The organism is Peribacillus sp. NPDC097264 (genome assembly GCF_050277925.1).
Classification (GTDB): Bacteria; Bacillota; Bacilli; order Bacillales; family DSM-1321; genus Peribacillus.
This window is the reverse complement of sequence record NZ_JBNNSR010000002.1, coordinates 57672-115342: the sequence shown is the minus strand read 5'-3', so window position 1 is coordinate 115342 and position 57671 is coordinate 57672. Positions and strand designations below refer to the sequence as shown.

Annotated in this window: 49 protein-coding genes and 2 riboswitches (2 of these 51 cut by a window edge); of the genes, 41 read left to right on the top strand and 8 right to left on the bottom strand. The window is 38.7% G+C overall.

Going from position 1 to position 57671, the window contains the following annotated elements; all coding sequences use genetic code 11:
• From ACQKL0_RS03215 to ACQKL0_RS03135, 17 genes are all read left to right on the top strand, one after another.
• Positions 1-7: the 3' portion of an NRAMP family divalent metal transporter gene (locus tag ACQKL0_RS03215; RefSeq protein WP_427686522.1), read on the top strand. The gene continues 1133 nt to the left of window position 1, outside the view; the window shows 7 of its 1140 coding nt (coding positions 1134-1140); its start codon lies beyond the left edge, outside the window; its stop codon occupies positions 5-7.
• 56 nt (positions 8-63) lie between these two features.
• On the top strand, positions 64-855 hold the full coding sequence (locus ACQKL0_RS03210; RefSeq protein WP_427686238.1) for a putative hydro-lyase: 792 nt from the start codon (positions 64-66) through the stop codon (positions 853-855).
• A 22-nt stretch (positions 856-877) separates the two neighbouring features.
• Complete coding sequence (pxpB, locus tag ACQKL0_RS03205) at positions 878-1636, top strand: 5-oxoprolinase subunit PxpB (protein WP_427686236.1); 759 nt, start codon at positions 878-880, stop codon at positions 1634-1636.
• Positions 1633-2628 (top strand): biotin-dependent carboxyltransferase family protein, encoded by a 996-nt coding sequence (locus ACQKL0_RS03200; RefSeq protein ID WP_427686234.1) that lies wholly within the window; start codon positions 1633-1635, stop codon positions 2626-2628. Before pxpB ends, ACQKL0_RS03200 begins: the two co-directional genes overlap by 4 nt.
• A gap of 172 nt (positions 2629-2800) precedes the next feature.
• Complete coding sequence (locus ACQKL0_RS03195; RefSeq protein ID WP_427686232.1) at positions 2801-3556, top strand: IclR family transcriptional regulator; 756 nt, start codon at positions 2801-2803, stop codon at positions 3554-3556.
• Positions 3557-3594: 38 nt separating this feature from the next.
• On the top strand, positions 3595-4503 hold the full coding sequence (locus tag ACQKL0_RS03190) for a DMT family transporter (RefSeq protein WP_427686230.1): 909 nt from the start codon (positions 3595-3597) through the stop codon (positions 4501-4503).
• 516 nt (positions 4504-5019) lie between these two features.
• Positions 5020-6558, top strand: coding sequence for a class I adenylate-forming enzyme family protein (locus tag ACQKL0_RS03185; RefSeq protein WP_427686228.1), 1539 nt, complete (start codon positions 5020-5022; stop codon positions 6556-6558).
• A gap of 28 nt (positions 6559-6586) precedes the next feature.
• Positions 6587-7477 carry a R2-like ligand-binding oxidase gene (locus tag ACQKL0_RS03180; protein WP_427686226.1) on the top strand — a complete coding sequence of 297 codons (891 nt, stop codon included), beginning with the start codon at positions 6587-6589 and terminating at the stop codon, positions 7475-7477.
• Between the two features lie 342 nt (positions 7478-7819).
• On the top strand, positions 7820-8779 hold the full coding sequence (locus ACQKL0_RS03175; RefSeq protein ID WP_427686224.1) for a CgeB family protein: 960 nt from the start codon (positions 7820-7822) through the stop codon (positions 8777-8779).
• An 18-nt stretch (positions 8780-8797) separates the two neighbouring features.
• Complete coding sequence (pseB, locus tag ACQKL0_RS03170) at positions 8798-9766, top strand: UDP-N-acetylglucosamine 4,6-dehydratase (inverting) (RefSeq protein ID WP_427686222.1); 969 nt, start codon at positions 8798-8800, stop codon at positions 9764-9766.
• A 39-nt stretch (positions 9767-9805) separates the two neighbouring features.
• On the top strand, positions 9806-10975 hold the full coding sequence (gene pseC, locus ACQKL0_RS03165; RefSeq protein ID WP_427686220.1) for a UDP-4-amino-4,6-dideoxy-N-acetyl-beta-L-altrosamine transaminase: 1170 nt from the start codon (positions 9806-9808) through the stop codon (positions 10973-10975).
• A 13-nt stretch (positions 10976-10988) separates the two neighbouring features.
• A complete protein-coding gene (locus ACQKL0_RS03160) occupies positions 10989-11756 on the top strand; it encodes a cytidylyltransferase domain-containing protein (protein ID WP_427686218.1) in 768 nt (255 codons plus the stop codon).
• A complete protein-coding gene (gene pseG, locus ACQKL0_RS03155; RefSeq protein ID WP_427686216.1) occupies positions 11753-12850 on the top strand; it encodes a UDP-2,4-diacetamido-2,4,6-trideoxy-beta-L-altropyranose hydrolase in 1098 nt (365 codons plus the stop codon). The genes ACQKL0_RS03160 and pseG overlap by 4 nt, the downstream gene beginning before the upstream one ends.
• A gap of 1 nt (position 12851) precedes the next feature.
• Positions 12852-13403, top strand: coding sequence for a UDP-4-amino-4,6-dideoxy-N-acetyl-beta-L-altrosamine N-acetyltransferase (gene pseH / locus ACQKL0_RS03150; RefSeq protein ID WP_427686214.1), 552 nt, complete (start codon positions 12852-12854; stop codon positions 13401-13403).
• On the top strand, positions 13400-14449 hold the full coding sequence (gene pseI / locus ACQKL0_RS03145) for a pseudaminic acid synthase (protein ID WP_427686212.1): 1050 nt from the start codon (positions 13400-13402) through the stop codon (positions 14447-14449). The genes pseH and pseI overlap by 4 nt, the downstream gene beginning before the upstream one ends.
• A 68-nt stretch (positions 14450-14517) precedes the next feature.
• The gene (locus ACQKL0_RS03140) at positions 14518-15297 is read left to right on the top strand and encodes a glycosyltransferase family 2 protein (protein WP_427686210.1); all 780 of its coding nucleotides are present in this window, start codon (positions 14518-14520) and stop codon (positions 15295-15297) included.
• A 1-nt stretch (position 15298) separates the two neighbouring features.
• Entirely contained in the window at positions 15299-16708 is a 1410-nt protein-coding gene (locus ACQKL0_RS03135) for a CDP-glycerol glycerophosphotransferase family protein (protein ID WP_427686208.1), read from the top strand.
• A gap of 408 nt (positions 16709-17116) precedes the next feature.
• Here the strand turns inward: ACQKL0_RS03135 and ACQKL0_RS03130 are convergent, their stop codons facing one another.
• The 3 genes from ACQKL0_RS03130 to ACQKL0_RS03120 form a co-directional block, all read right to left on the bottom strand.
• The gene (locus ACQKL0_RS03130) at positions 17117-17836 is read right to left on the bottom strand and encodes a hypothetical protein (RefSeq protein ID WP_427686206.1); all 720 of its coding nucleotides are present in this window, start codon (positions 17834-17836) and stop codon (positions 17117-17119) included.
• A gap of 347 nt (positions 17837-18183) precedes the next feature.
• A complete protein-coding gene (locus tag ACQKL0_RS03125) occupies positions 18184-19104 on the bottom strand; it encodes an HNH endonuclease (protein WP_427686204.1) in 921 nt (306 codons plus the stop codon).
• Between the two features lie 307 nt (positions 19105-19411).
• Complete coding sequence (locus ACQKL0_RS03120) at positions 19412-20596, bottom strand: LysM peptidoglycan-binding domain-containing protein (RefSeq protein ID WP_427686202.1); 1185 nt, start codon at positions 20594-20596, stop codon at positions 19412-19414.
• 684 nt (positions 20597-21280) lie between these two features.
• Positions 21281-21382, top strand: a riboswitch (purine riboswitch).
• 188 nt (positions 21383-21570) lie between these two features.
• Here ACQKL0_RS03120 and ACQKL0_RS03115 point away from each other — a divergent pair.
• The 4 genes from ACQKL0_RS03115 to ACQKL0_RS03100 all read left to right on the top strand — a co-directional run bounded on the left by ACQKL0_RS03115 (position 21571) and on the right by ACQKL0_RS03100 (position 27040).
• Positions 21571-22764, top strand: a complete 1194-nt coding sequence (locus ACQKL0_RS03115; RefSeq protein ID WP_427686200.1) for a NupC/NupG family nucleoside CNT transporter — start codon at positions 21571-21573, stop codon at positions 22762-22764.
• Between the two features lie 628 nt (positions 22765-23392).
• Positions 23393-24328, top strand: coding sequence for an aldo/keto reductase (locus tag ACQKL0_RS03110; RefSeq protein WP_427686198.1), 936 nt, complete (start codon positions 23393-23395; stop codon positions 24326-24328).
• 14 nt (positions 24329-24342) lie between these two features.
• Positions 24343-25134 (top strand): SDR family NAD(P)-dependent oxidoreductase, encoded by a 792-nt coding sequence (locus tag ACQKL0_RS03105; protein WP_427686196.1) that lies wholly within the window; start codon positions 24343-24345, stop codon positions 25132-25134.
• Between the two features lie 136 nt (positions 25135-25270).
• A complete protein-coding gene (locus ACQKL0_RS03100) occupies positions 25271-27040 on the top strand; it encodes an N-acetylneuraminate synthase family protein (RefSeq protein ID WP_427686194.1) in 1770 nt (589 codons plus the stop codon).
• A 406-nt stretch (positions 27041-27446) separates the two neighbouring features.
• Here ACQKL0_RS03100 and ACQKL0_RS03095 read toward each other — a convergent pair whose 3' ends face one another.
• Positions 27447-27821: a DUF2294 domain-containing protein gene (locus ACQKL0_RS03095; protein WP_402872487.1), complete on the bottom strand. Its 375-nt coding sequence runs from the start codon at positions 27819-27821 to the stop codon at positions 27447-27449.
• Between the two features lie 246 nt (positions 27822-28067).
• Positions 28068-28208: riboswitch (cyclic di-AMP (ydaO/yuaA leader) on the top strand.
• Between the two features lie 491 nt (positions 28209-28699).
• Between ACQKL0_RS03095 and ACQKL0_RS03090 the strand changes: the two genes are divergently transcribed.
• From ACQKL0_RS03090 to ACQKL0_RS03070, 5 genes are all read left to right on the top strand, one after another.
• Positions 28700-28774: a potassium-transporting ATPase subunit F gene (locus ACQKL0_RS03090; RefSeq protein ID WP_427591906.1), complete on the top strand. Its 75-nt coding sequence runs from the start codon at positions 28700-28702 to the stop codon at positions 28772-28774.
• Between the two features lie 25 nt (positions 28775-28799).
• Complete coding sequence (gene kdpA, locus ACQKL0_RS03085; protein WP_427686192.1) at positions 28800-30473, top strand: potassium-transporting ATPase subunit KdpA; 1674 nt, start codon at positions 28800-28802, stop codon at positions 30471-30473.
• 22 nt (positions 30474-30495) lie between these two features.
• Positions 30496-32535, top strand: coding sequence for a potassium-transporting ATPase subunit KdpB (gene kdpB / locus ACQKL0_RS03080; protein ID WP_427686190.1), 2040 nt, complete (start codon positions 30496-30498; stop codon positions 32533-32535).
• 24 nt (positions 32536-32559) lie between these two features.
• Positions 32560-33117 (top strand): potassium-transporting ATPase subunit KdpC, encoded by a 558-nt coding sequence (gene kdpC / locus ACQKL0_RS03075; RefSeq protein WP_427686188.1) that lies wholly within the window; start codon positions 32560-32562, stop codon positions 33115-33117.
• 63 nt (positions 33118-33180) lie between these two features.
• Positions 33181-35505: a histidine kinase gene (locus tag ACQKL0_RS03070; protein ID WP_427686186.1), complete on the top strand. Its 2325-nt coding sequence runs from the start codon at positions 33181-33183 to the stop codon at positions 35503-35505.
• A gap of 367 nt (positions 35506-35872) precedes the next feature.
• Here the strand turns inward: ACQKL0_RS03070 and ACQKL0_RS03065 are convergent, their stop codons facing one another.
• Entirely contained in the window at positions 35873-36655 is a 783-nt protein-coding gene (locus ACQKL0_RS03065) for an SDR family NAD(P)-dependent oxidoreductase (RefSeq protein WP_427686184.1), read from the bottom strand.
• Positions 36656-36855: 200 nt separating this feature from the next.
• Here ACQKL0_RS03065 and ACQKL0_RS03060 point away from each other — a divergent pair, with 200 nt between their 5' ends.
• Entirely contained in the window at positions 36856-37197 is a 342-nt protein-coding gene (locus ACQKL0_RS03060; RefSeq protein ID WP_427686182.1) for a winged helix-turn-helix transcriptional regulator, read from the top strand.
• Positions 37198-37580: 383 nt separating this feature from the next.
• Here the strand turns inward: ACQKL0_RS03060 and ACQKL0_RS03055 are convergent, their stop codons facing one another.
• The 3 genes from ACQKL0_RS03055 to ACQKL0_RS03045 all read right to left on the bottom strand — a co-directional run bounded on the left by ACQKL0_RS03055 (position 37581) and on the right by ACQKL0_RS03045 (position 40624).
• Positions 37581-38066, bottom strand: coding sequence for a DinB family protein (locus ACQKL0_RS03055; RefSeq protein ID WP_427686180.1), 486 nt, complete (start codon positions 38064-38066; stop codon positions 37581-37583).
• Between the two features lie 329 nt (positions 38067-38395).
• Entirely contained in the window at positions 38396-39586 is a 1191-nt protein-coding gene (locus tag ACQKL0_RS03050) for an oxalate decarboxylase family bicupin (protein WP_427686179.1), read from the bottom strand.
• Between the two features lie 144 nt (positions 39587-39730).
• On the bottom strand, positions 39731-40624 hold the full coding sequence (locus ACQKL0_RS03045; RefSeq protein ID WP_427686177.1) for a LysR family transcriptional regulator: 894 nt from the start codon (positions 40622-40624) through the stop codon (positions 39731-39733).
• A gap of 231 nt (positions 40625-40855) precedes the next feature.
• On the opposite strand from ACQKL0_RS03045, the gene ACQKL0_RS03040 reads away from it, so the two are divergent.
• From ACQKL0_RS03040 to ACQKL0_RS02975, 14 genes are all read left to right on the top strand, one after another.
• Positions 40856-42667, top strand: coding sequence for an assimilatory sulfite reductase (NADPH) flavoprotein subunit (locus ACQKL0_RS03040; protein ID WP_427686175.1), 1812 nt, complete (start codon positions 40856-40858; stop codon positions 42665-42667).
• A 26-nt stretch (positions 42668-42693) separates the two neighbouring features.
• Positions 42694-44424: an assimilatory sulfite reductase (NADPH) hemoprotein subunit gene (gene cysI, locus ACQKL0_RS03035; protein ID WP_427686173.1), complete on the top strand. Its 1731-nt coding sequence runs from the start codon at positions 42694-42696 to the stop codon at positions 44422-44424.
• Between the two features lie 1065 nt (positions 44425-45489).
• Positions 45490-46272: an IclR family transcriptional regulator gene (locus ACQKL0_RS03030; RefSeq protein ID WP_427686171.1), complete on the top strand. Its 783-nt coding sequence runs from the start codon at positions 45490-45492 to the stop codon at positions 46270-46272.
• A gap of 238 nt (positions 46273-46510) precedes the next feature.
• Complete coding sequence (locus ACQKL0_RS03025) at positions 46511-47851, top strand: short-chain fatty acid transporter (protein WP_427686169.1); 1341 nt, start codon at positions 46511-46513, stop codon at positions 47849-47851.
• Between the two features lie 64 nt (positions 47852-47915).
• Positions 47916-48365, top strand: a complete 450-nt coding sequence (locus ACQKL0_RS03020) for a MaoC/PaaZ C-terminal domain-containing protein (protein ID WP_427686167.1) — start codon at positions 47916-47918, stop codon at positions 48363-48365.
• Positions 48366-48458: 93 nt separating this feature from the next.
• Entirely contained in the window at positions 48459-50081 is a 1623-nt protein-coding gene (locus tag ACQKL0_RS03015; RefSeq protein WP_427686165.1) for a class I adenylate-forming enzyme family protein, read from the top strand.
• 24 nt (positions 50082-50105) lie between these two features.
• Positions 50106-51137 (top strand): alcohol dehydrogenase catalytic domain-containing protein, encoded by a 1032-nt coding sequence (locus tag ACQKL0_RS03010; RefSeq protein WP_427686163.1) that lies wholly within the window; start codon positions 50106-50108, stop codon positions 51135-51137.
• 60 nt (positions 51138-51197) lie between these two features.
• Complete coding sequence (locus ACQKL0_RS03005) at positions 51198-52397, top strand: CaiB/BaiF CoA transferase family protein (protein ID WP_427686161.1); 1200 nt, start codon at positions 51198-51200, stop codon at positions 52395-52397.
• A 55-nt stretch (positions 52398-52452) separates the two neighbouring features.
• Complete coding sequence (locus tag ACQKL0_RS03000; protein WP_427686159.1) at positions 52453-53235, top strand: enoyl-CoA hydratase/isomerase family protein; 783 nt, start codon at positions 52453-52455, stop codon at positions 53233-53235.
• A gap of 14 nt (positions 53236-53249) precedes the next feature.
• On the top strand, positions 53250-54032 hold the full coding sequence (locus ACQKL0_RS02995) for an enoyl-CoA hydratase/isomerase family protein (RefSeq protein WP_427686157.1): 783 nt from the start codon (positions 53250-53252) through the stop codon (positions 54030-54032).
• A 55-nt stretch (positions 54033-54087) separates the two neighbouring features.
• Entirely contained in the window at positions 54088-55263 is a 1176-nt protein-coding gene (locus tag ACQKL0_RS02990; protein WP_427686155.1) for an acyl-CoA dehydrogenase family protein, read from the top strand.
• A 15-nt stretch (positions 55264-55278) separates the two neighbouring features.
• Positions 55279-56136 carry a hydroxymethylglutaryl-CoA lyase gene (locus ACQKL0_RS02985; RefSeq protein ID WP_427686153.1) on the top strand — a complete coding sequence of 286 codons (858 nt, stop codon included), beginning with the start codon at positions 55279-55281 and terminating at the stop codon, positions 56134-56136.
• 48 nt (positions 56137-56184) lie between these two features.
• The gene (locus ACQKL0_RS02980; RefSeq protein ID WP_427686151.1) at positions 56185-57378 is read left to right on the top strand and encodes a thiolase family protein; all 1194 of its coding nucleotides are present in this window, start codon (positions 56185-56187) and stop codon (positions 57376-57378) included.
• Between the two features lie 67 nt (positions 57379-57445).
• Positions 57446-57671 carry the 5' end (the start) of an acetyl-CoA hydrolase/transferase family protein gene (locus tag ACQKL0_RS02975; protein ID WP_427686149.1) on the top strand. It continues 1067 nt past the right edge of the window, so the window shows 226 of its 1293 coding nt (coding positions 1-226); it begins with the start codon at positions 57446-57448; its stop codon lies beyond the right edge, outside the window.

The following is a 57671-nucleotide window of genomic DNA, read 5'->3' as shown; positions in this document are numbered from 1 at the left end:
ATTTTAATAGTATTCAATTGATGAGCCCATTTAAAAATCCAAATTACATAGGAGATGTCTAATATGATTGATTTTTCCCAAGCGAGCCCTGAAGAGTTACGCTCCATGATCCGTAATAATGAATGGACGAAACCGACTGCAGGGATGGCAAATGGGTATGCGCAAGCAAACCTAGCTATCTTGAAAAAGGAGCACGCATTCGATTTTTTGTTATTCTGTCAACGTAATCCTAAGTCTTGTCCTTTACTGGATGTAACTGAAATTGGTTCACCTATACCTAAGTTCGCTGCTCAGGCTGGCGATATCCGGACAGATATCCCTAAGTATCACATCTATAAATATGGTGAGTGGGTAGAAGAAGTGACGGATATTTCAGATTATTGGGAAGATGATATGGTGGGATTCCTGATTGGTTGCAGCTTCACCTTCGAACATGCCTTGTTGAACAATGATATTTCGATTCGTCATATTGAAGAAGACTGCAATGTTCCTATGTATAAAACGAATATTCCTTGTATAGAAGCTGGCATTTTCCATGGGGAAATGGTAGTAAGCATGCGCCCGATTCCTCAAAAAGATGTCGTTCGAGCTGCTCAAGTCACCTCACGATTTCCTGCCGTGCATGGTGGACCAATCCATATCGGAAACCCAGAGGCGATTGGCATCTCCTCCATTGATCAACCGGATTTTGGTGATGCAGTGACCATTCATGAAGGGGAAGTTCCGGTGTTCTGGGCATGTGGCGTGACGCCTCAATCCATCGCGATGGAAACAAAACCAGCCATTATGATTACACATGCACCAGGACATATGTTCATAACGGATATCCGGGATGAAAAGTTGGGCGTTTTATAATAAAAGGAAAGAGATGAGTTCTATGCCGGAAAAGCTTTCAAGTAAAACAAATGTCGTACTATCTCCATTAGGCGATTCCGCAATCGTGATTACTTTTGGAAATGAAATGAATGGTACCATTCATAAAAAAATAAAAATCTTCAAGGACATGCTTGAAGAAAAACCATTTATTGGTTTCATAGAATGTGTACCGGCTTTTACTAACTTGACGGTCTATTACGATGCGTTGATGATCTATAACGAGCAAAAGCAAAAAAGTAAAGAGTCCTGCATTTCCCCATATGAAGTCGTTCAGACAATCATCGAAACAAAATTGCAGCGGGTGAATAATGATAAAGCCCTGGACCAACGAACGATTAGCCTGCCTGTTTGTTATGGGGGGGAATTTGGACCGGATCTGGAGCATGTTGCTCGCTTCAATCATTTAACTACAGATGAAGTCATTCATATCCATTCCAGTGGTGAATACTTTGTGTATATGATTGGTTTTGCACCAGGTTTCCCCTTTTTGGGTGGACTTTCAGAAAAAATCGCGACGCCTAGAAGGCGGTCACCTAGAATGAACATACCAAAAGGTGCCGTTGGAATTGCAGGAATGCAAACGGGTGTATATCCCATTTCAACTCCTGGAGGATGGCAACTAATTGGCCAAACACCATCTACACTATTTCTACCTAATGAATCACCGCCGAGCTTATTACAAGCAGGAGATAAGGTGAAATTCATTCCCATTTCTTCTGTGGAGTATAAAGAAATTGCTCGTAAGGAGGAGTTAAAATGAGTATGCGTGTCTTGAAACCAGGATTGTTGACAAGCATCCAGGACCTAGGAAGGAAAGGCTTTCAGCAGCACGGAGTGATCGTAAGCGGAGCCATGGATCCTTACTCTCTTCGCATTGCCAATATGTTGGTTGGCAATGAAGAAGGGGAAGCCGTCCTCGAAATCACCTTATTGGGACCGACTCTTAAAATAGAAAAAGATTGTTTACTTGCCATGACGGGCGGCAATTTATCACCGACCATTAATGGGGAAGCCGTACCGATGTGGAGACCTATTTTTGTGAAAAAAGGAGCGGTTCTTGCATTCTCGGGATGCCGATCAGGCTGTCGCGCATATTTGTCTGTTGCGGGTGGATACTCCATTCCCTCCATCATGAATAGTAAAAGTACCTATTTAAGGGCAGGAATGGGGGGATATAAGGGAAGGGCCTTACAAGTGGATGATGTGATAGATTTTAATGAAGCTTCTCCTCGTCCTGCGAAATATGGGTTAAACGTATTCTCTACAGTTAAATGGTTTGTTGACGAGAAGGATTTTATGCCCGACAGTAAGCCGGTTATCCGAGTTACCAATGGAACCCAATACGAATTTTTTACGGAGTCCAGTAAAGTTCAATTCGAACAAGAGTTATTTAAAGTATCCAACCAGTCTGACAGAATGGGGTATCGGATATCAGGCCCTTTGCTTGAATTAAAAGAAAAGCGGGAGCTGTTGTCAGAGGCGGTAACGAATGGTTCCATTCAAGTTCCGCCGGATGGCAACCCTATCATCTTACTAGCCGATAGCCAAACCACCGGGGGATACCCCAAAATTGCTCAAGTCATTACGGCTGATATCCCATTCATCGGACAAGTTAAACCAGGGGATTCCATTCAGTTTGCCAGGGTTACTTTAAGAGATGCGGAACAGTCATACCTTCAAAAGGAACAACTTCTAAAAGAATTGAAGATTTCGATTGCATGGGCTCTGAAGGAATTCATACTATATGGTTAAATCATTAGCATTAAACTAGGGAAAGGCAATTTCCATAAACGTCTTCCTTAAGACATTCTTTCGGGAATGGGGCTCTCTTATTTTTTTCCATGATTTGTAATGAAATATAGGAGAGGTGAACAAAGCACTTCCAATAAATAATGGATACATAAAATAAGAATGGGGACATTGTATGCAAGCTCATAATAAAACGGTAGTCAAATCCATGCAAATTCTTACTCTTTTCCTGAATCATCCCAAACTGTCATTTAACGAAATGATGGATTATTCCAACCTACCCAAAACCTCCTTGCATCGTATGGTCGTGTCATTAGAAGAAATGGGATTTTTAACAAAAGATGATGATGGCTATTATTCATTAGGCCTTATTTTCTTACAGCTTGGTCAACTAGTAAGTGAACGTTTGGATATTAGGAAAATCGCCTACCCCATTATGAAAGAACTTCGGGATGACGTTGAAGAGGCTGTGAATCTCATTATCAGGGATGCAGACCAAGCGATGTATATCGAAAAAGTTGATACGAAGCAGCCTGTACGCCTATATACCTCCATTGGTAGGCGCTCACCACTTTATGCAGGGGATTCTAGAATCATCCTTGCCTATTTACCTGAAGAAGATCGGGAATCGTATATAGAAAAGGTAGAATTAAAGTCAATGGCCATAGGAACGATCAATGATAAAACAATCCTTCGTCAGGCTTTGGATGAGGCGAAGAAAAACGGGTATACGATCACTTCTTCTGAACTTGAAAATTATACAAAATCCGTTAGTGCACCCATACTTAATGGGGATAATCAAATTGTCGCCGGTATTAGTGTAGCGGGTATCGAAGCACGATTTAAAGAAGATCGTTTACCCGAATTAATTGAAAAAGTAACGAATGCTGCTAAACGGATCTCTTGGAAATTGGGATGTAAAACTTCATAGTTTCATGTAGCCAAGACCTTGAGTAGGGGGAATAGAGGATGAAATCACTCTCTCGGCCAGTTACAGCGATAGGCATTGCTTTCGTTGTGATCATATGGGGACTATGTTGGCCGGTCTATAAAGTGGCACTCGATTATTCACCGCCACTGCTTTATGCGGGAATGCGTACATTTTTAGGCGGACTGTTATTAGCCTTAGCTCTTCTTCCTCAATGGAAGAAGATTCAGTGGAAGAGAAATTGGTACATCTACGTAATCGTTGCATTTTTCAATACAATCATATTCAATGGTGTCCAGACGATTGGCCTTCAATATTTAGCTTCGGGCTTGTTTTCGGTCATCGTTTATCTTCAGCCGGTTTTAGTCGTGTTAATAGCATGGAAATGGTTGAAAGAATCACTATCCGCCATTAAAATCATGGGGTTGATGATTGGTTTTACGGGAGTGGTGCTTGTATGTCTGGATGGAATTTCCGGTGAAATCTCTTATGTTGGTATTATACTAGCACTTATTACTGCAACTGGATGGGCATTCGGTGTGGTCTATGTAAAGAAGACCAGTACGCAAGTGCATGGACTTTGGCTGGTGGCGCTGCAAAGCATCATTGGTGGCCTGTTTCTGACAGGCAGTGGTTTGGCAGTAGAAAATGCATCGTATATTGAGTGGAATTCAACGTACCTATTCTGTTTGATTTTTGGATCCATCTTTAGTATGGCATTAGCTACTGCAGTGTATTTCAAGTTAATGAGTTCTGGCGAAGCAAGCAAAGTCGGATCTTTTACATTTCTTGTTCCTTTAATAGCAGTAGGGATAGGGACAATATTCTTAGGTGAACCATTTACTATATCCCTCCTTGAAGGCATGGTCCTCATCTTACTTAGCATCTATTTAATTAATCGAAAGGGCGCATCGAAAGTTGTAAAAGTAAAAGGCAAAAATGTGGTGTAACAACATTTCTGCCTCTTACTTTTGTGTTAGGGGACTCGTTAATGTAGGTGTAAAGGGATTTATGGTATCCACCTCGGTTACCCTATTTCATCTAAAAAAACAAAATATAAATTGATTTTACCTATTGTAAAAATATACCTTTTATTTTATGGTTAGTTTAGATAAAAGAAATGATTCATAGGGAAAACCATAAATGTTCAGATGTGGGCATGATGAAGAAGAGTTGTATTCTGGTTCCAATACAATGTAAACGCTTTCTTAATAAAGACTATACGTGTGAGAAACCCTGATCTTTATCCCAGCCTATGGATGAGTTTCTATAGTGAAAGAGATTTTACCGGATAAAGTGATAGCAAAGGCATTTGTCAGAAATGCCTACCATAGTATAGAAGGAGCGCGTATATTATTTTTTCCTGACTACATGTTTATCTTGACTGACTGGGTTATATATTACGCCTAGAAGGAAAAAGCACCGAGAGAATCGCTTGCTACCAAATCATTACAGGGGGTGCAGGTATGAAGCTTTCAGAATTACTTGATGAGAACATTCGAGATTTCGGTGAGTATCCTTTAATATTCTCCGGAGGCAAACAATATACAAATATAGAAACAATGAACTATGCCAATCTGTTGGCCAATGGTTTGCAAAATCATGGAGTGGATGCCGGGGAAAGGGTAATCGTCATTATGCCGAATTCCCCGGAGGTGTTATTTGCCTATCAGGGAATCACAAGGGCGGGAGCTGTGATTGTACCTGTCATGTATACTTTACATCCAAAGGAAATCGCTTTTATTGCCGATAATTGCGGAGCCAAGTTGATAATTACCTCTTCTTTACTTCTTGATAAGATAGCACAGGCGATCGAGTTAATGGATGTGCATCCATCCGTACTTGTAGTTGATGCACCTACTTCCGAACAAGCCTATAATTTCTATGATTATCTGTCTCCATCACTTGATTGTGATACGAAGCTGATTGAAGTGATGCCTGAGGATACGGCTGTCATCCTTTACACGTCAGGGACAACCGGGAATCCTAAAGGAGTCAAGCTAACTCATAGAAACCTATGTTCCAATGCAGAAAACTCAGTAAAACACTCTAATGTAGAACGTGGAACGACACTTGGAATTCTTCCGCTTGCACATGTGTTTGGGCTTACCATTTCTCATACATGCTACATAGTGGGAAGTTCCATTGTGGTATTCGAACGCTTCGAACCGAAAGAAGTATTGGCAGCGATCGAAACCCATAAAGTAAGAGCGTTTTCTGTAGTCCCTGCCATGATTCATGCTTTGGTAGCTTTCCCAAACGCCGATAAATATGACACAAGCAGTTTGGAATCGGTCAGCTCTGGATCTGCACCATTGCCTATAGCATTACTGGATGCATTTGAACAAAAATTCGGTGCTAAGGTGTATGAAGGATACGGATTATCTGAAGCGGCTCCCATCGTCACGGCACATACTAAAGACCGTCCGATTAAACCAGGATCTGTGGGGATTCCAATACCAGGGGTAACCATAAAGATTGTGAATGAAGAGAACGAAGAAGTTCCAAGAGGAGAAATCGGTGAATTGCTTGTCAATGGAGATAATGTGACACCTGGCTATTTCCGGAATGATGAAGAAACCGATCGTACTGTAAAAGAAGGCTGGTTATATACCGGTGATCTCGGACGCTTGGATGATGAAGGGTATCTATACATTGTCGATAGAAAAAAAGATCTTATCATTCGGGGCGGATTCAACATTTATTCAAGGGATGTGGAAGAAATCCTTAGTAAGCATTCAGGCATTTCTGAAGTTGCAGTTGTTGGTGTACCGGACGAGAGAATGGGTGAGGAATTAGTTGCCTGTGTCGTGAAAGATTCGTCCTCGTGCGTATTGGAAGAAGAATTGATTCTCTATTGTCAGGACAACCTTGCCAAACATAAAACGCCAAAGAGAATCATATTTTTAGATAGTTTGCCACGAAATGGCGTAGGAAAGATTTTAAAGACCCATTTAAGAAAAATGGTGAATGTGGCGGATTTAACAGGTTCTAAAAAAGGATGAGTTCCAATTTTGAGAGGGGGTTTCAATGATGAGAAAAACCATTACCGCAACTTCAAGAGGATTAATGATCGATTCATTTCCATATCGCCTATATCAAAAAGCCAAAAAGGTGGGAACATGGAATCCCGCTGCCATTGATTATACAAAGGATGCTGAGGACTGGAAGATTTTATCGATAGGACAAAAAAATAGCATCCTTCGACTACTGTCACAATTTCAGGCTGGAGAAGAAGCCGTTACCCTCGATTTATTACCGCTCATCATGGCAATAGCAAAAGATGGACGGATTGAAGAGGAGATGTATCTGACCACTTTCCTATTTGAAGAAGCGAAACATACAGAATTCTTCAGGACGGTTTTGGATGCTATAGGTGAAAAAGGTGAATTGAACCCTATGTTAACTGACACATACAAGCAAGTTTTCCATGTTATATTACCCTCTGCCATGGAGCGTCTGATTACAGATCAGTCACCAGAGGCGGTTGCCGATGCAGCCACTGTATATAATATGTTTGTCGAAGGGGTTCTTGCTGAAACTGGTTACTTCTCTTTCTATAAGTCTCTGGAATCATCGAAATTGATGCCTGGTTTACTTGAGGGGGTCGGTAACTTGAAAAGAGACGAATCACGCCATATAGGGTATGGAACATTTCTGTTGCAACGATTGATTTGCGAACATCCCCATATATATGATGATGTCGTCATGAAACGAATGGAAGAGCTCACTCCTTTGGCATTCAAGATTATAGATGAAGGGTTTCAAGAACCTGACCTGGAAGCCTTCGATAATGAGCCCGATGAATTCGTGAATTTTGCCATGAAGCAGCTAAAAGTCAGAATGGAAATTTTGTCACGGGCGAGAGGGAAGAAAATCGAAGACATTTACAAAACGACCGAAAGTGATGTTGGTGTTTATTGAGGGTGAATCAAACCAGTGCTATGTTGTAGTCCAAATGTTAAGGGTCGATATGGGACTAAAGAAAGCTCAACCATTTCAATCAATGGCTGGGCTTTTTCTCGTGCATAGCGATCCAAACTTTACTTGTGATTGCAGACTAAAAAAACACTTATTCCATTTATTTATAGGATTTTCGCTAGCACGGGCCCACACATGCTCTTTATATAATGAATACATTACAAAGAACTAACAAATTAATAGAGACGACCGTTAAGATAATAATGAATGGGATCATCCACCATGAATAGAGGAAATGGATATACACCGATGTATGTACACCATCAATAAGGAGTACTTAATTTTATGAAGATCTTACTAATTTCTTCAGGTTATAAAGGGATATACCCATATATTGAACAAGCAATAGAGAAAGCGTTTATGTTTTACGGCCACACTATTTATAAAATGAAACCAGTATATGAACAAGGAATAATGGAAAAAGTCATCGATTATAAACCTGATTTAATCCTAACGCTTGTGGGTTTTAGGATAGAGAAGACATTGATGGAGTGCCTCAAAAAAAGCGGCTCACCTTTATGTATTTGGATGACGGAGGATCCTTTTTATATGGATAAGACCATTGAAATTGTTAAGGATTATCACTATGTGTTTACGATAGATTTAGGAGCCTTGGAGTTTTATAGAAGGATGTTCCCCAATAAAAAAGTTCATCATCTCCCATTAGGAACAGATCCTTCCCTGTATAAGCCTCCTGATTCCCCTGTCCAGTATTCATATGACGTTTGCATCGTTGGGTATCCATATCCAGAGAGAATAGAATTAGCAAATAATATCCTGAATAAAACCCGATTTAGCCTGGTTCTTGTGGGAAACAGGTGGAAAACACATATTAGAAACGAGCTCAGCGAAAGATTAACCGTCATCAATAGATGGGTAGTCCCCGAGACTGTAAGAAGCCTATTTAATCGTTCGAAAATCATTTTGAACCCTCATCGCGCCTTCGATTTTGAAAAAAATTCAAATACACTTCGAATTGAAAATAAAAGCATAAATAATAGGACCTTCGATATCGCATCTTGCGGCGGGTTTCAACTAATATCCAATCAGCTTGACTTAAAAAGGCACTTTCGCTCCGAGGAAATCGTTTCATACACGGACCATACTAATTGTGTGGAATTGATTGATTACTATATCAATAACGAGAGTGAAAGAAATCAATATAGCAAGAATGCTTATGAAAGGGTGCTGAATTGTCATACCTTTCTCCATAGAATTCAGTACATCCTTGAGCAAATAATTTAAGTTAAAGGGCGGAAGCGAATGTTTACTTTAAAAGATAAAACAATCCTGATAACGGGTGGTACCGGTTCATTCGGGAGAAGGTTCGTGAGTAAGGTTTTGGAGATGGATGTTAAGAAAGTCATTATATTCAGTAGGGATGAATTAAAGCAATATGAAATGGCTCAGGAATATACAGATCCAAGAATTCGTTTTTTTATAGGGGACGTAAGAGATAAAGAGAGGTTGTTTCGGGCATTTGATGGTGTCGATGTGGTAATACATGCAGCTGCTTTAAAACATGTGGGTATTTGTGAATATAACCCCTTTGAAGCTATTAAGACAAATATCCATGGTGCCCAAAATATTATTGAGACTGCCATTGATAGAGGAGTAGAGAGGGTAATCGCCTTAAGTACTGATAAAGCAGCTAGTCCTGTCAACCTTTATGGAGCGACAAAATTGGCCTCTGATAAACTATTTGTTGCGGCAAATTCGTATGCCGGAAACAAGAAGACCCGTTTTAGTGTGGTTCGTTATGGGAATGTCGTGGGAAGTCGGGGAAGCGTTGTTCCATTTTTCAAAAAAATCAGATCGACAGGTATATTGCCGATTACAGACGAGCGAATGACACGCTTTTGGATTACATTGACGCAAGGTGTACAGTTTGTTCTTGATAACCTCAAAAGAATGAAGGGTGGAGAAATATTTGTACCAAAGATCCCAAGTATGAAAGTCACGGATTTAGCAAAAGCGATTGCACCAGAATGCGAAGTCGAAATTAAAGGGATTCGCCCTGGTGAAAAGTTACATGAAGCTATGATTACGGAAGATGATGCCCGGAGGACGTTGGAATTCGACACATATTATATTATCCAACCTGAATTTCCATGGTGGGATGCGCGATCATCGAAAGGTGGAAAACCAGTGGCGGAAGGCTTTAGTTATGTAAGCAATACAAATGACCATTGGCTATCTGTCGAAGAGTTGAAAGAGCTAGTACAAGAGTAGAGGCCGTTAATCAGCTAGCGGAAGGAGGAGGGAAAATGGATGGATAGACCAATAAGAGAAACGTTTCTTCCTTACGGTCGTCAATGGATTGATGAGGATGATATCAATTCAGTCATTCAAGTTTTAAAAGGAGATTATCTGACGACAGGTCCTTATATTTCCAAATTTGAAACGGAATTAGCAAACTATGTTGGATCAAAGTATGCTGTCACATTCTCTAATGGAACTGCTGCATTACATGGCGCATGCTTTGCAGCCGGTATTGGGGAAGGAGACGAAGTCATTACGACACCCATGACATTTGCAGCCAGTGCAAACTGTATATTATATCAAGGTGGATTGCCTGTATTTGCTGATATTGATGAAGAAACATACAATGTTGATCCAAATGAAATCGAAAAGAAAATAACTGAAAAAACAAAAGCGATTATCCCTGTTCACTTTACGGGGAATCCCGCACCATTGGATGAAATATACGCTATCGCTAAAAAACATGGTTTAGTTATTATTGAAGATGCAGCGCATGCACTCGGAGCAACTTATAAACAGAAAAAAATAGGATCGATTAGTGACATGACCATGTTTAGCTTTCATCCTGTCAAACATATTACTTCCGGTGAAGGCGGTATCATTACGACGAACGATAAAGGGTATTATGAAAAGCTATTACAATTTCGCTCACATGGGATCACTCGTGATCCCAATAAGATGATTGATGATCATGGCCCTTGGTATTATGAGATGCAATTTCTCGGTTTTAACTATCGTATGACCGATATTCAAGCAGCCCTTGCATCCAGTCAATTAAAGAAAGTAGATAAATTTTTGGAGTTACGGAATAAATATGTCACGATGTACAATGATGAACTAAAAAAAATAAAGGCGATCACTATCCCTCATCAAAATAAAGAGGCTAGTTCAAGTTGGCATTTGTACATGATCCGTCTACATTTAGATCAACTAACGGGAAATAGAAAAGAGGCTTACAGTGCACTTCAACAAGAAAATATCGGAGTGAATGTGCATTATATCCCTGTCTATTTGTTACCTTATTATCAAGGGCTGGGTTATAAACAAGGACTATGTCCACATGCTGAAAAGTTGTACGAGGAAGTCATTACCCTGCCCCTTTTCCCTGCGATGACAGAACAAGACGTAGCGGATGTCATCGATGCTGTGAAAAAAGTGATAAACCGTTATTCTAACTGAGAAGGTGAGCTTTTTGAAAGTAGTAGCGGTTATTCAAGCAAGAATGGGATCAACAAGGTTACCAGGAAAAGTGATGAGGAAGGTTCAAGGGAAACCTTTGCTGGAATATCAGGTGGAAAGAGTTAAACAGTCTAAATTCATAAATAAGATTGTGGTTGCAACAACCATCAAGGAATCAGATCAGCCAATTGTAGATCTTTTTGAAAGACTTTCAGTAGCCTATTTTCGAGGTTCCGAAGATGATGTATTGTCGAGATTTTTTGAAGCGGCCACTAAGCATCATGCTAAAATTGTAATCCGGCTTACGGCTGATTGCCCTTTAAATGACCACCATAAGGTTGACAAAGTCTTAGCAGAATACTTTCTTAATGCCGAGGAATATGATTATGCTTCAAATACGCTGGAAAGAACATACCCTCGTGGTTTCGATGTGGAAGTTTTCTCAATGGAGACACTGGAGAAGGCATATAAAGAAGCAAATGGTTCCGCTTACCGGGAGCATGTAACCCCCTATATCTATTACCATCCTGAATTGTTTAACCTGGCTTCCATTCATTATCATACCGATTTAAGTTCTTTCCGCTTAACAGTCGATACGGAGGATGATCTAGTGTTAATTACCAAATTACTTCATCATCTGCAAAAAAAAGAAGACTTTACCCTTGAAGATATTATGGGCCTGTTACAGGAACATCCCGATTGGGCATCCCTTAATTCACATATTGAACAATTGAAAGTTTCAATGATAAAAATAGGCAATACGGAAACAGATGATCAATGATGCAGGCATATATCCGGGTTGACAGTTCTTTAGAGATTGGAACAGGTCATGTAATGAGATGTTTAACACTTGCAGATAACTTACGTAAACGGGGGGTCACGGTCCGTTTTATCTGTAGGGAACATGATGGACATTCAGCTGATTTAATCGAAGAAAATGGATTTGAAGTTTTTCTGCTTCCCATTTGTCATGTAAATGGAACTATTCAAAATCAAAAGCAATATTCGAATTGGCTAGGTGCTCCTTTGGTAATGGATGTTTCCCAAACAAAGGAAATCTTAAAGAAAGAACGAGCTGATTTATTAATAATCGATCATTATGCTATAGATGAACAATGGGAACGTAATTTTAGGGATGTTTCGAAAAAAATCATAGTCATTGATGATTTAGAGGATCGAAAACATGATTGTGATCTATTGATCGATCAAAATTTTCACGAGGACTCTAAACGGCGTTATCAAACTCTAGTACCCTCGCATTGTAAAAAATTTCTAGGACCGAGTTACGCTTTATTGAGAGAAGAATTCCATGAGCAATGGAAAAAGCAAAAAATACGTGAAGGCTCCTTGAGAAGGATCTTGATTTTCTTTGGAGGAATAGACCAAACCAATGAAACTGGAAGGGCCATAGAATCTTTTTTAAATCTAGGACGGGACGATATCCAGGTGGACGTGGTGGCTGGGAAATCTAATCCTCATATAAAAGAGCTGCAAACGATTTGCCAACAGTATAATAATTTACATGTTTATTGTCAGATTTCTAATATTGCCGAATTGATGGGTCAGGCGGATCTTTCCATCGGGGCTGGTGGTTCGACAACCTGGGAGCGGTGTTACCTAAGTTTACCATCAATAGTATGGAGCGTTGCTGAAAATCAGGTTGAGATTTGCAAAGGGCTAGGAAGAAAGAAAATCATCAAATATTTAGGTGAGAAGGAAACAATAGAGACGAATTTTATAACAGAGCAGTTGGCTGACATGATAAGTAATGAAACGGAGAGACATACAATGTCACAATTGTCGTATCATTTTATGAAAGATGTTTTGCCAAGACAACAAATGATGATAGAAGAATTAATAAGATTGGATGATTGATATGGGCTATAGATTAAGAGCATTCTCAAAAGAAGACCAGGAAATCATTTTCAACTGGAGAAATTTGCAACATATCCGGATGAATATGTATGATGATCAACTAATCCCCTATGAAGAGCATTGTCGATGGTTTGAATATGTACTGAAAGAACAAATACATTATTACCGCCTTTTTTTATATCACGATAAACCTTTGGGTCTCATCTCATTTAAGAATTACAGTTTAGAAAAACAATCGTGTGACTGGGGATTTTATATTGGTGAAAGTCATGCACCAAAAGGAGCCGGTACGATAATGGGATATTTGGGGTTAGAATATGCTTTTCATCATTTAGGTATGAAAAAAATTTTTGGTGAAGTTTTATCTTTTAATGATAAAAGTAAAAGCTTTCATCGAAAGTTAGGATTTAAGCACGAGGGCCTTTCGAAGAATAAACTAATTCGAGATGGTAGGTCCATCGAGGTAAATAATTTTTCCATACTCAAAGAAGGATGGGATAAACATAAAGGAACATTGAAATCTGAATTTTATAGTAGAGGCGTGATTGTATGAAAGATATCAACATTCAAGGAAGAATGATTGGACCGAGTCATCCTCCTTTTATAATAGCCGAGATGTCAGGTAATCATAATCATTCTTTGGACCGAGCTTTGGAAATAGTCGAAGCCGCAGCAAAAGCCGGCGCGCATGCACTAAAAATACAGACCTATACGGCAGACACGATGACATTGAATATTGATAACGAAGAATTTAATATTGAAGATAAAAGTAGTTTATGGAATAAGAAAAACCTGTATAAACTTTATCAACAAGCTTATACACCTTGGGAGTGGCATGAGACAATTTTCAAAAGGTGTAGAGAATTAGGACTCATCCCCTTTAGCACGCCATTTGATCAAACTGCAGTGGACTTTCTTGAAGACTTAAATATCCCCATGTATAAAATTGCCTCATTCGAGAACAATGATATCCCTCTTATAAAAAAGGTGGCTTCAACTGGGAAACCCTTGATCATCTCTACAGGCATGGCAACGCTTGCAGAATTAGATGAAACGGTCCGTGCGGTTAGAGATGCAGGCTGTAAAGACCTGATCCTTTTAAAATGTACGAGTACTTATCCATCTACCCCTACAAATACAAATATATCGACGATTCCCCACATGAAAGGTCTTTTCGGATGTCAGGTTGGATTATCCGATCATACGCTAGGTATCGGTGTTTCAGTTGCAAGTGTTGCGATGGGAGCGACTGTTATTGAAAAACATTTCACTACATCGCGAGCTGATGGTGGTGTAGATGCGGCATTCTCTATGGAGCCGGAAGAAATGAAAGCTTTAGTAGTGGAGACGAATAGAGCTTGGCAATCTTTGGGCAGGGTGAGTTATGGTCCGACTGAAGAGGAAAAAAAATCCATGAAATTTAGACGATCCATCTATATTGTCAAAGATGTAAAAGCCGGAGAAGTTTTGACTAAGGATAATATAAGAGTCATAAGGCCGGGGTACGGGTTAGCCCCTAAATATTATGAGAACTTGTTGGGAAAAAAAGCAGCCCAGGAATTGAAAGCAGGATCCCCACTGAATTGGGATAGTGTATAGAATCTTTGTTGACTGTCATTCAGTGGTGCAGGTTTTAACAGGAAAATTTTGAAAAAGGGGTGTGTGTTTTGCCAAAAGTTACTGTGATTTTAACGAGCTATAATAAACAAGAGTATATAGCGAATACCATTCGATCAATCTTAGATCAAACCTTTCATGACTTTGAATTGTTTATTATGGATGATAATTCAAATGATGAAACGATTAACGTTATTAAGCCATTTTTAGATGATGAAAGAGTGAGGTTTTTCAGGAGTGATATAAGTACAGTTGAAGAAAGGGTGGAGAAAACGAGATATGCTGTTTTAATCAATCAAGCATTGGAATTGGCAGAGGGAGAGTATGTTACGTACGCAACTGACGATAATGTATATCACAAACAGAAGATTGAGAAGATGGTTGAATACTTAGATCAACATCCTGAAGCTATGGTTGTCTATTCAGCATCAAAAACTGTTCATCTTAATGAAGCGGGAGAAATTACGAACCAGATTATTAGGCCAGCAAAATCTATTACATGGCTTGCTTCCTGCATGACGGACCATTGTTCGGTTATGCATCGAATGTCTATTCTACCTAAAATAAAAGAAACCTTTGAATCCTACTGGGATGAGAATCCCCATTTTTATCGAATAGGTGATGCAAGATTCTTTTGGAGAATCAATCATTTCTGGCCATTCTTCCCAGTCAATGAAATTCTTGATTTCAATTATATCACTCCGAAATCTATACATGCCCAAATATTCAATGATAACCCAAATGAGTTTTCAAAAATGTTGCCGGCTCAAAGAACGTGTAAAGAACTCAGAGACTCGATAAGAGCCCTTAAACGTAGGGAGAGGGAGTGAGATGAGTATCTATCTATCAAACTATTGGACATTATATAAGGAGTTTGTGGAAACATTCCATCACTTGAAATATAAAGGGATTCCGATTGTACTGTTAACTAATTTTTATCAACAAATTGATTCTGAACTAAGAAGTCAGATGGAAAGTGAAAGCTTTCTAGTGAATCTAAAAACCCAAAGATTAGATCAGGCGATGATTCAACCTTATTTTGAAAATTGGCTTGAAAAAATCAGAGACCCTTTAATAAAAAAGCCAAAGGAAGGAAAGGTCTTAATCAATCCAGACTATACTCGAATTCCTGAGCGAACGTATATGAATATGTTTGATCCTAAACAAACAATCATACTTTCCCGCTCAAAAGCTACTCAAATGTATGGGATTCCTATTGAAAGTGTTGGAAATTATGAGGAGAAAAATGATGAGGCTTCCGATGAAATTGTAAAAGAGGCAACGACTATTTTTGAAAAATTCAACCAGCATCCGGCATTTGGAAATGTTTTCTTTCAAAAATCCTTTATTAATCGAATTACGCAAATCGTTACGATGATTAATATGGTTTTTAACCTATTTGATAAAAAAAATATTTCCTCCATCATTGTGGGAACAACTGAAGATATTCAAAGCAGAGTGCTTTCAATTGTGGGATTAACAAAAGGAATCAAGAGCATCTGTTTACAACACGGGATTTTAATGGGAGAAGAAGCGTTTATGCCGGTTTTTACAACTGTAGTTGGTGTCTATGGTGAATATGAGAAAAACTGGTATTCGAACAGAGGGTTAGCCAATGATCGAATTGCTGAAATAGGACACCCTAAATTTGATGAAATTTATCACCAATCCCCAATAGATAAAGCAACCTTTATAAAAAAATATGAACTGGATCCCAATAAGCTTACATTATTGGTCATTACGGGCCCGCAGTTGGATTTTGTTAAATTCGAAATTTTAATTAAGAGTATTATGGATAATCAAAATTACCAAATTATTTTAAAGCCTCATCCGTGGGAAATAGGTAAAAAGAAGCATGGAATATATTTGAAACTTGCAGAGAAATATAAATCATTAAAAGTTTACACTGCGAGAGATAATAATCTATATGATTTAATTTCTCAGGTCGATGGAGTGGTGTCCTCTTTATCTACAGTGGTTTTAGAAAGTATATTATTTAATAAGCCTGTGTTTGTTTTTAACTTCTTAAATAGTAATCGGTTCTATGATTATTTCGATATATTGGGCAATTATATTCAGTCAAATCCCAATCGACTTACCGAAGTTATAAATAATCATTATATTTCTAGGCTCCACGAGAATGCTTATAACAATATAAGAAATCGTTTTTTATCGATGTCATATAATGATGGACGTTCCAGTGAAAAATTGGCGAATTTAATTAATCATTATTGTAAATAGGCAGGGTAATGGGATAGAGTCCTTTGCATATCAAACCTTTAAGATGATCCAAACAGTAGAAACACTCATTAAACTGAGTTTTTCTACTGTTTTTTTAGGTTAAGATGAAAATTATTGAGGTGATTAATAAAGCTTCAGCAGGTTCGGAGAATGGCAGTGCTGGTGATGTTTTTTCTACCGCTGTATTGAATTTATGTAAGATTAACTGGATTTGGCAAGATAAAGAAAGGGTCTAAATAGATATTAATAATGGATAGATTAGCTTATTTAGTAACCGAGAATAAATTGAAAAAAGGTTCGGAATGTGAAATTCCGAACACTTTTTGCGGTAATTTGTCATTTTAACTTATAGAACTCTCTAGTTTCTTCTACATTGCATATAGAGGTCGGCTATTTTAAAATTGCTTGTTAAACAGGATAAGCCGTTGCAATAAATATAACCGGTCCATTAATCTCAAATGTAAGACCTGGTGATAACTCTGGATCAACTTGTGCTGTCAATACATACGTGATAGACCCCAATCCAGGAGTTGAATCTATGCCTAACACGGAAGTTAAAAATCTATCATCCTCTCCCGATTCAAAACTTACACTCTCACGACCTTCCCAAACAATCGGTCCACCCACTCCTCTACGGATCCTCCAAATCACTGACAAATCAACGAAGTTTGGTGAAACAGCAGCTAAATTCAAAAAGCTCGGTGCACTCCACCCTATCTGTCCCTGTAAAACAACCACAGCATTTTCGGAGAGAGTGATAGTAAGAGTGGTAATAGTAGCTTCTTCATTAGTCACTGTTAGTAATCCAGGAGATGGGACAAATACGTCGACTGGTTCAGAAAATGCAAAACCAACAATACCCGTATCTCCAGTAGCGCCAGTAGGACCCGTAGCCCCGGTAGCGCCAGGAACTCCAGTATCTCCGGTAGCGCCCGTAGCCCCGGTAGCGCCCGTAGCCCCGGTAACGCCAGTAGGACCCGTAGCGCCAGTAGGACCCGTAGGACCAGTAACTCCTACTAATGGGAATCCAATGCTTACATCAACGTTTTGTTGAACTCTTTGTCCACTTTTACATCTACATTTACCATGGCCGCAATCTTTACATTTTTTTCTTTTATCTTTACTCATTTTTTTCCTCCTTTTTCCAAGACTACATTATCTTATTAATGTAATTTCAAAAGGATTGGACAAAAGTATTATTGAAAATCAAATTATTTTAAAGGGGGAACTGAGGAAGGAGGGAGAGGTTAACAGTTACTATAATCATTTATAAAAGGAGATGATTTTGTATTAGATATGATTGATGTAATAAGGTGGGGAATTGGACTTAAACCCTTAATTATTAACGAAAGACTCAGTTCGTATAAATGCATTATTGTTCCATAGATCTCGGTAGAATACTATTTAAAAAAGCCCTGGAAATAAGAGTGTCCTATTTCCAGGGCTTTTCCTATGGTTAACTTATAAAAGTCTATTCAATCAACAAACACATTCCTTTTATGCCATTTAAAGTATGGTTTATTATCAGGATGAAGGGGGATTTTTATACCCTTACTTAACTGGTACGTATCATATGTTTCTTCAGTAATCTGCTCAGAAATATGTAGTCTGCCTTGACCGTCAAAGGAGATAAGGCCTTTTTCATACAAGGCATCATGATTGAAGCATAATAATAATCCATTATACGGGTTAAGGCGCTCATCATCGGTACTGTCCTTCCATGGTTTAGAGTGACTACTCTTTAGCAGGGCATCCATTTCTATTCCGCATAGCGGGCATTTATGGTTCCAAAGAGGCGTAACCAATTTTCTAAATTTTTTTTGACCACAGCGAATTTTCATTTTGGCTTCCGATTCTGTTTCAGCAAGAAGTGCTTGTAGCGGATTCCGCTCTTTAGCAATGACTTCATCGACAGAGAGTTCTAATTGATCTTCGTCCGAATTGAAGATGTTAAGCATACTCATATATTCTAAAAGTTTTAGTGTAAGTTCTTCATTACAAGGATATAGGTATCCTGAATTGCCGGTTGCATCCTCCTGGAATGCTGAATATTTAATAGGAAGATATGGAGCAATACCGTCAAAGTATTCACGTATATTCAGGGGGACCTCCAATTCACGATACTCGGTTTCAACTAGATAACCATTATCTGTCCATCTAGTATGATTTCGAATTTTTTGAGGTTTATTATCTTCTTGACATCCCTTCTTTACAATACTTATCGCGACAATCGATCCCTTTACGTAATGGAAAATCCGATCGCCACTTTTAACTTCTTGCATCAGTTTAGATGAGTGAGGTACTAAACCGGATTTATCGATTTGAGGGGACCAGATGATCCCTAAATGTTTTTCTTCTTGATAAGTAGTACCTTGCATGACAATAAAACTATTCAACGTCTTTCCTCCTACTTGCTACGATATGCGATTTAAATGAAAGAGCTGGTTTGCTTACTCTTTGGACATATTCTATGTAACTTATCATACCTTAATTATTTTAGAAATGTAACGATAACGTGTCAAATGACGAAGTATGAATGCGGGGTGAAAGAAATCATCTCGGAAACCATTTCAAATGTAATGTATGTATAGAAAGGGGATATAACTAATGCAGAAGTAAAAAAAGAGTAAGCATCAAACAGTTACAGTGTTTGATGCTTACTCCAGTTGGTTTTCTGTAATGCGCTTAATGGCATTCAAATCATTAGTTAAGAATTCGAACGGCTTTTACGAAAAGAGGTTTCCAGTATGAACCGTTGATGTTTGCATACGATACACCTTTGGAAGTTGAAGCATTAATCATTTGATTATTCCCCGCATAAATTCCTACGTGATTAATCACTCCATCATGATTAGTATCATAAAACACCAAATCACCCTTTTTCAATGAATATGAAGAAACAGGTACTCCCATTTGAGCTTGGCCAGTTGATGTGCGAGGCAAGGAGATCCCTGCTGCTTGGAATGCTTTCATGGTAAATGATGAGCAATCAAAGGCATCAGTGCGCGATGTGCTTGCAGCATATTGATACTTGGCCCCTAAGTATTTTTTAGCGGCGTTTAAAACGCGGTCCACTTCAGAAGAGGCAGAAGACACAGTCTTTGTAGCAGCTGTAGTTGCCTTTCCAGAAAGTTTAATAGTCTGTCCAATACGTAAAGTATTAGCATTTTTGATGCTAGGATTTAATGAAAGTATAGCTTTGACGGTCGTTTTATTTTTACTTGCAATTTTGGAGAGACTGTCCCCAGACTTAACTTTATATGTACTGCCCGATTTGTTTGCTGTACTGGTTGCACTAGATGTAGTGGCTTTTCCAGAAAGTTTTATGGACTGTCCAATACGTAAAGTATTAGCATTTTTGATGCTAGGATTTAATGCTAGCAAAGCTTTGACAGTCGTTTTATTTTTGCTTGCAATTTTGGAGAGACTGTCTCCTGACTTAACCTTATATGTACTGGTTGAACTGCTTTTTGCAGCTGTAGCACTAGTTGAAGTAGCTTTTCCAGAAACAATGATGGATTGTCCAATGCGAATTCGGTCTGAATTGGAAATGCTAGGATTCAATTTCAATAATGAATTTAGCGAAAGATTATACTTTTTAGCAATTCCACTTAACGTATCCCCAAGTTTAACCACGTGTTTCTTTGTTGAAGTTGTACTTTTCACCGTGGATTCATTTATCTTTAACACTTGTCCCGGGAAAATAAGGTTATTAGAAAGTTTATTTTGCGATTTTAATTTTTGAACGGTTGTATGATTTGCTTTAGCAATTTTATATAGACTATCACCTGATTTAACATGGTATGTACTAGCATATGCTGAATTGCTGGCAAATAGGGTACCTATGATAGAACCCGCGATAATGAAAGATTTTTTTGAACTATTCATAAAAAGGAAGATTCCTCCTGATATTCTATAATATTATTGCACTATTTTTATAGCGCAATAATATTATAAGGCAATTAACCCAATAAAATATTAAAAATAGAAAAAAATTCTGATTTAAACATTAAATTATCATTGCTTATATTACAGGGGTGTTACGAAGTGTTGGAATGTTGGAGTGTGTAAGTGAAGGGTGATCCCTATTACCTATAAGGTTTCAATAATTTAGAAAATATATATATTTCAAGTCAATGATTTATTTTTGTTAAAGTTACCCATAAAAGGATTGATTGCTACATTGTAATTTAGAAAAGGTAAAACGTAACAATAAACAAGATAGTTTTACATATTTTTAAATTATCTTGGAATGGTAAACTAAAACTCCCTTAAAAGTATGATTGGTATCTATAGTCTTCCAAAAGAGCGGCGTGATTAATGTTTAGCGATGAAAATCAATGAAGTTTTACTTCGGAAAAACCATATTGAAGTTAAATAAGGTAGAAGGGTAATGTATATTGGCGAACTTCCTATTGGAAACTATAGAATCTAGAGATAATACGTTAGTAAAAACTATATACATCGGCATCAATTGTCTGAAAAGAGTATAGTAGTAGAATGATTCCGACTATTTTAAAGCATATTGTAATAGTTAATACTTTCATTTAGAATGATACCCATTACTACGAATCATCATCATATAAATATCCTTGTATAATATCAGTGAAAAGGTCTGATAGTTTCTACCTGGCTGCCATAAAAAGCCGGACTACAAGGAAGCATGAATAAAAGAGATGAAACAGTTATAGGTAGCATTTTGTAAGTCACTATGTGATCACTTGCAGAAGGTCCCACTATTACTTTGTTTTTTTGAAGAAGCTTTTATTTTTCATGCTTTCTGTCCAGTGGCCGAAAGCATGAAAAATAAGGGCTTTTTATGTATGTATTCAACAGTAAAAGATAAAGGAAGAGGGTGTCGTATGTATTTCTTATTGAATATTCTAGGGGTATTGGTTGTCATGGGTATCGTATACTTGTGCTCACCTAATAGAAAAAACGTGAAGTGGAAAATCATTCTTACGTTGCTTGGCATTGAATTGGTTATTACATGGTTCATGTTGTCGACCACCATTGGAACATGGGTCATTAAACAGATTGCTACTTTCTTCACCTGGTTGATTGCTTGTGCAAATGAAGGGATTTCTTTCGTGTTTCCTTCTGTTATGGCAAACGAACAAGTGGATTTCTTTTTCAGTGCGTTGATGCCAATCATCTTCATTATTACGTTTTTTGATATTCTATCGTATTTCGGCATCCTGACCTGGATAATAGACAAAGTCGGTTGGCTCATTTCGAAAGTGTCAGGATTACCGAAACTGGAGAGCTTCTTTTCTATCCAGATGATGTTTCTTGGGAATACGGAGGCTCTCGCTGTTATCAGGATGCAATTAAGTTCTTTAAAGGATAAGCGTTTGCTGACCTTTGGAATTATGAGTATGAGCAGTATAAGCGGTTCGATTATAGGTGCGTATTTATCCATGGTTCCGGCTGAATTTGTATTCGTCGCTATTCCATTGAATTGTTTAAATGCCTTGCTTATAGCCAATATGTTAAATCCTGTTACTGTCAGTAAAGAGGAAGATGTCGTATATATTCCTACAAAAGAGGAACGTAAAGACTTCTTTTCAACCATTTCAAACAGTATGCTAGTTGGAGTCAAGATGGTGATCGTCATTATGGCCATGGTAATCGGCTATGTCGCATTAACGGCTAGCCTTAACGGTATTTTAGGGCTTGCGGTAGATGGGTTAACAATCCAAAAAATCTTCTCTGTCATCTTTAGTCCATTCGCTTTCTTGTTTGGATTAAATTGGGAAGATACGATGTATGTTGCTCAATTAATGGGAATCAAACTGGCAACGAATGAATTCGTAGCCTTGCTCGACTTGAAAACACAGATCAGCGGTTTGGCCCCGCATACAGTAGCTGTGGCCGTTACGTACCTGACATCATTTGCAAACTTTAGTACAGTCGGCATGATTTATGGAACGTTCAATTCGATTCTAGACGAGGAAAAATCGGGTATCATTGGAAGAAATGTTTGGAAGCTATTGCTTAGTGGAATGGCAGTCTCCATGCTTAGTGCCATGATTGTTGGGTTGTTTGTTTGGTAACGCTATGTATTATAGTTTTACTAGAAAACCTTAAATATTGTGATTTTAATACGTAAATTTAAAATAAATTTAGCCAAGTGATTTTTAGGAATCCTTGGCTATTTGGTATTTATAATTGGAAATCTGTTGTTTTTTGGAGAGAAACTTAATAAAAGAGAGACTATGAGTATAAAGGAAACGAATCATGATAACGAAACATGACGATTTAATGTTTTCAATATACTTTTACATGTGCCCTCACATACTCGTCCACATATGAATATATTACCCTGAAACAAAAGTAAAGTCCCTCATCGGCAATATACTATTTGAACAAAACGGGTTGGGAACTGATGTTAATCGTTTCTTTTCATTAACCGAATTTACTCTCCTCATTTCGTGTCTAACTTTTTTAGATTATAGAAAAAGAAGTGATAGTATTGATTTCTTCTATAAAGATTGCTTGTGTAATGCTTGTGTAATTAATGGAAAGTTTTTAGAGAAGGTGAAAGTGAACCCCTTTTTTCAAACCTAAGAGGTTTATTTGAGTTATCAAGAGCTTTGACAGAGCATAGTATTGTATCAGACGAAAAATTATGTTTAGACGAAGAAAAGACAAAGCTTCATGATGTACATGAGAGGAGTTAAAATGAATCAACCTGTCAGTAAGCGATCACTGAACTTAACCCTTGGTACAGTCCAGTTAGGACAGCAATATGGAATCGCTAATAAGATTGGTAAGCCCAATGAAGAAGAGGCAATAAATTTATTAACGTATGCTTTTTTAAATAGAGTAACGACTTTTGATACTGCTCCTGGTTATGGAGAAAGTGAAGGTCTATTAGGGAAATTCTTACAGGAACAAAAGAACCTTTTAAAAAACGTTCCGAAGATTTTTACAAAATTACCGGAAATTAAAGTGGAAGAAACTGCTTCATTTAAGAGAATTCACGATGAGGTAGAGCTAAATTTGAGACTATCCTTGAATAAATTGTCTCTTCCGGTCCTTGACGGCTATTTATTGCATAATGAAAATAATTTATTCTCGCATAATGGAAAGGTCATTAAAAGCATAGCATTATTAAAACAACAGGGTCTGATAAAAACCATCGGTGCTTCTGTTTACAGTTCGGAAGGTGTACGAAAGGTAATTGCCGCTGGTTGTTTTGATATGATTCAAGTACCTATCAATGTTTTTGATCAAGATTTGATCCATTCGGGGTTATTGGATGAACTTTCAAAACATCAAATAAAAATATATGCTCGCAGTGTTTACTTACAAGGATTATTATTATTACCGAGCAATGAGTTACCTGAACATTTAAAAGAAGCAAAAAAATGGATAGATTTACTTCGAGAAATTGCTTCTGAAAACAAAATCCCCCCTTATCAATTAGCCTTTTGCTTTGTAAGAGATTTGCCACAGATTGATAGTATTGTTGTTGGTTGTGAAACATTAACACAACTTAAACAAAATATTGAAATGGAGACAGTTCCCCAGTTACCAAGTTATGTGATGCTTCAATTAATGGAGTTATTTAAAAATGTCCCTAGAAATATAAAGAATCCTACGATGTGGAATTAGGAGGCTTCTACCCTATGAGTTTAGGAAAAATGTTTGACTTAAGCGGAAAAACGGCTGTTATAACAGGTGGAGCTGGGTATTTAGGAGCGGCTATTTCAGAAAGTTTAGCAGAAGCAGGGGCGACCGTTTTTATTGCAAGTAAAAATCAAGTGAAGTGTCAACTATTAGCAGACTCATTAAATCAATCCTATAATACCGGCAGTTCAGGTATTTTCATGGATGTCGGAGATAATAAATCAATCGCTGACTGCTTTTCTAAAATCAATAAAATGGGAAGAAACATTGATATTTTAATTAATAATGCGTATTTTGGCTCTGGTGGTACGTTAGAGAAGATAAGCGAAGAAGAATGGAACAGAGGAATAGATGGAACCATTAATAATGTTTTTAAATGCACAAAAAATGTATTGCCATATATGATTTCCAAAAAAAGTGGTGTAATCATAAACGTCGCCTCTATGTACGGGATTATTTCTCCTAACCCAGATTTATACGTTAACAACCCTTATCATAATCCCCCCCATTATGGAGCAGGAAAAGCCGCAATCATCCAATATACACGTTACCTTGCCTGCCATTATGGAAATGAAGGTATAAGAGTAAATTGTATTTCTCCAGGTGCATTTCCCAATAGTAACGTACAAAAAGATGAAACATTCGTAAATCGATTAATTGAAAAGAGTCCTCTAAGGCGAATCGGACACCCTGATGACTTAAAAGGAGTAATTGCCTTATTAGCGTCTGACGCGTCAAGCTATATAACAGGGCAAAATATTTCAATCGATGGCGGTTGGACTGCTTGGTAGGTCTCCCAATTTAATGGATAGTAGATTTATTAACCTTAAATCATGACCCTATCAATCTTACCAACTATGGCAGAAGATGAATTTCAAGGTGTATTTAGAAAATAAACAAAGATATTAAAAAATACTTGAAATAAAGGTGAAAAAATTGTCTGAAATTAAAATTATTGCTGAAATTGCAAATGCTCATCAAGGCAAACCAAACAATCTTGAACAGCTAATTACTGAGGCTTCAACTGCAGGTGCCGATGCAGTTAAATTTCAATGGTTTAAATACGATCATTTAGCCACACCAGATTATGAAGGGTATCAGGCTTATATCAATTTATTTATTAATGAAGCCAGGTGGAAAGATGCGTTAAATCTTGCTATCGAACATGATTTAGAAATCTGGGTCGATGTATTTGATGACTGGGGTATGGAATTAGCTAAGAAGTATAATTCGTATATTACTGGTTTTAAAATTCCACCAACCATCATTCAGTCAAAGTTTTTGATCGAAGAAATTTCCAAGTTAAATAAACCTATTTTACTAGGAATAGGTGGTTGGTACGATCATGAAATTGTAAAAACTCTAGAATTTATTAAGTTGAATACATCTTTACCAGTAATCTTAATGTACGGGTTTCAAGGTTATCCTACTAAAGAAGAAGATGTCCACTTAGCTCGATTAACGTATTTAAAGAATAGGTTTGATTGCGCTATTGGTTTTGCAGATCATGAGGATGGTGAAAATCCCTTAGCCGTTGATTTGCCAGTCCAAGCGTATTTCGCAGGTGCATGTGTAATTGAGAAACATATCACACTTGACAGGTCCTTAAAAGGTTTTGATTATTATTCTTCTCTAGAACCGAAAGAATTTCAAGAGATGGTTAATAAACTAAGGCTAGCTGAGATTGTGATGGGGGATGCCACGGTTAATGAATCACAGAGAAAATACCTGAAGGATTCTCTAAAGGTAGTTGCTAAACAGGATATTGAACAGGGTGAGGTGATATCTTTTAACAAGATTACTTATAAACGATCAAGTAATATTAATGGATATATGCCTTTGGATTTTGAAAGCAATTTACCGCTTTTAGCGAAAAATAATATCCTTAAGAATGAATCCATCTTACCTTCAAACGTTATAAAACCAAAGATCACAATTGTTGTAGTAGTACGGTTGAAATCAACTAGGTTACAGAGAAAAGCAATACTTCCTATAAATGGAGTAGAATCCGTTAAACGATGTTTATTAAATTGTTTGGCTTCTGAAAAAGTAGATCATATCGTACTTGCCACTTCTGATTTGGAGGAGGATTCCCCATTAACGAAGTTCACCTTAGATGGAAGAGTGACAACTGTTAAGGGAGACCCTGAAAATGTAGCAAACAGGATTTTAAATGCAGTAGAGTTGACAAAGGCGAACATTGTCCTTCGTGTTACTGGTGATTGTCCAGCTGTATCTCCAGAAATTATCGATTATTTAATAGATAGTCATATACAGAGTGGTGCGGATTTAACAATACCTACCAGCAATCATGCTATTGGGACAGGTGCTGATGTATACTCTGTAAATGCTCTAAGAAAGCTGTTAGCCCTTTCCTATCCACTAAACCATACAGAATATCTTTCATTTTACTTCATTAACAATCCTCATTTATTTAATGTTAATAAGGTAGAACTTCCTCATGAATATACCTTTCCACAATGGAGATTAACACTAGATGAAGAAAATGATTATAAGATGTTTAATGAATTGTATAAAGGATTGAATATAGGAGAGGAACCAGTTAAATTTTCTGAAATTAGAGAGTATTTAATAAAATATCCTGAAGTAGCTGATATAAATGCCCTTGTTCCTCTAAAATTTAGAGATAACTCAAACATTTTGAAGGAAATAAATGATTCCACGACTTTTAGATAATCATTTTTCCTTTTCTATTCAAAGGGGTTATACGTGTAGATACCCAAATTTATATGAGTATGGGGTATAATGAGACATTAAATTTTTTAGGGTGAATTAGTAAAAAATGTTAATTGTCTATTTGACCTGTGGTGAACATAATGGGACATTTAATGTGAATTTGTCGAAATAAACGGTTATAAAGTTTTAAGACTTCCGGCTTTTCAAATGAACTTAAACATTCCATATTGTACGTAACACTCTCAATAGTATGTCTAATTGATGGGTCAAGCGTATCCCTTCTATAGTACGGAGTGCTGCTGATAATTAGATAGAAATTGTAAAACAGGAAGGAGGAGGCATAAGCGTTGATTAACAACGCTTATGCCTCTTCCAATTGAGTCGATGTCGGCTAAATTCACCCCATTTATTTTAGATTTTCTAGGTATTTCTCCAAATCCTTATCAACTATGAAAACTTCGATCCGTTCACCCGTTTTGGTACTAATGTCACTGTGTGAAGAAAGGACTTTACAACCTGTTAGATCCTCGACAATTTTTTCATAATCCTGACTGTACATTTCACGTAGAAGAGAGCGCATTTTTTTTACAAGCTTCTTTCCAGAATCCTGACTGACGAGGTGTTTTTCTTCGACAGTCAAGACTCCTTTAAAACGAGTGATCAGCATGTCATTAATAATGTAGGTTTTAACTTCTTGTGGACCTCTGCCTATTAAATCACGCTGGAATTTAATGAATGCTGCACTAATTTCGGCTTCAATTTTCTTTTTTTGGTTTAACATAATGCCTCCGATTTTTTTCATCGATCGTATATGGGATTCATCATAATGCTGGATTGAAGTTTTTGTCAATACAAGTTTGTATATATATTAAAATATTAGAAATATATAGGATTAATGAGGAAATAATACTTTTTCTTATAAAAACGGAAGTATATGGTCAAATATGAATATATTTGCGAATATATGGAATTTTAATGAGGTTTACAAAGGTTTACTGATGAGCGTAGAATATGCTCATCAATAACAATTTGATATCGGCCAAATCTCAAGTAATTGAGAACGGAGGACCCACTATTTATGGGGTTAATTCTGCATTTGCAGAAGGGATGTGAACTCTTTCGCCATCCTACCCGTCAGCTAACTTCGTCGGCTAAAGCGAAGGAGGTCATAAGACCACCTTAATCCAGGAGGCTTTTTTGTTGTGTTTGTAGCAAAATAGCAACCTGTCATTTCAGTAGGTCTTTTTATTATGCCTATAATTACATGAAAAGGTTTCTTGGAAGACAGATCGCAAAGAGCGCTGAAAAGCTTGCTAGGCGATAAGTAGACCAATGAGTACTTTTTCTCCACTAATACTGTTTGCTTTTGCAAATATTCCTGTTTGGATTGTGAATCACTTTTTTCACTTTTGAAACTAGGATAGCCATGCAATGCGGACTATTGGAGAAGGGGTAAGCATTGGTCTATTTTTTGTGTTCTTTTGGTACCTATTTCTCCACTGATCGCGCCAGAGGTAAATTGTAAAGATTTAAAAAGGTGAAAGGAAGGTTTGGATGGATGCTATAACAATCTTTCTAATGGGTACACCCTTTTTACTTTTATATGGATTCATTCATTTTTGTAACAAAGTTATAACGAAAAAAGGAGAGTAGTATAACATGTTATTCATTCTTATTGTCGGGGCGGTTACCGTGTATTTAATTCATGCTTTATTATACCCAGAGAAATATTAATAGAACGATAACGGAGGAAATGTAAATGGATTTTTTACAAATCAGTGTGGTGTTGTTTTTGATGGTGATCCTAGCCGTACCATTGGCCAAATATTTAACGACAGTATATTCCCTTGAAACCACGAGGCAAGACCGTATGTTCGGGTGGTTAGAAAGAGGCATTCTTAAAATATCTGGTATTAAGAAATTCGATATGAATTGGAAGCAATATGCACAGGCATTACTTCTAAGTAACTTAGTCATGTTTGTCATCTCATACATGATTGTACGGCTTCAGGGAGTTTTACCGGGCAATCCAAGCGAGATAGCCAACATGGATCCGTTATTGGCATTCAATACGGCAGCAAGTTTTCTTACTAATACCAATTTACAGCATTATAGCGGAGAATCCGGACTTTCGTATTTATCACAAATGGTTGTCATTATATTCTTGATGTTCACGACACCAGCAACCGGTCTTTCCTTATGCATCGCTTTTTTCAGGGGGGTGACCGGTCAGAGGAGTTTAGGGAACTTTTATGTAGATTTAATTCGTTCCATCACTCGGGTGCTACTGCCTCTCTCCATTTTTGTCTGTTTGGTCCTGGTATCCCAGGGGGTGCCACAAACCCTTGGTTCTACGGTAATGGCTACTACGTTAGAGGGAGCCACCCAACATATTGCAAGAGGACCTGTGGCTGCATTGGAGTCAATAAAGCACCTTGGCACAAACGGTGGTGGATTCTTCGGTGTCAACTCGGCACATCCATTTGAGAACCCTAATGGATTTACGAATGTATTAGAGATTTTATCGATGTTTCTCATTCCTGCTGCCCTTCCATTAACATTCGGATATATGGCGAAAAATAACAAACAAGGATGGATCTTATTTTCAGCAATGGGACTCATGATGCTTGTCTTCCTAAATGTGAATTATGCTAGTGAACAAAATGGAAATCCCAAATTGGAGGCAATAGGCCTTTCACAAGAGAGTGGAAACTTGGAAGGGAAAGAAGTCCGATTTGGGGTGGCTCAGAGTGCCCTATTTACAACGGTGACTACAGCTGCCACTACAGGTTCAGTTAATAATATGCATGATACGCTGACGCCGCTCGGGAGTATAGCGCCACTGGCCATGATGATGCTGAACTGTGTATTTGGTGGTGATGGGGTAGGCACGATGAACATTCTTATGTATTCTATATTGGCTGTATTCATTGCTGGACTGATGGTCGGGCGTACACCAGAGTTTTTAGGTAAGAAAATTGAAGGGCCGGAAATGAAATTAATAGCCATGACAATCCTTCTACATCCGTTAATCATTTTGGTACCATCTGCTATTGCACTAACGGCACAGATGGGGACATCGGCCATTTCAAATCCAGGTTTCCATGGGCTCTCTCAAATTGTATATGAGTTTACTTCAGCTGCAGCCAATAACGGTTCTGGTTTCGAGGGCTTAGGGGATAATACACCTTTTTGGAACATTTCCACAGGTTTGGTCATGTTGTTTGGCCGTTATTTTTCCATGATAGCGATGATTGCTGTTGCTGGATCATTACTTGCTAAAAAACGTGTCCCAGAGACGATGGGTACATTTAAAACAGATAATCCTACATTCCTTGTCATTCTTTTATGTACGGTTTTAATTATTGGAGCTTTGACTTTCTTCCCAGTGATTACCCTAGGACCTGTCGCAGAATGGTTAACGATTAGATAAACGATGAAGAGGAGTAGTACAGATGAATACGATGCGTAATGGAAAAGTAAATAATGAAATGCTTTTTGAAGCAATAAAAGATGCTTTCAAAAAAATGAATCCCAGAGCCATGGCACGAAATCCAGTCATGTTTGTGGTGGAAATAGGATTTGTCTTGACCCTTTTTCTAACTATATTTCCCGATTTATTTGGTGGAATATCAGATAGGGGATATACCAGTGCAGTGACTTTCATTTTGCTCCTGACCATCCTGTTTGCCAACTTTGCTGAAGCATTAGCGGAAGGTCGTGGTAAAGCACAAGCGGATAGTCTGAAAAAGACAAAGCTTGATTCAAAAGCAAAGTTAATCCAAAAAGATGGATCTGTAAAGATAGTCGATGCCACGGAACTGCAAAAAGGTGACATGGTTTTAGTGGAGGCCAATGATTTAATTCCTAGTGATGGAGATGTCATTGAAGGGGTGGCTGCTGTTGACGAATCGGCAATAACTGGTGAATCTGCGAATGTCATAAAAGAACCGGGTGGAGACTTCAGTTCTGTTACTGGAGGAACAAAAGTAATGAGTGACTATATAAAAATAAAAGTTAGTAGTGATCCGGGGGAGTCATTCCTGGATCGAATGATTGACTTGGTAGAAGGAGCTAAACGGCAAAAAACACCGAATGAAATTGCACTTAGTACACTCCTTGTGAGTTTGACGCTTATCTTTTTGCTTGTTTGTGTGACACTCGTACCTATTGCTTCCTATATTAAAGTGACATTGCCAATCGCAACTTTGGTGGCATTATTGGTATGTTTGATCCCAACAACCATAGGGGGTCTTCTTTCAGCGATAGGCATAGCTGGAATGGACAGAGTGACACAATTCAATGTGATTGCCAAATCGGGCAAAGCTGTAGAAGCTGCAGGAGACATCAATACTATCATTCTCGATAAAACAGGCACGATCACACATGGTAACCGGATGGCTCATGCCTTGCTGCCAGTACAGGGTGTGAATCAGAAGGAACTTACTACATTCGCAGCCTATTCATCCTTACATGATGAGACACCGGAAGGCCGCTCTGTTGTCGAATTTGCCAAAAGATCAGGATTACTTGAAAAAGAATTAGAAAAAAGTGACTCGGAAGGCATTGACTTTACGGCAGAAACGAGGATGAGCGGGACAGATTTTTCCGATGGAAGAATCGTCAGAAAAGGTGCCGTCGATTCAATAAAGAACTATATAAAGCAAGAAGGCGGAAACATTCCCAGCGATTTGCAAGACATTAGTGATGAAGTAGCAAGCCAAGGGGGAACGCCCTTAGTAGTCGCAGAAGGAAATCGGATCCTAGGTGTCATTTATTTGAAAGATACCGTTAAAGCAGGTATGAAAGAGCGATTTGATGAATTGAGGAAAATGGGCATCAAAACCGTCATGTGTACCGGAGATAATCCTTTAACGGCCGCCACAATCGCGAAAGAAGCCGGGGTAGACGATTACATTGCCGAGGCAAAGCCGGAAGATAAAATTGCCGTAATTAAGCGTGAACAAGCGGAAGGCAAACTTGTCGCGATGACCGGGGATGGCACGAACGATGCCCCTGCATTGGCACAGGCAGATGTGGGGCTAGCAATGAATACAGGAACAAATGCAGCCAAAGAAGCAGCAAACATGGTGGATCTGGATTCAGATCCTACAAAAATCATTGAAGTAGTGGCGATTGGAAAACAGTTACTCATGACACGTGGAGCATTAACAACGTTCAGCATTGCCAATGATGTGGCTAAATACTTTGCGATCATACCAGCTATGTTCATGCTGGCTATCCCACAAATGAATACATTAAATATAATGGGATTAGCCACACCGCAAAGTGCGATATTATCAGCATTGATATTCAATGCCATTATTATCCCGCTCCTGATCCCGTTAGCCATGAAGGGTGTAAAATATGTTCCGATGAGCGCTTCAAGATTATTAACTAAGAATTTGTTCCTTTATGGATTAGGCGGAGTGGTCGTTCCTTTCATTGGCATTAAATGTATAGACCTAATACTTGAACTGTTTAAAGTAGCTTAAAATCAAATATAAGGGTGAGAATAGATGTTGAAAAATATACGTGTAGTTTTGGTGCTATTCATGATATGTGGTATGGCTTATCCGTTACTCATAACAGGACTTTCACAAGTGATGATGCCTGCACAAGCTGAAGGCAGCTTAATTAAAAATGAAAAAGGGAAAATCATCGGGTCAGAATTAATTGGTCAATCTTTTGAAGAGGCTGGCTATTTTCATGGCCGGGTTTCTTCTATAGAATACGACGCTGCAGGTTCAGGGTCGCCAAACTATTCACCATCTAATGAAGAAATGATCAAACGAACCAAAAATGAAATGTCTGAATTTCTAAAAGCGAATCCTTCTATTAAAAAAGAGGAAATACCTTCTGACTTGATGACAAACTCTGGGTCAGGTCTTGATCCAAATATTTCTCCAAGAGGAGCACTTGTTCAGGTTCCGCGTATCGCAAAAGAGAGGGATATATCTGAACAAAGTTTATATAATCTAGTCGAAGAAAATACGGAAAATCGTTCATTTGGACTTTTCGGCGAACCTCATATTAATGTGTTGAAATTAAATATTGCTTTGGATGATCTAAAATAATCGAGTTTAGGAGAGTTCTATTCACTCTCCTATTAATCTAGAAAGGAATCTGGGGGTAGTTATATGAACGAACACTTTCGAAGGAAAACACCAGATGAAATTCTACAATCTATTTCCGACATCAAAAAAGGCAGACTGAAGATTATACTCGGATCTGTTAGTGGGTCCGGAAAAACCTATCATTTGCTTATGGAAGGAAATGAGTTGAAAGGGCGTGGTATTGACGTAGTTATCGGGATTATTAGTGATGGGTGTAACCAAATGACAATGGAGCAAGTAGGTTGCCTAGAGGCAGTGCCCACAATTGAATGGAAGAGTAATGGACTTATTAGGAAAGATTTACATGTAGCTGAAATTCAAAAAAGAAATCCTGAAGTGGTTTTAGTTGACCAGTTAGCTCACAAAAACCGGCCGTCTGCTAAAAATCCGACTAGATTAGAAGATGTTATGGAATTAATAAAAAGTGATATCAGCGTTATCACAACAATAAATATTTATGAATTGAAAGGAGTAAAGAAAGTTGCTGAACACCTACTGAATCTCCCGCTTCATGTAAGTGAGATCCTACCCGAGAATACGTTGACGCTGGCTGACGAAGTACGCCTCTTGGATGTGACACCCGAAGCAATACTTAAACGTCTGCAAGAAGGAAAAATCATGGAAAACAACAAGAAAACAGAAGCCGATATGAAACTATATAATCGAGATAACTTAGCGGTTCTTAGGGAGCTGTCACTCCGTTTTTTGGCTGGAGAAGTGGAAGAAGATCTTACTGAACATAGAGAACAGGAAGGGTTAATGGGACCATCTGGTGCTTCTGAACGAATCTTGGTATGTGTACAATACCATTGGAATGGCTCCATTTTAATTCGAAGAGGCGATCAAATAGCCAAACGATTAGGCGGAGATTTAGTGGTGGTTAGCTTTATTCCAAGTCAGAAAGAGCTATCTAAAGAGGAGTCGTTATTTAAAAGTTCTATACAAAAACTTATCATAAAGCTAAATGGGAAGTTTGAAGAAAGAGCCATAAACGGGGGTGATATTGCTGAAGAAATCGTTGGGTATGCCATGAAGCACTATATAACCCGGATTATCCTGGGTCAATCCAAAAGGACGAGATGGGAAGAAATCATCCATGGTTCTATAGTCAATAAGATATTGGGCCAAACGAAAAACATTGATGTATGTGTTGTAGCGGATAGGACAAAAGGAGAAGGTGAAAGGGTATTGCCTGCCGTTCAGTCAAAAAAAAAGAAAAAGAATCCATACCGAAGACTCTCGCCTGAAGAAATAAAAGAAAAAATACAGGGAGTGAAAAGAGGAACATTAAAGGTGTATATTGGTTCTGCTCCTGGCGTAGGGAAAACATATACCATGCTGAGGGAGGCCAATCAATTAAAGAAAAGTGAAATTGATATTGTGATTGGATTATTGGAGACACATGGTCGTAAAGAAACGGCTTCCCAAGTTGACACGTTAGAAACAATACCCCGGAAACAGGTTCCGTATAAGAACGTCTTGTTAGAGGAAATGGATCTTGACAGAATCATCATCCGTAATCCTGAAGTTGTGCTTGTTGATGAATTGGCTCATACAAATGTGCCAGGAAGTAAGAACCAAAAACGTTATCAAGACGTTATTAACATATTGGAGTCTGGGATATCCGTTATTTCTACTATGAATATTCAACATGTAGAAAGCTTGAATGATAGTGTAGAGCAAATTACAGGGGTTCGCGTACGTGAAACGGTTCCTGACAGGATTCTACAATTGGCCGATGAGCTTGAATTAATTGATGTCTCCCCAAAGGCGCTTAGGCAGCGAATGCAAGAAGGGAATATTTATACCATGGATAAGGTGGAGCAGTCCTTGAATAATTTTTTTAAGACTCGAAATCTTATAGCCTTGAGAGAACTTGCACTCCGTGAATTAGCAGATGATGTAGACGATAGGTTAGAATCATTCAAGCGAAAAGAAGGGGTAAGGGGCCCTTGGAGAAAAGCAGAAGTAATCTTTGTTTGCGTTAACCTTAAACCAGACTCTGAGCGTTTGATTAGAAGGGGTTTCCGGATAGCCTATCGACTTAAAGCAAAGTGGTATGTAGTGTATGTGAAGGATCAACGAACATTACCTAATGACAAGCAAATTATATTGGATAAAATAAAGAACCTTACGAAACGATTAGGTGGTACTTTCGAAATGTATTCAACAACCAACAGGCGAATGGTGGTAAGTGAAGTCACTAAACAATTACAAGACAAAAAAGCTACACAAGTCATCATTGGACATTCAGCAAAAGAAAGATGGCAAGAAATCATCCAAGGTTCGATTGTCGCACAACTTTTAAGAGAAGCGAGACACCTAGATGTTTTAATTGTGGCCGATTGAATAGACGTTCACGTGATGTATATTTATAGAATGAGGTTCCTGCATCAATGAAAACCTTGCAAACATGCGGAAGGCCATTTGTTTCCAGCCATGTTCTTACTGATTGCCTTGTGTTTGAATGAATATCGCTTCTAACTGATTCATGTCAAGATATTGAGTTAAGGGAATAGCTATTTGAATAAGAATTGACAGAAACGTATTAAAGTTTACGGTTATTGAAAATTATCTGCTTAGGTAACTAAGAGGCAACTAAAGAGAAACCCCAAACAATGCAGGTTTCTCTTCTTTCCTAATTAAATGGACAAATAGCAATCATCCGTTTATTATTAACTCGCTTAAAATCCATATCCACTAGTGGGTTTTGCTTTTAAAGTCTGCTTCCACCAGAGGCATCAATAACTTGCCCCGTAATCCATCGTGCTTCCTCAGAAGCTACAAATGCAACGATATCGGCAACATCTTCAGTGGTCCCCACTCTAGAGAATGCAGAAAATGCCTCCGCTCCGGCACGTCCTTCTGGGGTGGAGAGCATATCCTCGTTCATATCAGTGGCCGTAATTCCCGGGGCCACGGCATTGACAGTAATGCCTCTGGATGCAAAATGGGGAGCTAAGGCTAAAGTAAGTGTGTCTATGGCTCCCTTGGAAGCCGAATAAATGGAATGCATGGGGCCTGCCACGCGGGTGAAGCCAGTAGAAATGTTAATGATCCGTCCTCCGTCCCGAAAAAATGGGCTGGCTGCCTGAGTAAGAAAGTAAGGAGCTTTAAAGTTCACATTCATGACATCTTCAAACGTCTCAATCGAAGTTTCTTCAAAGGGAATGGCCGGTGAGATACCTGCGTTATTGATTAAGATATCTAAGTGTACAGTCCCCAGCTCCGAGCGAGTAGCCTCTTCAAATTCGCTCCAAAGCTTTTTTATACCGGAAATACCAGTGGTTAAATCTCCTTGCAGAGCCACCGCTTTTGAACCGAAGGATGTAATCTCCTCCACAACTTTTAAAGCGGCATCCTTATTATTGGCGTAATGAACGCCTATAAACTCCGCTCCGCCAGCAGCTAACTTTTTGGCGATCTCTGCCCCTATCCCACGGCTTGCCCCTGTAACCAATGCCACTTTACCATTGAATTTCCCTTTATTCGTCGACATATCATCTACTCCTTTAAAGATAAATTGAATGCATAATCAATCTTAAAGGATTATAATAATTCTGAATAGTACGATATTTTTGTGTCGTTACGATCCAATGGGATATTAAGAAATGCGGACAGCCGTTAAATGCAGGCTTGTTTTTTATGGTGACGGATAGAGGTTATAGGAAGGTAGAGTAAAGGAAGAGGTGGAGTTCCATGATTGAATTAACAAGTGCTGATTTAACTTGCCCGTTCACTACGGCTCAGAAAGTATTGTCGGGTAAATGGTCCCTCTTAATTATCTTTCATCTAAAGGACGGACCCATACGATTCAACGAACTGTTAAGGAAATTCGACGGCTTAACGCACTCGTCACTGACTAAACAACTGAGGCAGCTAGAAAGCTTTCAACTTATTCACCGCGAGGCCTATCATCAAGTACCGCCAAAAGTGGAATACTCCCTAACCGAATTGGGGGAAAAGCTCTTTCCAACGATTAATGAGCTCACGGAATGGGGAAGCAAATATATTGATAATTGCAAAATTGTGGAAAAATAACCGAAACCAGGCGGCTCACATTACGTTTGTAATCGGTCGCTCATGAGTTAAATCGCATCCATTTTGGGTGGGGTAATCGGAATCATGATAGGAAGTAACACCCCCTGAACCCCCTTGATAATAAGGGATTAGAAAAGCATAGGAACGAGATACAAAAAAACTATGTCGATGTTACCTGAATCGATGTATATTGAACAATGTTGACGGTCGTGCGAGAGGTCGGAGGCTAAGCGCCTCCTCCTACTTGATCATTCAACTAATGCCCCTATTAGTTTAAGTACAATATTCCAAAAAAAACAATTCCCTCAGTCTACAATAAAGGGGATGTACTTTAGAGCATCCATTCGTTAATAAACAGAGAAATAAACTAATATCTATTTGAATTATTTTTTAAAATAAGAGGAAAGACCCCGTCCGATAAAGTTTGCAGAAACAGGCGTTCTTCCCACTTCTCTTGCCCAAATGGATAGTTGTCCTATATGATGAATTTCGTGAACAATGGTATGTCTCATAACTTCGCCCCAAGTATCCGTTACCATTTTTCCATCGGGCAGGGTATCATGAAATAATTTATTTTCCATACTTAGATCCCAGTTATTCACAAAGTCCTCCACTGCTAAATGAAAATCCGTGTCCAAATTTCGAACCTTATTCAAGCTTTTATAATTTTGGAAACTCTCCTGAAAATCAGTTTTCCCCTGTAAGAGACGTATCCAGCTCCACTCGACATCAACAATATGGAAAAGTGTGTGCAAGATACTTCCCATTCCCCCTGTTCGGTTTTGCAAAAGCTCATCTTCACTTAACTTTTCACACCAACGATACCAGTCTTCTCTTATCATCCAGTTATATCTGAAAAGTGTTTTCAATAAAACCCCTCCATAACAAAAAATAATTACCGTAAAGCTATACTTAAGAATAGTAAAAAGCCCTTATTTAGTTTGACTATTTCAAAAAACCTAAGATGAATTCCTTCTGGTTCATCTCGGATCGGGATTTTGTATAAAATTTGGTTCAAGTGCAATAAGCTGCGGCACTATGTCTTCTGATTTTTTCAGAATGAACCGTCCAATAAAGTGAGAAAGTGATCTCCAGGCCTTCAAGAAAAGAAGAGCGTTCCAACAAGAAGAAACAGAGTTCCTTTATTAAAGGGACCCTGTTCGATGAGTACTGAATTATAAGATGTTGTTTTCTATCCTTATTCAAAATCATTGTACGTATATCCAGGGAATTTGACCACTTCCCATTTCTTTTTCCTTAATGCGTCCATCACTTCAGATCCCACATTTAAATTACTTTCCACAATTTCTTTAGGAACCAATGCCATCCACTGGGTTAATGAAATATCCGCATATTTGGGGCTTTTGAATACTTCTAGGTACGTAAGCGTCTCGCTGCCTGTATTTTGGATATAATGTCCAAAGCAGAATGGCATGTACCCAACATCACCTGCTCTTACATCAAACGTACGAGCTGTTCCGTCAGCTGCATAGCCGGTCATCCGTCCTTGGCCAGTCAGGAAGTATTGCCATTCATCATTATTCGGATGCCAGTGTAATTCCCTCATCGCTCCCGGTAAGACTTCGACAAGCGCTACAGATATATTTTCCGACACAGGGAAATTGGTGGAATCCGCAACACGGACCGATCCCCCCGGAGATCTAACAGGCTCTTGACCAAGTAGGCTATGCGTGAAATTCCTGGTACCGAAAGGATCTGGAATTGCTACTTGATCGATTGGACCGGGAACTTCGCCTTGATAAATGTACTTTTCCCGCTTCGGGATATCTTTAAATGCACTTTCCGGTACACCAAAATTAGCAGACAGAACTTCTTTAGGGGTATGGGCGAACCAGTCTGAGATTGCGAAGGTGTCTAAATCCGAGAAAGCCCCGTTATCGAACACCAATAAAAACTCACACCCTTCTTCCAACCCTTGAATCGAGTGGGGGATGCCAGGTGGGAAATACCAAAGGTCGCCAACACCAACGTCTGCAATGAAGTTTTTCCCATTCTGGTCTACAGCGGTTATCCTCGCCCTGCCTGCGAGCATAAAACTCCATTCGACTTCCTTATGCCAATGCAGTTCCCTTACACCACCTGGCGTTAAACGCATATTAACTCCTGCAAGTGTCGTGGCGACCGGCAATTCACGTATTGTAATTTGTCTTGACCACCCACCATGCTTTAACACCATATTCGTATCGGAGAAGGAAAACCGTAAATTCGGAACAGTTCCCTCATCCGTCACCGGGGGCACAAGCATATCCGGATTTTCCAAGGCTCGTAAAATATCACGTGGTCCGAGATCTGTTGCACCAGCACCGTCAGCTCGAATCGGTTCAGGTATTCTATCCGCATACACTGTAAAATCAATCGGCTTCGTCAATGAGTTACCTCCTTACCTTAATCCATCCCGTTTAAGTGAAATTAAACAGTACTACATGTATATTACTCACATGACTTTTCAATGCCAGTAAGAACAGATTGTATTTGGAGGTTAATACTTATATGACGTTTTTTCGCTTTGATTCTATGAAGTTGGCCATTTTTGTTTTAACGAACTTATAAAAGTTTGGACGTTCTTCTTATCTTTCATAATAGGGGAGTAAACATAGGAAAGCGTACGTGGAAACGTCTCGTTTTTCACCTGTAGGATTGAAAGGGTATGATGTTGCACATCTCTTTCTATAACACTACGGGATAGGAGAGAGAGTCCCATTCCATTTTTTATAAGTGTTTCTTTGATTCCTTGGTTACTACTGATGGTCAAAAGCGACTTGACTTTCAGCCCGTTTGAACGGATAAGGTGGTTCAGGTATTCACGGGTACCCGATCCTACTTCTCGAGTGACCCATGCCTGATTTTGCAGGTCGGATATCGTTAGATTTTTTTTCTTGGCTAGTTCATGTTTGTTAGATGAAACAATAAATAACTCATCTTGCATGAAGGAGTGGACGGAAAGCTCCTTTTCATTGGTCTGGCCTTCAATCAAGCCTATATCCACTTTATATAACTGGACCGATTGGACAATTTCTTCGGTATTTCCTATCATGACTTGAAGCTCGAGTTCGGGATAATCATTTTGCAGATCGATGAGTAAAGAGGGGAGTATATACTCGCCAATCGTAAAACTAGCACCAATCTTTAATTCTCCTTTTATCGTATTGTGGCGCTCCTCGATGTCTCGTCTCGTCTGTTCATATATCGTAATCATCTGCTTTGCCCGCTCGTATAAAATTTCACCGGTTGGGGTGATTTTTATATACTTTGGCGATCGCAGAAGTAATTTTGTCTGAAACTCTTGTTCCAGTTTTTTTATATGTAAACTAACATTGGGCTGTGACATTAGAAGGATATCAGCAGTTTTTGTGAAGTTTTTGACTTCAACAAGGGTTACAAACGTTTTTAATGCATCGTAATACACATAGATCCCACCTAATCATTAGTATTCCTAATAGTTTAAATAACATAAATATATTTTACTAATGATATTACGTCTGGTAAAGTTTAACTAGAAATATATAGAATTCAAAAATGTCGTTTCATTATTGTTATGTTTGTATACTAGAATAAAAGGTTATACGACTATAACAATAATTATTTGAATATTCGTTATACATAATGAAGATATTATTCTTTTGCGAGGTGGAAATCGTTGCAACTTCAGGTAATGAACAGTCCGTTTAACCAAGAACAAGTAGAACTTCTCAATCGTCTTTTGCCAACTTTGACAGAAACACAAAAAGTTTGGCTGAACGGTTATTTGTCTGCGACCCAGGCTTTTTCTGCGATAACAGAGGCACCATCGCAAGAACTTCTTGTTAAACAACAAGAAAAGATCCTATCAAAAGAAGTGACCATTCTCTATGGATCACAGACAGGCAATGCCCAAAGGATTGCTGAAAATGCGGCTAAGGAGTTAGAGGAAACAGGCTTTCAAGTAGCCGTTTCTTCCATGAGTGATTTCAAGCCGAATCAGTTGAAGAAAGTCAAAAACCTTCTTATTGCAGTTAGCACACATGGTGAAGGAGACCCTCCGGATAATGCTTTGACGTTTCATGAATTTTTAAATGGAAGGCGTGCGCCGAAACTGGATGATCTTCAATTTTCCGTGTTGTCCCTTGGAGATAGCTCGTATGAGTTTTTCTGCCAAACGGGCAAGGACTTCGATGAACGTTTAGAAGAGCTTGGTGGTAAAAGGCTTTATCCCCGCGTTGATTGCGATTTGGATTATGATGAGCCTGCAACCGAGTGGCTTGAAGGCGTAATTGCGAGTTTAAGTGAGGGCGAGGAAGTGGCTATTGTTGCCCCTGCTGAGCAACCAGTTGCTGTTGAATCCGTATATTCGAGAAAAAATCCGTTTAAAGCGGAAGTATTGGAAAATCTAAACTTGAATGGCCGTGGATCAAATAAAGAAACTTGTCATCTGGAGTTGTCGTTAGAAGGCTCTGGACTCACATATGAACCTGGTGATAGTCTTGGAGTTTATCCTGAAAATGATCCTGCCCTTGTAGACCTTATTCTTGAGGCGATCCAGTGGGAGCCAGAAGAAAAGGTGAACATAAACAAACAGGGAGATGTTCTTTCGCTTAAAGAAGCACTCAGCTCCCATTTGGAGATAACTGTTCTGACTAAATCGCTTCTTGAACAGGCTGCACAGCTTTCAGGCAATGAAAACTTACGGGAGCTAGTGTCACCAGGAAATGAAGAAAAACTAAAAGCCTATCGTCATGGAAGAGATTTGCTTGATTTAATCCGTGACTTTGGCCAATGGGGGGAATCGGCACAGGAGTTCGTTTCCACTCTTCGGAAGATGCCGGCCCGTCTTTATTCGATTGCGAGTTCTTTATCCGCGAATCCAGATGAGGTCCATTTAACAATCGGAAGCGTTCGGTACAATACATATGGACGTGACCGAAATGGCGTTTGTTCTATATTATGTGCGGAACGGTTACAACCAGGTGACACCTTGCCGATCTATATTCAATCTAACCAAAATTTCAAGCTGCCGAGTAATCCAGATACCCCAATCATCATGGTAGGACCGGGTACAGGCGTTGCTCCATTCCGTTCGTTTATGCAAGAACGTGAGGAAGCGGGAATACAAGGTAAATCGTGGATGTTTTTCGGGGATCAGCATTTCGTCACGGATTTCCTTTATCAGACCGAATGGCAAAAGTGGCTGAAATCAGGTGTGTTATCTAAGATGGATGTTGCGTTTTCGCGTGACACCGACGAAAAAGTATATGTACAGAACCGCATGCTTGAACATAGTGATGAGCTATTCAAGTGGTTGCAAGAGGGTGCTGCTGTTTATATTTGCGGGGATGAGAAAAATATGGCACATGATGTCCATGAAACCCTTATAGGGATTATCCAAAAAGAAGGCAGCATGAGCCGTGAGGAAGCAGTAAGCTATCTTAACAACATGCAAAAAGAAAAACTCTATCAGCGAGATGTATACTGATTTTGGAGGGAAAGGAGATAAATAATATGGTGGATCCATCATTAAAATCAATATTAAAAGCACCAGACGGCCCGCCTAGTGACGTCGAGGAGATAAAAGAAAGAAGCAACTACTTGCGTGGAACACTCAAGGAAGTGATGCAAGACCGGATAAGTGCCGGTATTCCCGATGATGATAATCGTTTGATGAAGCATCACGGCAGTTACTTGCAGGATGATCGGGATCTTCGAAATGAAAGACAAAAACAAAAGCTTGAACCAGCTTATCAATTCATGCTCCGTGTACGTATGCCCGGAGGTGTGGCCCAGCCAGCTCAGTGGCTTGTCATGGATGAACTTGCCCAGAAATATGGAAACGGCACGTTAAAGCTGACAACACGTGAGACATTTCAAATGCATGGCATTTTAAAATGGAATATGAAAAAGACGATACAGGATATCCATGCGTCCATGCTTGATACGATTGCAGCATGCGGTGATGTGAACCGAAACGTCATGTGCAACTCGAATCCCTATCAATCAGAGATACACACGGAAGTATATGAATGGTCAAAAAGGTTGAGTGACTATCTATTGCCACGAACAAGGGCCTATCATGAAATTTGGCTTGATGAAGAGAAGGTGGTTGGAACACCCGATGTGGAAGAAGTGGAACCGATGTACGGACCGCTTTATTTACCACGGAAGTTCAAAATTGGTATCGCTGTTCCGCCATCGAATGACATCGATGTATATTCACAAGATTTAGGCTTCATTGCAATCGTTGAAGATGCTAAACTTCTCGGATTCAATGTAGCGATAGGCGGGGGCATGGGCATGACCCATGGCGACACTGCGACATATCCTCAGCTTGCCAAGGTAATCGGCTTTTGTACACCAGACCAAATTTTGGATGTGGCGGAAAAGGTCATTACGATTCAACGGGATTATGGAAACCGTTCCGTCCGAAAAAATGCCCGCTTCAAGTATACGGTTGATCGACTTGGCTTGGAAAATGTAAAAGCTGAACTGGAAAACCGTCTTGGCTGGAGCTTGGCTGAAGCGAAGGAATACCATTTCGATCATAATGGGGACCGCTATGGCTGGGTGAAAGGCGTGCAAGACAAGTGGCATTATACCCTGTTTGTCCAAAGTGGCCGTATTGCCGATTTTGAAGATTACAAGCTGATGACCGGCTTGCGTGAAATCGCGAAAGTCCATACAGGGGATATCCGGTTAACAGCCAATCAAAATCTGATCATTGCCAACGTCTCCAGTCAAAAAAAGAAAATAATCAATGAACTGATGGAACAATACGGTTTGACGGATGGCAAGCATTATTCAGCACTCCGTCGCAGCTCACTTGCATGCGTAGCTCTTCCTACATGTGGATTGGCGATGGCGGAAGCTGAGCGTTATTTACCGGATTTACTTGAGAAAATCGAGAACATTGTTGATGAAAACGGTCTTCGGGATAAAGAAATCACCATCCGTATGACGGGCTGCCCTAACAGTTGTGCTCGTCCAGCCCTCGCAGAAATTGGCTTTATCGGGAAAGCGCCAGGCAAATACAATATGTATCTCGGAGCGGCCTTTGACGGCAGCCGACTCAGTAAAATGTACCGCGAAAATATTGGCGAAGAAGAAATATTAAGCGAATTGCGTGTACTGCTTTCACGTTACGCAAAAGAACGGCAAGAAGGCGAACACTTTGGAAACTTCGTCGTCCGCACGGGAGTCATCAAAGCAACAACAGACGGTATGAATTTTCATGCATAATCAAATATGTATTTGAGACAGGACTTGTGCCTGTCTCTTTTTTTTGTGATTTTTGTCGAAAAATAGTTTATCCTGACGTCTCCTATAATGACCTCCGAATATGATTTTTTGCAAGGCAAATCATGAGGGTATTTCAGAGAATAGGAGAATATGCGACCGAATGGAGACGCAGTATTAGGAAGGAGGACCAAAGGATATATGTGGAAGCATATAAGAAAAAACAACTTGGGGGAATAGTCGACGGGGAAATACGTAAGCCAATCTGATCTATGAAGTGCTATCTCTAATCGGATCAATCAATTTCATGGGCAAGATGTTTCATAAATGGAATAAGATATCCACCATCTTATTATTTATTTAGGTCCCCCTTAATTTCGTAGTTTGATAAGTTCCTTTTCCTTGGGAGAACGATTACCTTTTTCCTTAAAAGAACCCGTGTTTTCACTTTGTTGAATCCACTGATCTAAAGAAGAAGGAATAAGTTCATATTCTTCAATAAGTCCCTTTCTTGTTTTTTTAATTTAATAAAGTTGAATCATCTTTTTTTAAAAAAAGTTCGGAAGTGAATGTACGGCGTTCTCTTTGGGCATCTTGAGTGCTCCCTTACCTGTAGTACGTAAGGCCCGTAAAGTATCTGTCCAGCTAAGTGTAGACAATCTAAATATCTTGACATAGACTTTCAAGCTCTTATTATTAATATGGATAATTTCACCTTTTAAAATGAGGGATTAACATTAGATAATTAAAAGTACCTTCTCAGTTAGAGAGCACAATTTAAATATAAAATCCGATGATGATGCTTGAGGGATAATTTGTGTTTATTAGAAGAAGTAAAAACGGAGAAATAAAATTGTCAAAGAGGATAAAGGATACAAGAGCAAGGCAACATATTATGACTAACAATAGACTTCGTGGTCACATAGCAATAGGTGGTACAGCCCAGATTTCTAAATAAATTAGATAACAACCATTACGTATTTAATATGTAACAAATATTCTGAAAATTTAAAATTCAGTTGACAAAAAAAGTTTTTGTATATAAAATATTCCTAGGAGGTGTAAAATATGGGAAATAAAGTTAAAGCTGAAAAACGTAAATATTCAGTTCCAGCTTTAGAAAATGCCTTTCAAATATTAAAGTTATTAAGCCGTAAACGATTTCGTGAAAGTACTATAACAGAAATTGCAACTGCTTTATCTTTAAGTCCTGCAAGCTGTTATAGAATCTTACAAAGTCTTGAGGAATTTGCAATTGTACGTTATGAAAAAGATAAAAAAAGATATACGTTAGGACCTTATCTTGTAGTTTTGGGTGAGAGAGCAAAGGAACATCTAGATTACATTTCTATAGTAATGCCGTACCTTGAAAAATTGACCAAGGAAACTGGTTTAACTTCCATACTAGTTAATAAAGTCAGTGACGAAAAAGTCGCTATTATAGCGAAGGAGGAAGGTAATGATTTCGGAGTTAATGTATCAATAGGCCGACACTTTTCAATTACAGATGGCTCATTTGGAATGTGTTTCCTAGCTTATTTGGACAAGGAACAGCGAGAGCATTATCTAAGACAAGATAGAGGGTTGAAAACGTTTACCTCGGTAGAAATACAATTGCTAGAAAAGGATATTGAGAGAGTGAGGAATGATGGTTATTGCATTACATATGGGGAATATCTAAAAGGAATTTGTGGTATTGCTGCACCAATATTCAGTGACGAAAATAAAGTGGAATTATCTATTGCTCTAGTAGGTTTAACTGCACAGTTTGATAGAGCAGACCTTCTTAATAAAGGTATGCTAACTAAAGAAGTAGCTGATGAAATAAGTATTAGGATTAGGAAGTTTTAATCACAGATAATAAATAGAAATGTTATCGAAAATGTAAGCGTATACATCAAAGTCATTAGAGACAGTGTAAATACTTCTCAGAAACTCCTATTTTCGTTCCATGTAAAAATAAAAACTCTTTTATCGAAGGGTACAAGGCTGTTTGGATTTAAACTATATAAAATCAACAATGTGTTATATGGGCTAATAGAAATAACTAAAAGGAAGATTTTATTATGGGACGAAGGGGATGTTTGTATTGAGCAAAATAACCTCGTTTTTTACAATCTTGATGAAAAAATATACACCTGATCCATTTGTTTTTGCAATTGGTTTAACTATACTTACCTTGATTCTGGCGATTTTAGTGGAAGGCAAAAGCTTTATTAGTATTACTCAAGCTTGGGGAAATGGCTTCTGGGATCTTTTAGCGTTTACTACACAAATGGCAGTTATTTTAGCAATGGGATACGTTTTAGCGAGCGCACCTATTGTTGATCGAATATTATCAAAAATTGTAAGTAAAGTACATAAACCACGAATGGCAATTATGGTAGCCACATTGGTTGGAGGTATCGGATGTTATTTAAACTGGGGATTTGGTCTTGTCATAGGTGGCATTGTTGCTAAAAAATTAGCCACACAGGTAAAAGGGGTCCATTATCCATTAATCATTGCAGCAGCATATAGCGGTTTGACAATGTATGGTTTTGGAATTTCATCTAGTATTCCTTTGATCATTTCATCACCAGAACATCCTCTTGAAGGGCAAATGGGGATCATTCCATTATCAGATACTATTTTTTCACTTCCTATGATCATTACGGCTCTCGTGACTATCATTACGTTACCATTTATTAACTCTTTGTTACATCCACGGGAAAAAGATGAAATTATTGAGTTTGATTCAAGCTTGGAAAAAGTAAAAACACAAACGGCTGCAACAGTAGAAAGTGTTTTAGAAACAAATACTATTGCAAACAAATTGAACAATAGCCGTTTACTTGTTATGGCAATTGGATTAATGAGCATTATTTACATCGTTTCTTACTTTTTGGATGGTGGTTTCCTAAACATCAATATCATTAATTTTATCATTCTTTTCCTAGGTATCATCCTTTTAGGTTCCCCATCCAAATATATTGCTAAATTAACAGAAGGGATTAAAACTATATCTGGGATTATTTTACAGTATCCTTTTTATGCAGGGATTATGGCAATAATGGCAGCATCAGGACTTGTAACAACTATTTCGACAGTGTTTATTAACATCGCTGACTCAGAAACACTACCCTTTTGGGGTTTAATTAGTTCCTTTGTTATTAACTTCTTTGCGCCATCAGCAGGTGGACATTGGGTCGTTCAGGGACCTTTCATGATTGACGCTGCAAACGATTTAAGTGCTTCACTAAGTAAAACTTCGATGTCGGTTATGCTAGGAAACTCATGGAACGATTTAATTCAGCCATTTTGGCTTTTACCGGCACTAGCGTTATCAGGATTAAAATTAAAAGATATTATGGGTTATGCCGTTATATCTATGATTTGGGTAGGAGTGATTTATATTTCAGCAGTACTGATTTGGGGTTACCTTGGCTAACTTTATTGAAAGATATTGATAGAGAAACACTTAACGTAAATTTTTAGCAAAGGTGAGGGATTGTATGGGAACTCTTTTTTTCGAAGATTTTGAAGTAGACACCACTTTTGAAACTCCAGGAAGAACGATTACGGAAAGTGATATTATGCTGTTTGCCGGGATATCGGGTGACTATAATGCTCTTCATACAGATGAGGAATTTGGGAAAAGAACGAAATTTGGCCAAAGAATTGCTCATGGGATGCTAGGGATTTCGATTGCTACTGGGTTAATGAGCCGTTCAGGGATTTTTGAAGGATCAGCTGTTGCATTGCTTGGTATTAATAATTGGAAGTTTGTAAATCCAATATTTATCGGGGATACCATCCATGTAAGATTTAAAATTACAGAAAAAAGACTATCGAAATCAAACCCAGAAACAGGTATTTTAAATAGATATTATGAATTAATTAATCAACGAAATGAAATTGTTCAACAAGGTGAAATGCCAGTTTTAATAAGGATTAAAGATTAGATACTAGAGATGACTCTATTTTAAAGTATCATATAAGATCTGCCTAACAACCAAGAATATGCATGGCTTTAATAGGAATTGGGAGGTAGTAATGTGTTTAAGAGTGTAAGTGAGTGGATTGAAAGAATACTATCTGTGAATCATTTAAAAAATAAATCGGCATTTATCACTGAGGCTGGTTTGGAAATTACCTACCAAGAATTATTGGATAAATCCAGTAATGTTGCAAATGCCTTAAAAGGTGCAGGAATTAAAAGTGGCGACCACGTTGCCGTGTGGATTCCAAACTCAATTGATTGGGTAACTTTAGAGATAGGGTGTGGGATGATTGGTGCAACCCTAGTTGCCTTAAATACTAGATATCGCTCACATGAATTATCCTATATTCTTAAGCAATCTGATAGTAAAATATTATTTTTTACGCGGGATTCAAATGGGCACACCAACGATGAAGTCTTAAAAGACATTATGCCAGAACTTTTTACAACGGAAAAGGTATCCAAGTTCAGTCAGTTCCCTATGCTGAGAATGGCGGTTTGTACGTCCAATTCATCCCCCTACGGCGCATGGCCCATGCAAGATTTCATTGAACAGTTCAAGATACATGATGAGCTAAACCTCCAGTCAAAAAAGACAGATATTTTAAATATCTTATATACTTCAGGGTCTACTTCCCGTCCTAATGGTGCAATGTTGTCACACCAAACGGTATTAGGACATTCCTCCAATATTTTTCACCATATGAAAATCAATCAAGCAGACACTTCCTTGGAACTCCTCCCTTTTTGTGGGATTTTCGGTTTGAATTCTCTTTGGGTTTCTTTACTAGGAGGAGCCACAATTGTTGCACCCGAAACATTTCAGGTTGAGCGTGTTTGTCAGTTAATTAGAGAACATCGATGTACAGTTTTGAATGCTGTTGATGAAATGCACTCAATCATCATCCAATATAAAAATAAGGCTTCCGTTGATCTTTCAAGTTTACGGATCGGAGCGACCGGAATATTTATCCATGACAGTATGGGAATCATGAGTCAAATGGAACAAAACATTAATTACCGAATGCTCCATACGTATGGAATGTCAGAAATCGGTTCGATGCTTCTTCTGAAAAAACCTGAAGACCCATTAAGTACAAGAGTAATACCAGGTGGTAAGCCAGTAAGCGGTAAAGTGAAAATTATCGATCCCAATACCTTGATGGAAGTCCCGGATAAAGAGACTGGTGAAATAGCAGTTTCAGGAATAAACGTCATGAGCGGATACTATAACGCTCCTGAAAAAAATAAGGAAGCCTTTTTAGAGGATCATTATTTCCGTACTGGCGATATAGGAATCAAATATCAAGACGGGACGATTGAATACCGCGGTCGTCTCCGCGAAGCTTTACGTCTTTCGGGATTTTTAGTCTCCCCATCCGAAATAGAAGGTTTTTTAAATGAAATTGATGGAATCGAACTGTCTCAGGTAGTGGGATTGGAACATAACCAAAAAACGACAATTGTCAGCTTTATTAAACTAGAAAGGTCCAGCTCGCTTACTATTGAAGACATTCATAGCCACTGTCAGAGATTAGCACATTTTAAACGGCCGAAGCACTTTTTTATCGTCGATGATTTTCCGAAAACGCAAGGTCCAAATGGGGAAAAAATTATCAGAAAGCGTTTAGTGGAAATGGCTCAGTCGATGGTTATTCAACAAATTAATAATATATAGTAAATCAATATTGGAGGGATTATTATGCGTGCATGTTATATCGAATCATTTGGTGGGCCAGAAAAAATTAAATATGGAGAAGTTCCAGCACCTCTGGTAGGTAAAAATGATGTATTGGTAAAAACTGCAGCTTGTGGAGTTTGTTATCACGACACGTTAACAAGAAAGGGTGTATTTCCTAGAACAAAATTACCCGTTATTTTGGGACACCAAGCGGCTGGGGAAGTGTTAGAGGTAGGAAGCAGCGTACAAGAGATTAAACAAGGAGACCGTGTGCTTTGTTTGCCATTCTCAACATGTGGTGAGTGTGAATATTGTCTTTCTGGAAGAGAGCCACTTTGTCAAAATGCCTTATTTGTTGGTGAAGAGCTTGATGGTGGATACGCGGAACTAGTATCTTTACCCGAAACAGCTTGGGTAAAAGTACCTGATGAGGTGAGTGACGATGTCGCTGCTGTATTAGCTTGCAGCCTGGGCACAGCCTACCATGCAATTAAGACCATTGCACAGGTGCAGCCAGATGAAAATGTTGTCATTACTGGTTCAAGCGGAGGGATTGGAACGCATGCAATCGATGTATTGAAATGGATTGGCGCTCGAATCATTGCAATCACAAGCTCAGAGTCGAAAGTAGAGTATTTAAAAAAATCAGGGGCGGATGAAGTCATTATTAATTCGGATGCCACTTATTCAAAAGAAGTTAAGAAACTTACTAATGGAAAAGGAGCAGATTGTATTCTTGAAATTGTTGGTGGTTCTTATATTCCAGAAAGCTTAAAGAGCTTGAAAAAGGACAGCCGAATCGTACTTATCGGCAATGTATCCGGTACACCTACAGAATTGAAACCAGCAGTTATGATTCTGAAACAATTAAGAATGCTTGGTACAAAAGGGGTTACGAGATCAGAGATGCAAGAAATTTTAGGTCTAGTAAAAGCTGGAGAATTAAATGTGAATATTAGTGAAATCCACCATTTGAAACAAACGTCTGTTATTCATGAACGTATGGCGAAACGGGATACGACAGCACGGGTCGTATTACATCCAAATAACTAATTATTCCTTCAAGGGAAACTTTTAATTGGAAACAATCTTCGAATATTAGGAGGAGAGGTAATGGGGGCACTTAGTGGAATTACAGTATTGGATCTATCAAGGTTGTTGCCTGGCCCTTATTGTTCATTAATGTTGGCTGATTATGGTGCCGAAGTCATTAAGATTGAAGAACCGGGTTTTGGAGACTATATACGTTGGGGGAAACCTGATATTGAAGGGATTGGGGCTAGGCACCTGACCATTAACAGAAATAAAAAAAGTGTTGAATTAAATCTAAAGTCCGAAGAAGGCAGAGAAATTTTTAAAAAGATGGCCGAAAAAGCGGATGTCGTTCTAGAAAGCTTTCGTCCAGGTGTCATGGAACGTTTAGGCATCTCCTATGATGATATTTCTAGCATCAATGAAGGGATTGTCTATTGTTCCTTAACTGGTTATGGTCAGACAGGGCCATATCGTCATCTACCTGGACATGATATGAATTATATCGGTTATAGTGGCGTATTGGGTCTTATTGGACAAAGAGAAGGAAAGCCAGTTGTACCAGGAGTCCAAATTGCTGATATCGGAGGAGGAGCATTAATGGCTTTATCCGGAATTTGTATGGCACTTTTTCATAAAGAACGAACCGGAAAAGGACAATACATTGATGTTTCCATGATGGATGGAGCCGTTTCATGGCTGTATGCTTCGGCATCAGAGTACTTTGCTTCAGGGGATGTTCCAGAAAGAGCAAAAACTCGATTATCAGGAAAATTTGCTTGTTATGGTGTATACGAAACAAAGGATAACAAATATCTTTCGGTAGGTGCTTTGGAAGAAAAATTTTGGAAAAGACTTTGTGAATTGGTAGGGAAGCCCGAATGGATTCCACTTAAGGATGGATTGGAGGATGTTCAATTTCAATTAAAAGCAGAAATGACTGAACTATTCAAACGGAAAAATCAAAAGGAATGGTTGGTATTATTACAAAAAGAGGATACATGTGTGGGACCAGTGTACGACCTGGATGAGGTATTTTCCGATCCGCAGCTTCTTGAACGAGAAATGATTACCGAAATGAACCATCCTCTAGCAGGTGTCATTAAACAGCTTGGATTCCCTATCAAATTCTCGCAAACACCTGGAAAAATACACTCTCATTCTCCGATACTCGGAGAACATACAGAAGAGATTCTTTCAAAGTTAAACTATTCCCATGAAGCCATCGATAAGCTTAGAGAAACAGGAGTTATCGGGAAAATGTCGGAGGTCAAAGGATAAGGATTGGGTCATATATAGAAGTGACAAAATTCATGAATAAAAGGAGCGATTATTCATGCCATTCGTCTATTGGCAAAGAATTGGAGAGAAAAATAATATTGCGGAAATTATTTTAAATCGATCAGAAACAAGGAATGCATTCACTACACAAATGGCCCAACAGATTTTAGAAATTTGTCAAACTATAGATAAAAGTGATGTTCGTGTCGTGTTACTTACCTCTTCCAATCAGAAATCCTTTTGTTCCGGTGCTGATTTAAAAGAACGAAATAACATGACGGAAACTGAATGGAGAAAACAACATGAGTTATTTGAGGAAATGTTTAATTCAATAGCACAAATGAAGCAACCAGTAATCGCTGTAATTGATGGTTATGCATTGGCAGGTGGGTTTGAAATGGTCTTGAATTGCGACATGATTGTCGCTGCGAAGACAGCTACGTTTGGTTTGCCAGAAGTAACCCGCGGAATTATGCCAGGAGGCGGTGGTACAAGGTTGCTGGCGAAACGGATTGGGGTTCACCGGGCCAAAGATTGGATTTGTACAGGTAGATTTGTTTCCGGAGAAGAGGCGGACCGGGCAGGGTTAATAAATCGATTAACAGAATCCACTGATCTACGTACTCAAGCCCTAGAGTTTGCAGAAACTATTGCTCGTAATGCTCCTTTATCTGTTCAAAGCTGTAAAGCATCTGTAGATGAGTTATTTGGGATGCCAGATCAAGAAGCGAGAAAAAGAGAAATCGTCTATTACAATCGCTGTGTCGATACAGAAGACAGATTAGAAGGAGTTCGAGCCTTTGTGGAAAAACGGACTCCTCAATTCACTGGAAAATAGAGGGGGATTGGTTGATGGTATTCCGCCATATTGAAACAATCATTGAAAACAGGATATGTCTCGTGAAGTTAAATCGGCCAGAGAATAGAAACGCCCTCACCAACGAAATGCGTCATGAGTTAATATACCTGTTTAAAACCTTACGGCATGATGATTCGGTTAAAGTTGTAATTTTAACGGGTGGAGGAAAGGTCTTTTCTGCTGGAGGAGATTTAAAATCATTAAAGGGAATGGATGCTATCCAGGGCAGAAAGAGATTGCAAATGGGACATGAAATGATCGAATCTATTATGCAATTAGAAAAGCCAGTGATTTCCGCGATAAATGGTGCAGCTGCAGGGGCAGGTATGAGCCTGGCTTTAGCAAGCGATATGATTGTTGCAACTCGTTCATCATTCTTTGTTCAAAGCTTTCTAAAAGTCGGATTAATCCCAGATTTAGGATCCATTCATTTTTTACCAAGATTAATAGGGCGTCAAAGGGCTTTTGAATTAATGCTTTTGGGTGAAAAAGTAACGGCGGAACAAGCATATGATTTAGGATTCATTAACCGACTTGTTGAAGATAATTCATTGCTAGATGAAGCATATTCCATAGCAGAAAAGCTTGCAGAAGGACCTGATATAGCAATAGGTTTTACAAAAAGATTAATTAATCAAAGTGTACATGCAGATATTGGTGAAACCTTTGAATTGGAAGGTTTTGTACAGGGATTATGTTTTGAATCGAAACACTTTCAGGAAGGTGTTAATGCCTTTTTTGAAAAGCGAACACCTCAATTTAATCAATCTGTTTAGAAATTTTAGCCGATCTTTTTTAGAAAAAGTATTCTGAATTTAGGAGGAAAACGAGATGAGTCATGTGATTATGGAGGAACAAAATACATTTCATGAAGAGTTAAGACAAAGTGTTCGTGCAGTCTGCCGTAAGTTTCCAGATGAATATTGGAGAGAGCTGGATACTAAACAAGCCTATCCTGAAGAATTCGTGGAGGAAATCACAAAAAATGGATTCCTAGCAGCTCTCATTCCAGAGGAATTTGGCGGGTCAGGATTAGGAATCACGGAGGCTTCCATTATTTTAGAAGAGATCAATCGTTCTGGAGGAAACTCCGGTGCCTGTCATGCACAAATGTATACAATGGGTACATTACTTCGCCATGGATCAACTGAACAAAAGAAAAAATATTTACCAAAAATAGCAGATGGTTCGCTTCGGCTACAAGCTTTCGGGGTGACTGAGCCGAATACTGGATCTGATACAACTAAATTGAAAACTGTAGCTGTCCGAAAGGGAGACAAGTATGTGGTGAATGGACAAAAGGTGTTTATTTCTCGTACAGAACACTCTGATTTAATGCTTCTTTTAGTCCGTACCACTCCATTAGATCAAGTGAAAAAACGTACAGAAGGAATATCTGTTTTATTAGTGGATCTTCGTGAAGCTGTTGGAAATGGGTTAACCATTCGTCCGATTCGAACGATGATGAATCATGCCACGACAGAACTTTTTATTGATGACTTAGAAGTTCCGGTGGAAAATTTAATTGGTGAAGAAGGAAAGGGATTTAAATATATACTGGATGGTATGAATGCAGAACGGATTCTCATTGCAGCAGAGTGTATCGGGGATGGTCGGTGGTTTATTGAGCGTGCAACAAATTATGCAAAAGATCGAGTGGTTTTTAATCGGGCAATTGGCCAAAATCAGGGCATTCAGTTTCCAATAGCTAAAGCACATATTCAAATAGAAGCGGCCAATCTTATGCGTTATCAAGCAGCGGAGTTATTTGATTCTGGACAAAGTTGTGGGGCGCAGGCGAACATGTCGAAGCTTCTTGCGGCTGATGCTTCCTGGGAAGCGGCGAATACAACGTTACAAACATATGGAGGGTTCGGTTTTGCCGAAGAATATGACGTGGAGCGAAAATTCAAGGAAACTAGATTGTATCAGGTAGCTCCTATTTCTACTAATATGATCCTTTCCTATGTAGCTGAACATGTCCTTGGGTTGCCAAGATCTTATTAATAGGAGGATGAACTGGTGTTTATTCCAAAAAAGATTGAAATAATTGAAGTAGGACCGCGAGATGGGTTGCAGAATGAACCGGTAGCGATTCCTACAGAAAAAAAGAAAGAGTTAATCGTCAGGCTTGCCAAATTGGGGTTCTCCCGTATGGAAACAACGGCTTTTGTTCACCCAAAATGGGTGCCACAGATGTCTGACTCCGATGAAATTGCCCGTTTCTGTAATGAACTTGGTTTAACATATATTGCTCTGACACCTAACCTTAAAGCTTTAGAAAGAGCGATTGAAGCGAAAGTACCACAAATTGCCGTTTTTATCGGTGCCAGTTCAGCTTTTAATAAGAAGAATATTAATAAGACAACAGTTGAATCCTTAGATGAATGTGAGCAGCTTTTTAATAAAGCAAAAGAAGAAGGAATTTTTATTCGTGCCTATATATCGATGGCTTTCTTTTGTCCTTATCAAGGGGAGGTTACGTTTGAGGAAGTGAAAACTGTGAGCGATCGTTTTATCAGGCTTGGAGCGGATGAAATTGATATTGGAGATACGAATGGTCAGGCTAATCCCAAAATCGTCTATGAACGTTTTTCAAGGCTGAGGGATTTATATCCTGATACATCCTTTGTTGGCCATTTTCATGATACAAGAAAAATGGCATTAGTCAATTCATTCGCGGCGATACAGGCAGGGATTACTAAATTCGATAGTTCTGTTGGAGGGCTTGGCGGTTGTCCATATTCACCGGGAGCGACAGGGAATGTTGCAACTGAAGAATTGGTAGACATGCTTTCAAGGATGGGTTCCGAAACAGGTATAAAATATGAAGAGATTGAAAAAGTAAGTCGTTTTGCTAAAAGTCTTTCCAGTAAGTAATAGATTCATAGGGTGCTTCAATTTTTATAGAAAGGTGTGACTACCAAAATGAGAAACGCTGTCATTATAGATTCTGTTCGAACCGCAGTTGGGAGAATGGGAGGAAGTCTAAAAGATATACCCGTAGATTTTTTAGCAGCGAGAGTGATTGATGGAATCTTGTTGCGAACGGGAATAGATAAGAATGATATTAATGAAGTCATCATAGGCCAGGCTAAGCAAAGTGCAGATGCACCTAATTTAGCCCGATTGGCCCTCTTACGAGCAGGTCTACCAATCGAAGTTCCTGGTTATACGGTACATCGCCAATGCGGCTCTGGGCTTCAAGCCATTAATAATGGAGCCCAACAGATTATGTGTGGATTATCGGATATCATAATAGCAGGTGGTGCAGAAAGCATGAGTACGGCTCCTTACTATATTCGTAATGGGCGATATGGATTTGGTGTAGGGAATGCTGAAATTCTTGATTCGAACACAGAAAGCCAGCCTCGTGCCCAGCCTATTGAAACATATGGGAATTTAACAATGGGACATACTGCAGAAAACCTAGCAGTAAAGTATCAAATTTCAAGACAGGAACAGGATGAATTTGCTTTACGGAGTCAGGAGTTGGCTCATATAGCCATCAAGGAAGGACATTTTGAGAAACAGATTGTCCCCTATCGAGTACAGCACAAAAAAGAGGCTGTTGTGTTTAAAGTTGATGAACACCCTCGTGTTACAAACATGGATAAACTTAGAGATTTGAAGCCTGTATTTAAAGAAAACGGTTCGGTTACGGCTGGGAATGCCAGTGGACGGAACGACGGGGCAGGATCTGTATTGATGATGTCGGAAGAAGCAGCTCAGAAATATGAAAAAAAACCAAAAGCTAAAGTTATTGCCCAAGCAGTTGCTGGGGTATCTCCTGAAATTATGGGAATTGGACCAGCACCAGCCACCCGCAAGGCATTACAATTAGCTGGCTTATCATTGGATGATATAGGACTTATTGAATTAAATGAAGCATTTGCGGCCCAAGCTCTTGCGGTCATTAAAGATTTGGATCTCAATCTTGATAGGGTGAATGTTAATGGTGGAGCGATTGCGCTAGGTCATCCAATCGGGGGAACAGGAGGCGTTTTAATGACAAAATTGCTGCATGAAATGGAAAGACGCGGCGAAAAGTATGGTCTGGTTACTTTTTGTATTGGTGGTGGTCAAGGGATTGCAACAATTGTGGAAAATATGCAGGTATAAAAAATGAATAATAGAGCGGTGTATTACCGCTCAATAAAAAAGAGCCCTAAGCAAGGGAGGCGTAAGGATGTTCAATGAAAACTGGGAAGATATCTATCATAGCCGGCAAAGAAGAGCCAATCAAGCAATCTTAGCTATACAGTCATTCCATAAAGTATTTCTTGCCCCTTTTTGTAATGAGCCACAAACTCTTGTGGAGGAATTGGTTCGACAAAAGGAACGTTTACAAGATGTTTTTTTATATAATATCGTGGTTGGCAGTCCATGCCTTTATGCGGATTCTAGTTTAACTT

Excerpts from the sequence above, each read along its gene's own strand:
- ACQKL0_RS03210 (WP_427686238.1), top strand. The coding sequence starts at position 64 with ATGATTGATTTTTCCCAAGCGAGCCCTGAAGAGTTACGCTCCATGATC.
- pxpB (WP_427686236.1), top strand. The coding sequence starts at position 878 with ATGCCGGAAAAGCTTTCAAGTAAAACAAATGTCGTACTATCTCCATTA.
- ACQKL0_RS03200 (WP_427686234.1), top strand. The coding sequence starts at position 1,633 with ATGAGTATGCGTGTCTTGAAACCAGGATTGTTGACAAGCATCCAGGAC.
- ACQKL0_RS03195 (WP_427686232.1), top strand. The coding sequence starts at position 2,801 with ATGCAAGCTCATAATAAAACGGTAGTCAAATCCATGCAAATTCTTACT.
- ACQKL0_RS03190 (WP_427686230.1), top strand. The coding sequence starts at position 3,595 with ATGAAATCACTCTCTCGGCCAGTTACAGCGATAGGCATTGCTTTCGTT.
- ACQKL0_RS03185 (WP_427686228.1), top strand. The coding sequence starts at position 5,020 with ATGAAGCTTTCAGAATTACTTGATGAGAACATTCGAGATTTCGGTGAG.
- ACQKL0_RS03180 (WP_427686226.1), top strand. The coding sequence starts at position 6,587 with ATGAGAAAAACCATTACCGCAACTTCAAGAGGATTAATGATCGATTCA.
- ACQKL0_RS03175 (WP_427686224.1), top strand. The coding sequence starts at position 7,820 with ATGAAGATCTTACTAATTTCTTCAGGTTATAAAGGGATATACCCATAT.
- pseB (WP_427686222.1), top strand. The coding sequence starts at position 8,798 with ATGTTTACTTTAAAAGATAAAACAATCCTGATAACGGGTGGTACCGGT.
- pseC (WP_427686220.1), top strand. The coding sequence starts at position 9,806 with ATGGATAGACCAATAAGAGAAACGTTTCTTCCTTACGGTCGTCAATGG.
- pseG (WP_427686216.1), top strand. The coding sequence starts at position 11,753 with ATGATGCAGGCATATATCCGGGTTGACAGTTCTTTAGAGATTGGAACA.
- pseH (WP_427686214.1), top strand. The coding sequence starts at position 12,852 with ATGGGCTATAGATTAAGAGCATTCTCAAAAGAAGACCAGGAAATCATT.
- pseI (WP_427686212.1), top strand. The coding sequence starts at position 13,400 with ATGAAAGATATCAACATTCAAGGAAGAATGATTGGACCGAGTCATCCT.
- ACQKL0_RS03135 (WP_427686208.1), top strand. The coding sequence starts at position 15,299 with ATGAGTATCTATCTATCAAACTATTGGACATTATATAAGGAGTTTGTG.
- ACQKL0_RS03130 (WP_427686206.1), bottom strand. The coding sequence starts at position 17,836 with ATGAGTAAAGATAAAAGAAAAAAATGTAAAGATTGCGGCCATGGTAAA.
- ACQKL0_RS03120 (WP_427686202.1), bottom strand. The coding sequence starts at position 20,596 with ATGAATAGTTCAAAAAAATCTTTCATTATCGCGGGTTCTATCATAGGT.
- ACQKL0_RS03115 (WP_427686200.1), top strand. The coding sequence starts at position 21,571 with ATGTATTTCTTATTGAATATTCTAGGGGTATTGGTTGTCATGGGTATC.
- ACQKL0_RS03110 (WP_427686198.1), top strand. The coding sequence starts at position 23,393 with ATGAATCAACCTGTCAGTAAGCGATCACTGAACTTAACCCTTGGTACA.
- ACQKL0_RS03105 (WP_427686196.1), top strand. The coding sequence starts at position 24,343 with ATGAGTTTAGGAAAAATGTTTGACTTAAGCGGAAAAACGGCTGTTATA.
- ACQKL0_RS03095 (WP_402872487.1), bottom strand. The coding sequence starts at position 27,821 with ATGTTAAACCAAAAAAAGAAAATTGAAGCCGAAATTAGTGCAGCATTC.
- kdpA (WP_427686192.1), top strand. The coding sequence starts at position 28,800 with ATGGATTTTTTACAAATCAGTGTGGTGTTGTTTTTGATGGTGATCCTA.
- kdpB (WP_427686190.1), top strand. The coding sequence starts at position 30,496 with ATGAATACGATGCGTAATGGAAAAGTAAATAATGAAATGCTTTTTGAA.
- kdpC (WP_427686188.1), top strand. The coding sequence starts at position 32,560 with ATGTTGAAAAATATACGTGTAGTTTTGGTGCTATTCATGATATGTGGT.
- ACQKL0_RS03070 (WP_427686186.1), top strand. The coding sequence starts at position 33,181 with ATGAACGAACACTTTCGAAGGAAAACACCAGATGAAATTCTACAATCT.
- ACQKL0_RS03065 (WP_427686184.1), bottom strand. The coding sequence starts at position 36,655 with ATGTCGACGAATAAAGGGAAATTCAATGGTAAAGTGGCATTGGTTACA.
- ACQKL0_RS03060 (WP_427686182.1), top strand. The coding sequence starts at position 36,856 with ATGATTGAATTAACAAGTGCTGATTTAACTTGCCCGTTCACTACGGCT.
- cysI (WP_427686173.1), top strand. The coding sequence starts at position 42,694 with ATGGTGGATCCATCATTAAAATCAATATTAAAAGCACCAGACGGCCCG.
- ACQKL0_RS03030 (WP_427686171.1), top strand. The coding sequence starts at position 45,490 with ATGGGAAATAAAGTTAAAGCTGAAAAACGTAAATATTCAGTTCCAGCT.
- ACQKL0_RS03020 (WP_427686167.1), top strand. The coding sequence starts at position 47,916 with ATGGGAACTCTTTTTTTCGAAGATTTTGAAGTAGACACCACTTTTGAA.
- ACQKL0_RS03010 (WP_427686163.1), top strand. The coding sequence starts at position 50,106 with ATGCGTGCATGTTATATCGAATCATTTGGTGGGCCAGAAAAAATTAAA.
- ACQKL0_RS03005 (WP_427686161.1), top strand. The coding sequence starts at position 51,198 with ATGGGGGCACTTAGTGGAATTACAGTATTGGATCTATCAAGGTTGTTG.
- ACQKL0_RS03000 (WP_427686159.1), top strand. The coding sequence starts at position 52,453 with ATGCCATTCGTCTATTGGCAAAGAATTGGAGAGAAAAATAATATTGCG.
- ACQKL0_RS02995 (WP_427686157.1), top strand. The coding sequence starts at position 53,250 with ATGGTATTCCGCCATATTGAAACAATCATTGAAAACAGGATATGTCTC.
- ACQKL0_RS02990 (WP_427686155.1), top strand. The coding sequence starts at position 54,088 with ATGAGTCATGTGATTATGGAGGAACAAAATACATTTCATGAAGAGTTA.
- ACQKL0_RS02980 (WP_427686151.1), top strand. The coding sequence starts at position 56,185 with ATGAGAAACGCTGTCATTATAGATTCTGTTCGAACCGCAGTTGGGAGA.